Source organism: Methylobacterium sp. J-088 (genome assembly GCF_022829295.1).
In the GTDB taxonomy this organism is placed as follows: Bacteria; Pseudomonadota; Alphaproteobacteria; order Rhizobiales; family Beijerinckiaceae; genus Methylobacterium.
On sequence record NZ_JAKSYH010000083.1, the window covers coordinates 1 to 56,808 of the forward strand.

The window sequence follows — 56,808 nt, forward strand, 5'->3', positions numbered from 1 at the left end:
CCCCTTTGCCGAGGGCGGGGCAGACCGGACACCGAGACGCCACGACCCAGTCGCGCACCGTCTGGAGCCCGACCCCGCCGAGAGCGGCGGCGGCCGAGCGTGAGCCGCCCGCGTAGATCGCCGACACAGCCAGCAGGCGCCTAATTTGGGCGGGATCGCGCGCGCAATTGGCCACGGCGCGCAGGCCCTCCGCGTCGAAGTCCGATCGCAGTGGCACCGGTGCAGCCATGCCATCCTCCTCGGGCTCCAAACACGAAGACAGAATCACCCTTCAGCCGCCAAGGCTACCCCGTGAGTCCCGCTCAACGAGAGCTGGTCTGATCCCGAAGGTCGTCCCCTGGTGACCGGATCGACGGATCATCCGGGCTACGTGTCAGCCCGACGTGCTATCGCTCCCGGCCGATACCGTGCGCAGGCTGAACGCCTCGCATCGCGCCTTCAAACGCGACCGACCTGCGCCATCGTCCGCACGACTTGAATGCTGCGATGCCGCGTCTCGGCGTCCTCAATCGCGAGATAGGCCCGCATCAGACTGAACACCGCGGCGGCCTCTTCTCCGCGGCCTTCTGGTACGCCACGGATCAGGTGGGGATCGTAGAACTCGGTGATCGGCACATCGAGTAGCTCGGCTATTTGGGCGAGCAGGCCTGCTCGCGATGTCACGGCTCGCTGATGGGCGTCATTAATCATCGCGCGCTCACGATCACACTAGCTACGGTGATCGCGAGCGTAACTTACAACCTAGAGCGGCACAATCTCACTCAAGGGTTGTTTTATGCTGTTCAACCAATGGTGCGCGACGGCAACATCGGCGGAGCACGATCCCCTTCACCTGACGGTATGTGTGAGGTTCAGGGATCGCCAGCGGTACTCGCGGGGGGCAGACCGAAGCGATCCTTGAACCTGCGGCTGTCGCCATAACCCGTGTGTACCTACGCTGGCTGCGTCCACGGCAGGATAGCAGGCGTACTACGACTGGGCCTTGGGCCGGCGCTTACGGTCTCCAGTTCCGCCGCGCTGCGCCGACCCTCACGAGACCGCCCGGCCAAGGCGTCACGGGCGAGCCCGGCGAACTGGACCGGATGCGCCTGTCGTCAAGTGCTTACCCGCCGCTGGCCGTGTGGTGTCGCCAACACCTCGGGCACGTCTGCGAGAAGGATGAGCGCTGTGGCAGCTGCACAGGGTGGTGTCGCCGCGTCGGCCTGAGATCAGCCCTCGGCTCTAACGCGACTTCGCCGGCGAGGCTGCCCCGAGACCGAGGGGTATCAGGCCCCGGCGCTGCTCTTCCGGCGCGCGGCCGAAGCCGATCGCCGAGGGTATAGTGGCGCGGGGGTGTTGACGGATCCTGTACGTGAGCCCGAACCGCTGTGGTTCTTCTGTAAAGCGGCCTTTCGTCAGCCCGACGACAACTTCGGCTCAAAGTATAGCCGGACCTTGGCCCATCGTCCCGAGACAGATGTTCTGCTTCCAGCCCACGGGTGGCGGTGGACATCTAGGAGGGTCAACTTTGACGCTCACATCCATCGGCTCAAGGCGCGATACCGAAGTGAACAAAGAAACCGTCAAGGTCTTGGGATCCCACACTGGTGCTGAACATGCTCGGCAAAGCGTCCCGCCCCATGAACGCTGCAGCGGGCGTTAGAGCTGCAAAGCCAGCGACTAGTGCTCTGACGCATTCACTTCGTTCATGCGAGTGAGCACTAGTTCTCTGGGTTTGCATCAATTTTTCTGGACTCGGCTGACGCCTCCGTCTGGATCGATGCACTGGAGCCAAGGCGAGAAGGGCTTGAAGGTTGCGCATGATTGGACTGGTTTGTGTGTGACCCGATCGTGACAGCCGACCCTAAACGCCCGCACCAAACCAATCTCGAAAATTTGAAGGTTCTTCCTGAAAAGACCGATGTTCTCTGCCTATTATTGTCAAAAACGATTACAACCGAGAGGTGTAGAAATATTATTAACCGCTATAGGCGATAGAACGCTTTCAGCATCATACAATTAGCCACCGGCGGTTACATCACACGTTAGGCCGCGGACTGAGCGAGACGCGCCCTGGCACGAATGCCCACCCTCCGGCTTGGTGCAGCTCACAGCGGGAACTCATGACTTTCCACGTCGGCGCCCGCATACAGCTCATCACGCTGACTGCTCTGGCAGGCATGGCGGTACCGATCGGGCTGGCGGGATGGGATATGTGTCAAACAGTCACGGAGGCGCGTGAGTTGAAGACGCGCGATCTCGTCGAGACCGCACAAGGGGTTCTTGCCTACTTCGAGGGCGAGGAGCGCGCCGGCCGGATGAGCCGCGATGCCGCTCAGCAAGCGGCCGTAGGGGCGGTTCGGGGTCTACATTACGCGGGCAGCGAGTACTTCTGGATCCAGGACATGCATCCGCGCATGGTGCTGCATCCCAAAGCCGACTTGATTGGCAAGGAAATCAGCGGGATCGTCGATCCGACTGGCAAGCACCTTTTCGTGGATATGGTCGAGCGGGTAAAGCAGTCGGGCGCGGGCTTCGTCCCATACCTGTGGCCGAAGCCCGGCCTGGATCAGCCGGTGGCAAAGATCTCTTACGTAAAAGGCTTCGCGCCTTGGGGATGGATCATCGGATCAGGCATCTATGCGGATGACACGGCAGCGCAGATGCGTCCGACACTGATGCGTCTGCTTGGCGGCGCGGCCATCGTTGCGATGATCATCGGTCTTCTGGCTACCCTCATAGGGCGTAGCGTGGCGCGACCGGTGCGGGCCATGACGGCGTTCATGACGGGTCTCGCTGCGGGGGACTTGACCCAAGAGGTACCAGGCGCGCAGCGCCGTGACGAGATCGGTGCGATGGCGTCGTCCGTACAGGTGTTCAAGGACGGCCTGATCCGCATGAAGGCTTTGGAGGCGGAGACCGCGCAGACGCGCTTGGCCGCCGAGGAGCAGCGCAAGGCCGGCATGCGCCAGATGGCCGACGGCTTCGAGTCCGCGGTCGGCGGCATCATCGGCATGGTGTCGTCTTCCGCTACCGAGCTGCAGATTACCGCCCAGGCGATGACTGCCACAGCTACCGAGACAGCCACCCAGTCTACCACGGTTGCGGCGGCCGCCGAGGAAGCCGCTTCCAACGTCAACACGGTTGCGGCGGCCGCCGAGGAGCTTGGCTCGTCCGTTCAGGAGATTGGACGCCAAGTCGCAGGCTCGGCCGAACTGGCGCAGCGGGCCGTGCACGAAGCCGATCAGACCGTCGCCATGGTGCAAGAATTGAACGTTGCCGTATCCCGGATCGGTGACGTGGTCTCACTGATCTCTGGCATCGCCGGCCAGACCAACCTGCTAGCGCTGAATGCCACCATAGAGGCAGCGCGCGCGGGTGCGGCGGGCAAAGGCTTTGCGGTGGTAGCCTCCGAGGTGAAGGCGCTGGCCGAGCAGACCGCCAAGGCGACGAGCGAAATCTCCGGACAGATCGCGCAAATCCAGGCCTCGACCGGCCATGCCGTGAAGTCGATCGCCGGCATCACCGGACGGATCCGCGAGATCGATGAGGTCGCCACCTCAATCGCGGCTGCGGTCGAGGAGCAGGGGGCTGCTACCCAGGAGATCGTCCGCAACGTGACGCAGGCGGCGATAGGCACGCGTGAGGTTACGAGCAACATCTCGGGTGTTGCGGGTGCGGCTGAAGGGACGGGCGCGGCGGCGAGCCAGATGCTGGGAGCTGCCTCGGAGCTGTCGCGCCAGTCCGAGCACCTCGCAGCCGAGGTCGGAGGCTTCCTCGCCACCGTGCGCGCGGCATGAGGCGAACCTGTGGATGATCGGAGAACGAGGTACCACTTCACAGACCCATTCACGTTGAATGCCGTACTCTCGTTTCAATATATAAGGTATTCCTGAAGCTTCATTGTCATAAATTAACCAGCTGAGTTCAAACCGTATGCCTCGGAGTTTTGGCATGCAGTCTGTCTATACGTGCCTCACGCAGGCGCACGATCACCAGCTGATCGTGCTGGCCGCAGGGATCTGCATCGTCGGCGTTTACGGCTCGTTCTCGGTCGCGACACACGCAGCGCGCTCCGAAGGCCGGTCCGCCACGCTCTGGGCTGGCGCTAGCATCGTCGCTTCAGGCTGCACCGCCTGGGCCACCCACATGATCGGGCTCCTGGCATTTCGTCCTGGCATGCCCGCCGGGTTCGACCCCTATCTCACCGCCCTATCGCTCCTGACCGCCATCGCCGGCATTGGGGTCAGCGTCAGCCTCGCGATCGGTCAGCGCAGGCGGACCCAGCGCTTCCTCATAGGTCTCCTTCTCGGCGGTAGCATCGGCGCGTTGCACTACCTCGGCGAGGCTTCGTATGTCGTCGCCGGTGCCGTCACGTGGGATCCGCTCCTCCTGGCCGTGTCCATACCGACCAGCCTGCTCATGTTCGGCATGGCCATGGTCGTGACCGGGGAGCGCCGCCGCGATCTTCGACGCACCGGGGCACCCCTGTTGGTCGCGGCAATCGGTGTCCTGCACTTCGGTGGCATGACGGCGATGACGCTGACCTTTGATCCCGCTATTTTGCTCCCTTCCCAGGCCGTTCCGCCCGATGTGATCGCGCCGATCGTAGCAGGCGTGTCCCTCGGCCTTCTGATCCTGGCGGTGGTCGGGCTGCGTCTGACCCTGAACGCTCGCGCCCAGGCGCGGCGGGATCAGGAGCGCCTCCGCGAACTTGCCAACCTCGCCGTCGAGGGGCTCGCGGTCTGCGACGGCGAGATGATCAAGATCGGCAACCGGAGCCTGGAGCGGCTCGTGGGGGTCGGCGCGGGCGCGCTCAGCGGCCGTCGTCTGTCGGATCTCCTGCCCGGCCTCGTCGTCTCGACGCTGCCCGAGCGCGAGGAACGGGAGGCGGACCTCATCGGCGCCGACGGGCAGCGGGTATCGGTGCGTGTCCTGCGCAACGAGGTCCCCCTCGGTAGCGGCCGTCAGACCGTACTGGCCGTCCGCGACCAGCGCGAGCGCTTGCAGACCGAGTCTCAGATGCGCACGCTCGCCTACTCGGACGGGCTGACCGGCCTGCCCAACCGCGCCCGCTTCCACGATCTGCTGACGCGCCATGCCGCCTCTTACGGGGTGGACGACCGCACCTTCGCGATCCTCGTCCTCGACCTCGACCGGTTCAAGCTGGTGAACGACACCCTCGGGCACGGACTGGGTGACACGTTGCTGTGCAAGGTTGCCCAGCGCCTCATCAAGGCTCTGGGAGAGCGCGACATGGTCGCCCGCCTCGGCGGCGACGAATTCGCGATCCTGCAGGTCGATCCCGTGGGGCCAGAGGCGGTGGAGGCGCTCGCCGCCCGCATCGTCGAGCTGATCGGCCGGCCGTTCCTGATCGACGGGCAGCTTGTCAATATCGGCGCCTCTGTCGGGGCCGCTCTCGCGCCGGCGGACGGCACCGAGACCAGCGCGCTGCTGCGCAACGCCGACCTCGCGCTCTACAAGGCCAAGGCCGATGGCAAAGGCACGTTCCGCCGGTTCGAGCCCGTGCTCGACGCACGCGTCCAAGCCCGGCGCGGCCTGGAGGTGGATCTGCGCCGGGCGATCGCGGTCCAGGAATTCGAGCTGCATTACCAGCCCCTCGTCGATGCGCGTACCGGCCGGATCACCGCCGCGGAGGCGCTGGTGCGCTGGCGCCATCCCGAGCGTGGCCTGGTCTCGCCCGCCGACTTCATCCCGCTTGCCGAGGAGACGGGCCTGATCGGGCCGCTCGGCCAGTGGGTCCTGCGCACGGCCTGCCTCCAAGCGGCCCGCTGGCCGTCGCACATCCGGGTGGCGGTCAACCTCTCGCCCGTCCAGTTCCGCGACCTGAGCCTCGCCGAGACCGTGAAGGCGGCGCTCGCAGCTTCCGGGCTCGCCGCCGACCGGCTGGAGCTGGAGATCACCGAGGGCGTGCTGCTGGCCGACGAGGAGCGAACGATGGCCACCCTGACCCGGCTCCGGGCCGCCGGGGTCGGCATCTCGATGGACGATTTCGGGACCGGCTATTCCTCGCTCAGCTACCTGCGCCGCTTCCCCTTCAACAAGCTCAAGGTCGACCAGTCCTTCGTGCGCCAGCTTCCGGGCGATCCAGAGAGCGCCGCCATCGTCCGGGCGATCATCACCATGGGCACCTGCCTCGGCATGACGATCACGGTCGAGGGCGTAGAGACCGCGGAGCAGTTCGCTTTCACGGCCGCCTCGGGCTGTGATCAGGTGCAGGGCTACCATATCAGCCGGCCGCTGCCCGTGACGGAATTCCTGTCGTTCGTCGAAGCGCGAGAAGCCGCATGACCGAGCCGGACCACACCGACCTGTTCCGGCTCGTCTACCGAAGCCGCAGCGCCATTGGTGGCGATGCTGAAGAGGTTCATCGGCAGGTTGATAAGATACTCACCGTGTCTCGCAGCCGAAATGGGCAGGCCGGCGTTACGGGCGCTTTGATGTTCACGGGCCTGTTCTTCGTGCAGGCCCTAGAGGGTCCGGCCACTGCCGTGGAGGCGGCCTTCGACCGGATCTGTTGTGATCTGCGCCATACCGGCATCGAGGTCGTCGAGTGCGGCCCCGTCCTTGAGCCGGCCTTCGGTGAGTGGTCGATGAGCCACTTGGTGCCTACAGCGGATGCCGGGGCTCTGCTCAATCGCGTCGAGCACGACACTGAGTTGGCCGACGCCGCGGTAGCGGCGATGAAGCTCATGATCGCCCTGATCCGATTCGAACCACATGCCATCGGACCAACGCGGCAGCTCGTGGTTTAAATTCAATCGGATCCGTCGAATGTGCGTTCGGCAAACTTTCCGGCGTCAGACCGTCACCGCACACCTTGACTGCCGGGCCGTGCAAGGCCTCCCGTCAGCGCAGTTACATTGGGGGGCTCGATACAGCTGCCGGGCCAACAGACCGTGAGAGCCAGAGTTCCGCGCCGTCAGCTGCACGGGCGCGTCCTTGTGCCGGAATAGGCTGCGCACCAATCGGAAGGGCAGGCGCACCAGCTTTTAGACGGCGTGAGCGGTCATGACCGCGGGGAGGCAACAACCTCAAAGATAGTGTTGAGTATCGCAAGTACTTTCGGCGGCGTGTTCACAATGGGCCGCCACTGCCATTACCGTCAGGAGGTGCGGTGATTAGGGCGGCAGTGTCCTGGCCGTGGCCGGACCCGGACACGAAGTACCAGCCTGGACCCAATCTGTGTACACTCACAGCGGTTCGCGACATCAGGCTCGCAGATAATGCGGGGCGTTGCGTCGGCGGTTAGGGAGCCGACCGGGCGTCGGACGTCCATGCGAAGCCCCAGTCGCTCCAACCGGTCGAGGAGCCACCACTCGGCACCGACGGTCCGAACTGTTGCGACGGTGCGAGGCCGGCGAGTAGATCTAGTGCATCGATCCAGACGGAGGCGTCAGCCGAGTCTGGAAAATTGATGCAAAACCAAAGAACTAGTGCTCACTCGCATGAACGAAGTGAATGCGTCAGAGCACTATGTGCATGTCGTTTCTTCGTTAGGGCAGCTCGCACCCCGGTTCGGTCTAAGTATGCGGATCGAAATTGGCGCGGTCGGTCTGCCGTGGGGCGCCTTCTTCAGACCGGCACTCAAGGCTGCTTACGACCCGCACCAGCCGCTCCGACCATCGCCGTCGCCTCTCCAAAGCGGCCTTTCGTCAGGTACCTTGCATCTTCGGCTCGGGGTAAAGGGCTGTCGTTGACCGATCGCTCAGCAGTCGTCCCAGCAGCAATAGAACGAGACTTCCGGTGTGATGCGTTTCGCCCTCATGACCGCACTACGCGGCCGCTCGAAGGTCTTTCGATGCTGTCGCCTCGAGTGATCGCACACAGTTGCGACCGCCCGACTTGGCTGCATAGAGCGCGCGGTCTGCGCGTTCGATCGTGTGGTCGACGTCGCCATCACCGAACCCAGCCTCGGTCATGCCGATGCTGATCGTTGCTCTGAGGCACGGCCCCTCGGGCTCGAACACGGTGTTTGCTACCGTCTGTCGGATGCGGTCTGCAAAGACGGCCGCGCCTTTCAGATCAGTCTCGCGGAGCAGAACCACGAACTCCTCGCCACCGAAGCGCGCCACCTTGTCAGTGGTTCGGACTGCGTTGCTGATGATGCACCCAACCTGGCGGATCACCTCGTCACCTGCGGCATGGCCGTAAAGGTCGTTGACGCGTTTGAAGTGGTCGATATCAATCATCAGAATGCAGATCGAACGCCGGTAGCGCTTGAAGTAGCTCATCGCGTCGTTGGCCAAGGGCAGGAACGCGCGGCGGTTGAGCAGGCCTGTCAGCGCATCGGTGTCGGCCAGAACCTGCATCGCATGCAGATCGGCTCCGAGACGTCTGACCCGGTCCTCCGCGGCTTCAACCGCGTGCGAGGCCTCCGCCTCGACGAGGCGCGCATCCGCCTCAGCAGTGCCGACGCGTCGCAGAAGCGATCTGACCGAAACAGACAGGCGCAGGACTTCGGGAGAGCCGTGCACATGGCGCGTCATTCGCGCGTTCGGCTCGCGGCCGATGCGGTCGACCGCCGCTGTCAGCTGCGCCAAGGGCCGGGTCAGGCGTGCCGCGACCCACCAGATTGCGACGACGCCGAGTACAGCCGTCGCGAGCCCGAGCAGGAGGATCAGTCTGGTCAGACGATTTGCCCCCGCCAGTGCGGTGTCGATCGGCTGCAGCGCGACGACAATCCAACCCAGGCCCTGATACTCACCCCGTCCGCGCGTGGCTGCGGCAGCGGCGAGACGATCGCCCTCAGCGCGGTGAACGACGAAATGGCCGGATGTAAGCTCTGCAGCCGTGTACGGCGTGGCTCCGAGATCGGACCCGAGCAGGACCCGGCCAGCGCGATCGATAACGACGACATCCTCTTCCATCTCGGGCCTGCGAGACGACAGGACTTCGCGCCGGACGACGTCGGCCCAGCGCCAGCTGAGATGAGCCCCGAGAACACCGATGACCTGACCTGAAGTGTCGTCCACTGGAACGGCCACATCCACGAACCGGAACGGCGTTCCGTCGCTGTAGGGCGGGAGCTTGGACGCCAGCAATGCCGCCGCGTGCACGTCCTCGACCGCGGCCTGCCGAAGTCCGTTTATGAACCAGGGGCGCTGGCTGACGCTCGCTCCTTCGAGAACGCCCGCTGTGGCGGCACGGACCTGGCCGTCGTGATCGGCAAACCCGATCCAGGCGTAATCCGGCAGCGTCCTCTGCATCGTCTCAAGCACTCTGCGCAGGCCGCCGGTGTCCTCCATCCAGTGAGGTCGGAGTGGTTCGAGCGCTCCGACGTTGCGGATTTCCCGCAGGCGCTCGGCCATGTCCTGATCGAGCCGATCGGCCATCGACCGGGCGACCTGCAGGAGGGCGTTCTGCGCCATATCGGTGGCCTGCCCGCGCGCCAGCAGGGCTGATCCGATTGTGGTCACGCCGACGATCGCTAGACCGATGGCGCCTGCGAGCAGGCTGATCTGACGCCGCAATGAAACGCGGTCCGCAAGCCGCTTGAACATCTTGAACGATCCTCAATCGGGGCGGATTATGCGGATCAATCCGTGACAGCGAATGAAATTTATTCGTAAACAACTCGCTCCGACACGGTTTGGCGGCAGCCGCGCACCCACCCGTGTCGGATGAAGTTCGTGTCTCACGAAGACACACTTACAAGCAGATATTCCATGCCTTCGCGAAGGAACAGAAGCAGGCGCGGCGGCGACGTCTGCTTCAATGCATTGCCGTCCGGAAGCAGACAAACAAAAATCCACACATCTGAGACGTCCAGGCGGGCGTTTGGTGGCGGCAGATGCTGGCCGAAAGCCGCCGCTCCGCTTCGGGGGAAATCGAGCGGCCAAGCAGACAGCTCGTTACCGACCTCACTCTGGCGTGCAGCCTTGCGAGCGCGCCCCGAAAGCGAACCTTCGCTCGGGTCTTAATTCTCATTGGAAATTCACGTCAGCGAAACCGTCAAGCTGTTAGCTTGGTTCGATCAACGCCGATATGAGAAGCTCGATCTATGAAAAGGGGATGCCAGGGTTGCCAGGGTGGTGAGCCGCTGCCCTTTGAGTTCACAATGGCGTTCCATCCCATCCTCGACCTCCAACGACATGGCGTCTGGGGCTATGAGGCGTTAGTCAGGGGCGTCTCGGGTCAGGGCGCCGGCCAGATCCTCGCAATGGTCGATGAGGCAAACCGCTACAAGTTCGATCAGGCCTGTCGTGTGAAGGCGATTGAGCTAGCGAGCTCCTTGTTCGTCGAACCAGATACCCGTCTGTCCATCAACTTTATGCCCAACGCCGTCTATGAGCCATCCGCATGCATCCGGGCGACGCTGGAGGCGGCGCGTCGGGTCGGCTTCGCACATCAGCAGATCATGTTCGAGTTCACCGAGAACGAGCGCATGGCCGATGTCGCTCACGTCCAGCGCATCGTCACCGAATATCGCAAGCAGGGCTTTGCCACCGCCCTCGACGATTTCGGTGCAGGGTACGCCGGGCTCAACCTGCTCGCGAGCTTTCAGCCTGATTTCATAAAGCTCGACATGGAGATGATCCGCGGCATCGGAGCGTCGCACGCTCGCCAGACCATCGTCGTGGGTGTGGTTGCGATAGCACGTCAGCTCGGCATCGCGGTGATCGCCGAGGGCGTGGAGACAGAAAACGAGCTCGACACTCTGCGTGCGGCCGGCATTCACCTGTTCCAGGGCTACCTCTTTGCTAAACCTGCCGTGGCGAGCTTGCCGGCTACCTGGCTCCCACAGCGAGGCTCCACTGGGTTAAGAACGGAGACTGGTGTGGATGCTGGGCTTGGCATGAGCGCCGCCTGAGCATCCCCGGACCGACATGCGAGGCCTGCTGTGCTCACTTTCGAAGCCATCTCTCTCGACATGCTCCTCACCCTTGAGGCGGATCGGCTCGACGCCCTGCCGTTCGGGGTGGTCGGACTGTCATCGGCGGGCATCGTCGAGATTTACAACGCCACAGAGGCGCAGCTAGCGGGTCTCCAACGGGAGACCGTCCTCGGCACGCACTACTTCTCCGTGACCGCGCAGTGCATGAACAACTTCATGGTGGCGCAGCGCTTCGAGGACGAGGCGGAGATCGACGCGATCATCGACTATGTGCTCACCCTCCGCATGCGCCCCACGCCCGTGCGGTTGCGGCTGCTGAAGGCGCCGCAGACCGATCGCCGCTACATCCTCATCCAGCGCTGAGCGAGGCCGCCGTGACGACTGACCTCGAAGCTGAGAATGCGGCCCTGCTGCAGTTCCTCTACGCCTGCCCGGCTGGTCTCGTGGAGTTCTCGGCGGCTGGTGCCATTGGCATGGTCAACCCGGCCGCGATGGGCCTTCTCATGCCGATCGCGGGGCGTCCGTTCGTTATCAACCTGTTCGACGTCATGGACGGCTGCGCGCCGGAACTGCGCAACATGATCCACAACTTCGCTCCACCGCAGGGGACGGTCTGCGACGGCCATCGCATCGTGACCGGACGCGGGGAGCGGTCGACCATCCTGGCATGCACCATCGTGAAGCTCACCGAGGATCGCTACGTCGCGACCCTTTCCGATGTAACCGAGCAGGTCGCCCGCGAGCGGCGGTTGAAGCAAGCCGAGACATGGTTTGCCTCCCTGCTCGACGGCGTCGATGATGTCGCTGTGCTCTCGCTGGACGCGAATGGCTGCGTTGACGCGGTCACGCCCTCAGCGACGCGCCAGACCGGTTTCACGGAAGCCGAACTCCTCGGCAGACCCTTTGAATGGTTCGACCGCCCGGACCGCGCCACGGCGATGCCGCTGCCCGGTGAGGCGATCGCCGTGGCGCGACGGGACGGCTGGTACCTTCACGAGGGCTGGCACGCCCTGGCCGACGGTGGGCGCTACTGGTGCCAGCGGCTGGTTGCCGTGCGCGACGAGGCAGCGGGGGCTGCTGCGGGATATACCCTGGTTATACGAGCGGTGACCCGCCAAGGGCGTGACACGGCCGATTTGCGCAGGATGCTGACGCGCGACCATCTCACGGGTGCGAGCAACCGGGCCCACTTCTTCGAGACGGCGGAACGCCAACATGTACGGGCACTCCGGGATGCGGGATCGTTGGCTCTCGTGGTCCTCGATGTCGATCACTTCAAGCGCGTGAACGACGAGCACGGGCATGCGGCGGGTGACGTGGTGCTGCGCGAAGTCGCGCGCCGCTGCGAAGCGGAGTTGCGTCCTGAGGATATCTTCGCCCGTTTGGGGGGGGAGGAGTTCGTGGTGCTCCTGCCAAACACCTCGCTGTTGAAGGCCTCTGCCATCGCCGAATGCTTGCGCACCTCGCTCGCACGTGAGCCGATCGTCGCGGGCGGGATCGAGCTGCGCATCACCGCGAGCTTTGGCTGCTCTGCGTTGGATACGGATCCGGCCGCATCACTGGCTGGCCTGCTCGCGGCTGCGGACAACGCGCTGTACAATGCTAAGCGTTCGGGCCGTGACCGGGTTGAGCTATCCCACCCAGATCAGGCCGCGGCCTGAACGCTGGTCATCCCGTAATGCTTTCGCGAAGCGCCCTTGCTGCGGTCTTACAAAGTCTTCTCACCGCTGAGCTCCTTGACGCGCGTGGCCGCGGGAATCCTGCCGCGCGTCTACCGGCGCACCTGCCACCTGCATGGCCCGAGACCACGCCAATCAGCTCTGGAGCGGGAGAGGGGCTGGGCTGCGACTCGCTGGAGCGGTTGTGGTTGGCCTCTGCGGTCAACGAGATGTTCCACCTCCACGAGGCGGGCGGTGAGGATGGGCTGTTTGCGGACACCACGTTCGGCGCCTGGATCGAGCAGGTCGAGGCCGCCTGGCAGTCCGGTGTCGCTTCGGTCACCTTCACGAGCTCGGGGACGAGTGGGCGACCGAAGCGCTGCGCGCACTCGGCCGATGCTTTAAGCACGGAGATCGCGTTCCTAGCTGAGCTGTTCCGGAACAGGCGACGCGTCGTCTCCCTCGTGCCGCCTCACCACGCCTACGGCTTTCTGTTCGCCGGGCTCCTTCCCGATGCGCTCGGCGTCGACCATGTCGACGCGACGAAGCTCGGCCCTGCCGAGATTGCTCGCAGCCTCGCGCCGGGGGATCTCGTCGTCACGTTTCCCGACCGCTGGCGCTGGCTGGAGCGCTCCCTGCTCAACTGGCCGGAGGACGTCGCTGGCGTGGTCTCGACCGCCCCGTGTCCGCGAGACCTGATCGCCGCGCTCTTCGAACGCGGCCTGGCGGCGATGACGGAGGTGTACGGCTCGTCGGAGACGGCCGGCGTGGCTGTGCGCCGCTGGCCGGAGTTCTCGTATAGCCTCATGCCACACTGGCGTTTCGTCGAGCCGGTCAGCGAGGATGCACCAGAGATCGTCCATCGATCTGGGCGGCGTCTCTTGTTACCGGACCGCGTCCGGCCGCGAGGTGGGGGGCGGTTTGAGCTGGCGGGCCGCCTGGATGGTGCCGTACAAGTCGGCGGCGTCAACGTGTACCCTGATCGGGTCGCGGCGCGCCTCCGTGATCGGCCCGGCGTTAAGGACGCAGCGGTGCGTCTGATGCGCCCGGAGGAGGGCGTCCGTCTGAAAGCCTTTATCGTACCCGAGGTGGGAGCTGATCTGACCGCGTTGCAGATGGAACTCAATGCATGGATCGACAGCGTCTTGCCGACTGCGGAGCGACCGACGGCACTCACATTTGGAGATCGTTTTCCAAGGGGCACGATGGGCAAAAGCGCCGATTGGTAAAGAGCGCAGAGCGGTCATAACGGTAGGCTGACGTGAAAACCCGACTTCGGCCGGCATCAGGAATACGCTCGCAAACTCTGAGGTGTGCTGGGCGCCCCCATGTCTGTTTACAGCGGTCTGCCCAGCGTGCTTCCATGACCGCCGCAAGCGCAAACTGGCCGACCGGATCTGGCCGTAAGCGGTCTGTCCGCTTTCGGTTGCACGAGGTGCTGAAGCGGACATCGCAACGTTCTCGCTGCCGGCTGCCGACGGACACGTTTTCTGGACGTTTGAAAGTCCGACGCGGTTTCCCGGCGAAATTTGGCAGCCTTAGTGGCCGCAACGTGCAGGGCGAGTGTTTTTCGGGAAAACGATCGGTTTCCGGGATACAGGCAGTCCCAGAAGCGGAATGACCAAGTCGGGTGGCGAGCGGTCATTGGATGGCCGCCCGGAAGCTGGCCTTCGGCTTTGCGCCCATCCCGGTCATTTGTTACGCCCCGAAGACATTCCCGAAGCGGACATCGGGAAAACTGAATCTACAGGTCGGAGTTGGCAACGCCACGGGACCTTGGATGTCACAGCCCGAGATAGCTTCTTGTTCTCCGAAGGTGGCCCCTAACAAGCATCCAGAGGCGACCTGTGCTTCAGGGAGAGCAGAAGCAGTACGCCCTCGCTCGCGTTCTCAAGACTTTAATCGCGTGTTGCTGCTTGATGGCGCAGCGCCCCACACAGACGCCAGGAAGGTGGTGAAGGCTTCGAGGCTGGTGGATCGAGCCGGCTTCATCCAAGTGGCGTAGGTTGCAATGGTGCCAGGTACGTCGTTGAGGGAGCGGATCACGATCCCACGCCGCTGCACGTTGCGCACACAGCTCGCATAGGTGCTCACGCCGGCTCCCGCTGCCACGAGGCCGAAGATGCCCTCGCTCGACGAAGCCTCCTGGCTGACGGTCGGATGGAAGCCCCGGCGGTGACAGATCGCGAAGAAGGCCTCGCGGTAAGCGCTCCAGCTCCCGCCCGATCCCAGCACGAACGGCTCCCCGGCAAGATCCTTGAGCGTGAGACTGCGTGCATTCGAGAGAGGATGGGTGACCGGCAACAGGGCTACGTAGGAGTCGCGGTCGAACAGCAAGCTCTCGAAGTGCTCGTTCTCGACGACGCTCAGGGTAAAGCCGACGTCGATGCGATCGTTGAGCAAGGCTTCGCGCTGCAGTTGCGAGGGGACGTGCGATAGCTCCAGGCGGATCCCCGGCCGCACTTCGCTAAAGGCGCGGACCAGCTCCGGCAGGCGGCCGTTGATCGCGAAATCCATGTAGGCGACGCGCAGAACACCGGTCATGCCGGTCGCCGTGCGCTGCGCCAGCGTGACGGCCCGCTCCAGATGATCGAGGCCGATCCGGCACTCGGCGAGGAAGGCGCGACCGGCCTCCGTCACCTCGACCGTTCGGGTGGTGCGCCGGAACAGCTTCGCGCCGACCTCTGCCTCGAGTTCGGCGACGAGCCGGCTCAGGCCCGGCTGCGTCGTCGCGAGGCGCTGAGCCGCCCGGCCGAAGTGGAGCTCCTGGGCCAGGACAAGGCAACTCGTAATGTGTCGGGGACCAAATCGCATTTGATGCCAAAAATCGTATCAATCGAGGCAAATTCATCATTTCACACCCGGAGCCATCTGCAACATCCTTGTGTCGATCCCGCTGCGGCGGGCTGGAACGAACGATGCAAGGGACGGAGCAGATGGCCTTCAACACCGAACTCGATAGCGCCCTTGAGGCCGCATTCGCTGAGGCGCGCGCGCTGTACAAGGAGCGCGGGTTTCAGCGCCGTGTCGGGTTTGGCCGTCGCCCCGCCCTGATCAACGTCGATCTCGCCAATGCCTGGACGCGGCCGGGAAATCCCTTCACCTGCGAGAAGATCGACGACGAGATCATCCCCGGTGTCCAGGCGCTGCTGGCTGCCTGCCGCCGGAACAACCACCCGGTCGTGCACGTCACCACCTGCTATCAGGTCACCGATGTCGACAGTCCCAAGACCGACATGGGCCTGTGGCACCGTAAGATCCCGGTCGAGGTCGTCGACCAGAACAAGCCCGAGCTCTGGGCGATCGATAGCCGCATCGAGCCGGTGCCAGGTGAGCAGGTGCTGGTGAAGAAGCGCGCCAGCGCCTTCCACGGCACCTATCTCGCCGGCTTCCTGCGCGCGAACAACGTCGACACGATCCTGGTCACAGGGGTGACCGCCTCGGCCTGCGTGCGCACCACGCTCTGCGACGGTCTCGCAGAAGGCTTCCGTACCATCGCGGTGCGCGAGTGCATCGGCGACCGCGTGCCCGGCGCCGTCGCCTGGAACCTCTTCGATATCGACGCGAAGTTCGCCGACGTCGAGCCGCTGGAGCGCTGCGTCGCCTATCTCGACGAGGTGGGACTGCGCAACGCCGCCTGATCGCCGGACCGTCCGCGCGCGGCGGTCCGATCCTCCGCCCGCCGACCCTTCGCAGGAGTGTGAGCCGATGCGTGCTGTCCGATCCGACGAGACGTTCTCACCGACGCGCCGGCAGGCGCTCCTCGGCAGCGCGGCGGCAATCCTCACGGCAGGCGCGGTGCACGAGGCGCACGCGGCTGCCGGCACGGTCGTCGTCTCCAATTGGGGTGGCGACTGGAACCAGCGCACGGTGCGGTTCGTCGAGGCGCCCCTCGTGGAGACGCAAGGGCTCACGGTGGTCCGCGACCTCGGCATGGAGCCGGAGCGCAAGGCCAAGCTCCTGGCCGAGCGGCGGCTGCGCCGGGGCAGCATCGACGTGATCCATCTGAACGACTCGGATGGGTTCGAGATGATGAAGCAGGACGTGCTCGCCGATCTGGATCGAGCACGCATCCCGAACTACGGCGACGTGGTGCCGGCCCTGCGGAAGGACTACTTCGTTCCATGGCTCTACAGCGGCGTCGTGATCCTCTACAACAAGGACAAGATCAAGGATCCGCCAAAGTCCTACGAGGAACTCTGGGACAAGAAATGGGCTGGCCGGCTCGGGCTGACCAACCAGCTCTACTTCAACTACATGATGATGTCCGGGTTGATCCGGGGCGGCAACATGACGAGCGTCGAGGCCGGCCGCGACCGGCTCGTCGCGCTCAAGGAGATGGTCCAGCCCCGCCTGTACGCCGCCCACCAGCAACTCGGCGCCGCGCTGGCCACCGGCGAGGTCGACATCGCCCTCAACTACAAGGCCCGCGGCCTGCAATGGATCAGCGAGGGCTCGCCGTTGGCCATCCAGTACCCGAAGGAAGGCGCGATCGCGATCACATTCGGCGCCGGCCTGCCGAAGCGCGCGCCGAACACGGACGGAGCCTACGTCTACCTCAACGCGATGCTCGACCGGAAGGCGATGGCGGAACTCGCCGCGGCAAGCTTCTACGCGCCAGCCAACGGCGCGGCGGAGCTCAGCCCGGACCTGCGCGCCCGGATCGACTTCTCGCCCGAGGAACGCGAGCACCTCAACTTCCCGGACTATGCCTACGTCTCGAAGGACACCGCCGAGTGGCTCGAATGGTGGAACAAGACGATGGCGCGCTGAGCCGATGGCCACCCTCGTACGCTCGGAAGTCCTGGCGCCCGACATCGCGCCCCGGATCCGGCCGCGCGTTCCCGTGGGCATCGGCGGTGTCCTGCCGGGGGCACTGCTGGTCGTCGTGGCCCTCCTCGGGCCGCTCGCCCTGATGTGCCGCTACAGCTTCAACCGGTTCGTACCGGGTGAGCTGATGGTCGAGGGGCTCACCCTCGCCAACTACGCCAAGTTCCTGAACGACGCCTTCTACCGGGACGTCCTGCTGACGACCCTCTGGGTGGCGGCCCTCTCCACGCTGATCTGCCTCGTGCTCGGCTTCCCCGTCGCCTACGCCCTGGTGCGGCAGGTCGGGCCACGCTGGAAGTCGAAGGTCCTGATCCTTATCATCCTGCCGCTCCTCATGGGTAACGCGGTCCGTACCGCCGCCTGGATGGTCATCCTCGGCGACAAGGGCCTTCTCGCTGCCATCCTCGCCGCGGTGGGGCTCACACCACCCCGGCTGATGTACACCCCCACCGCCGTAGTAATCGGCCTCGTCTCTGTGACGCTGCCCTTCATGATCGTGACGCTGCAAAGCGTGATCGAGCGGATCGATCCGGTCCTGGAGGAAGCGGCCGAGAGTCTGGGCGCCGGGCACCTTACGATCCTGCGGCGGGTCGTGCTGCCGCTCGCGCTACCCGGGCTGCTCGCCGGCACGATGCTCTGCTTCATCCTGTCGATGAACGCCTATGCCACGCCCGTGCTGATCGGTGGCCCGCAGTTCCACATGATGGCGCCAGAGGTCTACCAGCAGGTGGCCAAGGCCATGAACTGGCCATTTGGCGCGGCTCTCGCCTTCGTGCTGATGACTGTGACCCTCGTGCTGACCACCACCGCCAACGTCCTCGTGCAGCGTCGCTACCGGCGCTGGTCGGAGTAGGGCCATGTCGCGCACTGGCATCCGCCGGACCTACGGCGCCATCTCGGGCGTGGTCCTCGCCTTCATCGTGCTGCCGCTGGTCGTCATCGTCTGGGTTTCGTTCTTCGCCAACCGTATCCTGGCCTTCCCGGCGAGCGGCTACACCCTCGACTGGTACGCCCGGGCCCTCGACACGGACGCCTTCCGCGAGGGCTTCGTCACCAGCGTAGAGACGGCGCTGTTCGCCATGGCGGCGAGCCTCGCCCTCGGCGTGCCGGCGAGCCTCGGTCTGGTGCGCGGCCGGTTTCCCGGACGCGATGCCGTCCAGGCCCTGCTGCTCGCGCCGATGGTGGTCCCTGGCATCGTCGGCGGAGCCGCCCTGTTCATCGCTTTTATCGAGGTCGAGGCACTCTTCGACATCCGAGTGGCTGGCACGATCGGCGGCCTGCTCGTCGCCCATACGCTGATCGCGCTGCCCTGGACCATCCGGCTCGTCAGCGCCTCGCTCGCCTCGGCCGACCGGGCGATCGAGGACGCAGCCGCGAGCCTTGGCGCCGGGCCGCTCACGGTGCTGCGGCGCGTGACCCTGCCGGCGATCCGGCCTGCCATTATCGCGGCGGGCCTGTTCTCCTTCGTGATCTCATTCATCGATCTGGAGAAGTCGATCTTTCTCGTCGGCCCAGGCCGGACGACCCTGCAGATCGCACTCGTCAACTATCTCGAATGGTACCTCGACGGGACGGTCGCGGCGGTCGCCGCTGTCCAGATCCTGATCGTCGGGACGGCGCTCCTCGTCAGCGACCGCTACGCCCGTCTCGCTCAAGCCTTCTGAGACTGCCTCCCGACAGCCCGGAGAACGGCCCATGTCGACGACTGTCGCCCTTCGCTCCCTGACCAAGCGCTACGGTGGCTTCACAGCCGTGGACGACATCACGCTCGATGTTCCCGAGGGGCAACTCGTTGCCCTGCTCGGCCCCTCGGGCTGCGGTAAGACCACGACGCTTCGGATGATCGGCGGGTTCGTCGAGACGGATGCCGGCAACATCCTGATTGGGGGCCTTGACGTGACCCGTCTGCCGCCGGCCAAGCGCAACATCGGGTTCGGCTTCCAGAGCTACGCCCTATTTCCGCACATGAGCGTCGCCCAGAACGTCGCCTTCGGCCTGGAGATGCGCCGCTTGCCCCGAGCCGAGATCGCGTCCCGCGTCACCCGGGCGCTCGACCGGGTGCGGCTGTCCGCGATGGCGGATCGGTTGCCCAAGCAGCTCTCCGGAGGTCAGCAACAGCGGGTCTCCCTCGCCCGCGCCCTGGTGATCGAGCCCTCCGTGCTGCTCCTCGACGAGCCGCTCTCGAATCTCGATGCGCAGCTGCGCGGGGAGATGAAGCTCGAGATCCGCCAGATCCAGAAGGCTATGGGCATCACCACGATCTTCGTCACGCATGATCAAGACGAGGCGCTCTCGATTGCCGACCGCATCGTCGTGATGCGCGCCGGGCGGATCGAGCAGGACGGCAACCCGGAGGCGGTGTTCGGCGCGCCGTGCTCGCGCTTCGTTGCAGAATTCATGGGTGTGACGAACCTCTTGCCGGGGACGGTCGAGGGACCGGGCACGTTCCGGCTCGCCGACGGCAACGCGATCCGCGTCCCCGGTGCGGTCGCCGGCCGCGAGCCGACGGTCCTCGCGATCCGTCCCGAGCGCCTCCGGATCACCTCCCCCGGCATGGACGCGGAGCCCGATACGCTGGATGCCGAGATCGAGGCGGCGACCTATCGCGGGCTCTCGGTCGAGTACCGGCTGCGGACCACGTCCGGCCTGTGCCTGACGGCCCGCCGGGCTACCCCTGCAACCGGTGGCCCCGCCATGCTCGAACCCGGCGCGCGCGTTTACGTCGCCGTTCCACCGGACGCCTGCCACTTCGTCCCTGCCGAACTCTGAGAGGACGCACCATGACCATCCGGCACGACGACCTGATCGTCATCGACGGGCTGATCGTCTCCGATTTCGGGCCCGAGGTCTTCGCGGACATGCGCCGCGGCGGCGTCACCGCGGCGAACTGCACCTGCTCCGTCTGGGAGGATTTCGCCACGACCATGCGGACGATGGCTCGGTGGCGTCGCTGGTTCCGCGAGCACGCCGATCTCATCGCGCCGGTCCAAGGCGTCGCCGACATTCACCGCGTAAAGGCGGAGTGCCGCACCGGCATCATCCACGGCTGGCAGAACACAAGCGCGATCGAGGACCGAATCGAGTATCTGGAGCTGTTCCACGCGCTCGGTCTGCGGATCGTCCAGCTGACCTACAACACCCAGAACCTCGTCGGCTCGGGCTGCTACGAGTCGCGCGATGGCGGGCTTTCCGATTTCGGCCGCGACGTGCTGGCCGAGATGGACCGGCTCGGCATCCTGTGCGACCTCTCGCATGTCGGCCCGAAGACCAGCGAGGACGCGATCCGCGCCTCGAAGCGGCGCGTTGCTTATACCCACTGCCTACCCGCCGCCCTGAAGGACCACCCGCGTAACAAGACGGACGCGCAGCTGCGCTTCATCGCCGAGCGCGGCGGCTTCGTCGGGGTGACGATGTTTCCGCCGTTCCTGGCCCGGGGGGCGACCTCCACGATCGAGGACTACCTCGACGCCATCGCGTACGTGATCGATCGGGTCGGTGAGGAGAACGCCGGCATCGGCACCGACTTCACGCAGGGCTACGGGCAGCCCTTCTTCGACTACATCACCCACGACAAGGGCGACGGACGCAAGCTCACGGATTTCGGTGAGGTGCGGAATCCCGAAGGCATCCGCACGATCGGCGACTTCCCGAACCTCACCGCCGCGATGGACCGGCGCGGCTGGCCGGCCTCGCGCATCGAGCGCGTGATGGGCGGCAACTGGCTCACCCTGCTCGGCGACGTCTGGGCCTGAGCGCCGCTCGGGCAATCAGAGAGGAAGTCCTATGTCTGCCAACACCTACGACGTCATCGTGCTCGGCGTCGGCGGCATGGGCTCGGCAGCCTGCTGCCACCTCGCCCGCCGCGGCGTGCGGGTGCTCGGGCTCGAGCGCTTCGACATCCCGCATGCCATGGGATCCTCGCACGGCTTCAACCGGATCATCCGCCTCGCGTACTTCGAGGACCCCTCCTACGTGCCGCTGCTCCGCCGGGCCTACGAGAACTGGCGGGACCTGGAGAGACGGTTCGGGGAACAGCTTCTCTTCATCACCGGCTCGATCGATGCGGGGCCCGAGGGCAGCACCATGGTCGAGGGTTCGCTCGCCGCCTGCCGGATGCATGACCTCCCGCACCGTCTGCTTGACGGCGCCGAATTGCGGCGCGTGGCACCCGGCTACAACCTGCCCGAGACGCATCGTGCCGTCCTTCAGCCGGACGGCGGCTTCGTCTCGGCCGAGCGCGCGATCGTTGCGCATGTGGCGATGGCGCAGGCGGGCGGCGCCGAGATCCGGGCGCGGGAGCCAGCGCTGAGCTGGGAGCCGACCGCCTCAGGCGTGCGCGTCAGGACCGAGCGCGGCACCTACGATGCGGGACGCCTCATCCTCTCGGCGGGCTCGTGGATGGGCGAGTTCGTGCCCCAGCTCAAAACCGTCGCCGTGCCCGAGCGGCAGGTGCTCGGCTGGTTCCAGCCGCGGGAGCCGGCGCTGTTCGCCCCGGAACGCTTTCCTGTGTTCAACATGGAGGTCGACGAGGGCAAGTTCTACGGCTTTCCGGTTTGGCATGTCCCGGGCTTCAAGATCGGTCGCTGGCACCATCTCGGTGAGACGGGCGGGGCCGATGCCTTGTCCCGGGAGTGCGGAGCCGAGGACGAGGCGGTGCTGCGCCCCTGCGTCAGCCGCTACTTCCCTCAAGCGAACGGCCCGACCATGGCGATGCGGGCCTGCTTCTTCACAAACACACCAGACGAGCACTTCGTCATCGACACGCTGCCGGACCTACCGCAGGTGGTTGTCGCCTCGCCCTGCTCAGGCCACGGTTACAAATTCTGCAGCGTCGTGGGTGAGGTTCTCGCCGATCTCGCCACAGGCAAGAGGCCAAGTTTTGACCTTAGACTTCATTCGCTTGACCGCTTTACGCCTCGTTTACATGCGAGCACTGAGCAAATATTTGTGTGACTGGATTTAAAACCCGTTCAGGGCCGAGTCTGTGCGTCTTACCGTGATAAGCCGCACGATGGTAGGTCGGCGCTCAAGGGGGCGTAACGTCTGTCCTCACAACGTGAGCGCCTATGAGCAGACTGGCGGCTTCCGACCAACCCCGGTCGCGTCAAGGGGAACTCGTGAAAGTCTGGTTTGGGTGGTTTGCTGACGGTCCGCTTCCACGGGGCCGAACTGCCGCAGCGGACGTTCACCCGACCGCCACCCAGAAGCGCTTCACTCACGGCTCAGGACGACGAACGGATGGCGGGCCGTCGAACCTCGAACTCACGCATACCCGGTCCCGAACCCTTAACCTCCAAGATCCCAGCTACTCCGAGAGCGAGGACGCGGGCGAACAGGAATTCAGCGCCGGTACCCTGCCCCGGCGGGTCGACCTCGGTGTTCAGATGGTGGAGGGCGCGGCCGATCAGCTTGACGACCAACTCCCAGTCCGGTGTTGCGTGCTTCGTCAAGACGGGGTCGAAGTGCTCCAGAGGAGCCGACACCAATTGGCCGTCGCGTACGACACGGAGCGGCGCATTCTCCAGCTGTAGCTGCGACCAAGCCGCCGAGGCCGCCTCGCTCTCCGCGGGTGTGACCGGACGGCGCTTCGCAAAGAGACCGGAGGCGACGATCTCTTCGGGCCGTAGCAGGCCAAGGGACCAGATCGGCGAGATGCCGCCGACCGTCGTGATGTCGAGCGCCGTCGCGTCGACGATGTCGAAGGGCTGGCCGGCCATGCGCGATGCGAATGCAAGGAAGCTCGCGTGCTCGGCGGCATCGGACAGACAGACCCAGAAGACCGGGTGAACGTCGGGGGCGGTTGCTTCTGTCCAAGGCGCCTCCGGTTCGCAGCAATCGGACGGGTCGTCGTCGCGCAGGTTCTCCCTAGCCCACCCCCGGCGCGCGTCCGGATCCGATGAATCGATCGGGCCGACGCTTAAGCAACTTGGGAGCGCGATGACGCGTGCTTTGCAGCCTCGCAACCGGAGGGCATCACGGATTGCCTCTGCCCGACTGACCCCCCACGCCACATGGACGGCTTCGGCGACAACGAACATTTGCGATCCTCCATCGCTGCACGGCAGTCGATGCAACGTATCGGGGCATCGTCCTCGCGCGACATGGCTACGATGTGAACTTCGAAGACCCTCGCGTAAGATTTTGTCACCGCGCTCTGGCTCTCGTCGCCCCGACGTCTGCCGCGGCAGTGGCCAGACGTCGGGGCGCCGTGGAGCACGTTGATGGCCGGCGTGATATCCAGGGGCGCTGACGGATTTTCGTTCGCTCTGATGTCGCGCTGAGGCAAGCGACTGACGCTCATCAGCCGGTGGGCCAGGGGTTGCTCGATGGCATCCTCTCACTCTTTTTCCAAATGCAGAACGTCAACAGATCCGATCCGCTTCAAAGCAAGACTTGATTGCCAGCCCGAGGCACAATTGCAGGATGGTCGACGAATGGCTTTTTACGGAAAAGTCGACAGCGTTGCGAGCGGCGGATATCGGCCGCAAGCGGCCGTAAATAGCAGTCGGCGAAAGGCCCACCCACACCGAAGCGCCACCGGCCGCTTCATTGGGCATGTTCTCATTGGACCGGTGAAATCAGCTAGGCTAACCGGATCTGCAACTGCTGGCTGGTAAGTGAAAACAGAGATGATCAAGCGCCACTGGAGTTTTACTCGCTTCTCGTTTTTAACAAACCCGAAATCGGCAGGTAGTTCCGAAAACAGTCATCCGCTTTCATTCCCGAGCGACCGATAATATGCCGTCAGTTCCCCGCGGGACCAACTCGGAGCATTATGACTAAAACGCCAATTAGTTAGCTATTTTTTAATGAAAATCGTTGTTATCATAACCGAAAAAGAAACAAGAATAGGCCAATTTAAATCGCAATATTCAATGCTGCAAATGAGAATTCGCAGTGTGAAAAATGTCGATTTGCAAGAGGAAGGGGGATACATGAATATGTTGTCATTTCAATTGAGCATCTCGAAAAAATTTATCACTGTAAATGATTTGCGAGATTACATAAATGCCAGAACCGATTTCCAAACAACCGACTTTCCGTAATCCGAAAAATTTTCTGCTACAAAATAAAACAAGCTTGGTGGTTTTTATTGCCTTCGCCTTGGCGGCAAGCAGTAATATTGGCGCAGCTATATTGCTTAAGGGGCGTTACGATGGAGAACTACGTGATGCCCACGCATATGTCCGCGTCATTGCCAGCCTTATTTCTATTCAAACAAGCCGAACGTTTCAAGGATTGGAGTTGGTCCATCACAATATTGATGACTATATTGAGAAGGCAGACGCGTTCAGTTCAAATAATATAAACAACATTGCTGCGACAAAAACCTTTATGAGCATCTCAGAATACTAGAGACAGTCGTCAGTCCACTTCAGGGTATAATGCTCGCAGATGAGGCTGGCGATATTGTTGCCATTTCAATGAGTCCAATCCCGCAATCGGGGCCGCGATATAACGTTAAAGATAGATTGTATTTTTCTGAGCTCGCAGATGGTTCAAAAACCAGTCCCTATATTGATCGGCCGCTTCAAAATCGATATGATGGGGCTTGGACCATCCCAGTCGCATATCGGCTTCAAGATACATCTGGGAAATTTATAGGTATTGCTAATTGTGCAATTCCGCTAGTCTATTTCGAGGATATATTTCGTGGTATCACGTCCTCCTCAGCCACGGTAGTTCGCCTATATCGTGCTGACGGAGCATTGCTCGCCTCCAGTTTTCCAGAGGAACCCAAGCAGGCTGATCATTCCTTCGATTCTTCTCCTTCGTTCGTTTATCCGGCCTACATTGGAGGGGCAGCCGGTCACCCGGAGCTTCACCAAAACAAAAAACAACATATCTTAGCTGTAAATGAAGTTCCTGGAGCTCCCCTTTCTGTACAAGTCAGTATATTAAAAGATTCCGTATTGGCTCTATGGTATAAAGAGCTTCCTATCGCCGTTATTTTATCGCTTGTTCTCGATGGTACTATCGCTTTAGCCGCTATCCTTGCGATGAGATATATTCGCAGCAGCACGCGGCACGCTTTGGATGAAAGAAACGCTGCTCGCCATGATGCGCTAACAAATTTGCCAAATCGAACCTTCTTTCAAGAAGAAATCGGCCGTTCGTTCCAGCAAGCCAAACAAACAGGTGCGCCGTTTGCGCTATTTCTAATTGATCTGGACTATTTCAAATTGATAAATGACACTTATGGTCATCGGGCTGGCGACCAATTGTTGCGCATAATTTCTGATCGTTTGTCTATAAATGCAAATCATAACGTATTTTTAGCCCGACTTGGAGGTGATGAGTTTGCTGTTATCCTAAGAGATGCGTGTGATTTGAACCAGGTCCAAGAATTCGGCCAATCTCTCATAAAAGAGTTACAGAAGCATTTTTATATAGGAGACATTCTTGTCGAGATCGGCGTAAGTATTGGAGTTGCGCTGGCACTCTGCGATGGTATGGATCCCGACACGCTTTTTGATCGAGCAGACCTAGCCCTTTACCAAGCAAAATCAGGCGGACGTGGTGTGTTATGCCGCTATAACGAGAAAATTCATGCGGCTGAGATTGAAAAAATTATGTTTATCGATGACTTGAGTCGTGCCGTGGCAACTCAAAAACTTGAAGTTTTTTTTCAGCCGATTGTCAATCTTAAAACACAAACGGTTGATGGCTTTGAGGCGTTGCTACGCTGGAATGATCCCGGACGTGGTGCGATATCGCCAGCACGCTTCATTCCCGTAGCAGAAGAGACCGGGCTGATCGGACCGTTGGGGGCTTGGGTGCTTCAAGAGGCGTGTCATCATGCGATCAACTGGCCGGCCGGGATTTATGTTGCGGTCAATCTTTCGCCGGTCCAGCTGCGCATCAGTGACGTGTACGCACAGGTACAAACGGCTCTTGCGAGTTCGATGCTTCCGGCGGGCCGGCTGGTGGTTGAAATAACCGAGACGGTTCAGCTTACGGCCGATGGTGCAGGCGGGATCCTGCGCCGGCTCAGAGATCTCGGTGTGGGCGTTTCGCTCGACGACTTCGGAACTGGCTACGCCTCCCTAAGCTATCTTCGAAGTTTCCCGTTTGACCGTATTAAGATTGATCAATCTTTCGTTCGAGAGATGGGCACCTCAAAAGAGTCTGCCGCTATCGTTACAACGATCGTGGAATTAGCATCCCGGTTAGGGTGCTTTGTCACGGGTGAAGGCATCGAGACTCTTCAGCAACTCGAAATTTTGCGGTCAATTGGATGCACTAAAGGTCAGGGATATTTGATCGGTCGCCCGATGCCGGCGAATAAAGTAGCTGAATACCTTGCATCATGGGTTTACCCCATTAGTACGACTGTAGAGTTGGATTGCGCGTAGCAAGCGACCTCAGAGGTGGTTCTATGTGATGCTTACACAGGGTTAGCCGGCCGGGAATCGGGCAAGCTCCCGAAGATCGATGCCGTCCTGTTAGCGGAGCATCACTTCGCCATCGTCCTGCTGTTCATCGACGGCCAGATGCCCGGTACGCGCAACGGCTTCGCAGTCGCTCGTTAGACCGCCCGCCGCTGGCCGCAAATCGCCATCTTAGTCGCATCTGGGCAGGTACAGCCGGGACCCAATGACAGGCGAGCGAAAGCACGCTTCATCGGCGAGCCGTTCACCGCGGGGATGGTGCAGGACCACCTGAAGGAGATGCTGCCGGAGGGACAAAAGCCCGAACTCCTGCGCGACTCGCGGGGAAGGTTTGAGGGCAGACATTTACTGAGCAGTCCTACCGTCCACACCGATTTGAAATCGCCGGAAGAGCGACGCATGTCTGCTTTCGAGGCACGCCCACGCGGCCACCATGCGTTTACCCGGGTGGTCCGTCGCGCTCGGATCGCGTCCCCTGAGCCGACCTCAAAGATATAGGCTCCTTCGGCAGTCTAGGACAAATGCTTCCTCATGGTGATGTGGTCGAAGCTACATCTTGCTGGCGACCAGCTTGCCACACTTCGACGATCCGGGAACTGTTGGCGATGTCCTGGGACGGATCTGCGGCTAGGATAACGAGGTCGGCACGGCGGCCAGCTTCCAGGCTGCCTCGATCAGCCAGATCGAGAAGTGCGGCGGCCCGCGACGTCGCTGTGATCAGGGCCTGCATGGGTGTGAAGCCCGCCTGCACCATCAGCGCCAACTCACGGTGTTCCGCCACGCCGGGGACACGTTCTGGCGCCGCGCCGCTGTCGGTGCCAAACCCGATCCGGACGCCAGCGTCGTCCAGGCGCTTCAGGTTGGCGAGGTTCACTGCTAGCGAGTCGCGGGCAGCTTGTGCTTTGGCGCTCGTACGCGTCTCGCTTTGCCAGGCGGGATCGTCGAACCGAGCCTTGAGTTCGGGCGCGAGCGCCGTCCGAACGAAGGGCGTCTGTGCCCAGCCCGGCGCGTCGGCGTAAGCGAAAGTCGCCTCATCCAGGGCGAGTGTCGCGATGTACCAAGTGTGGTGCGCCTTGAGCACCGCGATGAGATCTGCATCGACCGGCTTGTCGCGCACGCCGTGCGCCAGCACATCCACGCCGGCTTTGGTGACTGCACGCGCGTCCTCCAGGTCGTGTACGTGCGCCGCGACCCGCAAACCAAGCCGATGTGCCTCGTCGATCACGGCGGAGTAGACCGCTGGCTGCATCTTGGCCGGCACGGACCCACCGAAGTCATCGAGCCAGAGCTTCACCATGTCGGTGCCACGCGCCTTCATCGCGCGGACCGCCTCGCGGCCCTCCTCGGCGTTGGCCGGGCGAAGGAGCTGGTCCGCGCTCACGCGGATCATCGCCTGCGGTGGTCCTCCATCTGGTACGCCGATGCCCCGATCGACGCCGAACAGATCGGCACCGGGAATCCGTCCCGCGTGCGCCTCTGCGCGAATCTCAGGCATGATCGCGCCGTTGAGACCGAGCGCCATGACCGTGGTGACGCCCCGTGCCGTGTAGGCCTTGAGCTGGTCGAGAATGTTTTCGCGGGTGTAGTTTTGCGCGCCTACATCGACACCCTTCACGATGCCGACATGGGAGTGGTCGGAGATCAGCCCCGGCATGATCGTGTGGCCGTGCTGTTCCCGGATATCAGCATCGGGCGGCACCGTGATCGCGGTGCGTGGTCCCGCCGCCACGATGCGGTCGCCGTCGATGACCAGCACTGCGTCCTCGACAGGCTGGGCTGATCGACCGTCGATCAGCCGGACTCCCGTGAAGGCCATTGGTTTGGCGTCGGCACTGCCGACGCAAATTAGGCTCATGGCGGTCGCCACGGCCGGCAGCAGAGCGTCCGGTCGCATCACATGTTCCTCCCGATCCAGCGCAAGACATTGGCGGTCGCTATGTTTGGCGTGCGACCTTGGATCCTGCGTATGTTCCAAACGTCGATGTGAGGGCTTTCCGGCTCGGTTGTCGAGGTGTGCCGCCGAGCTCCAGCGGCGCTGGTCCACGGCGAACATCGTGGTGAGGGAGATCATGATGCGGCGGCGTGAACTGCTCCTGGGCATGGCGGGCCTCGCGTGGACCACACCCGCACGAGCTCGACAGCCTGACGCTGCTCTTCGCGTGACACTGGGGACCGCGACGCCGGGCGGTTCGTTCCCAGCCTTCGGCCGAGCGCTCATCGCAGCGGTTCACGAGGTCGACCCAGGGTTGGTGGTCGAGCCACAAATCACGAAGGGCTCGACGGAGAACCTGAAGCTGCTCAAATCGGCTCAGCTCGATCTCGCCCTCGTGCAGGGTGAGTACGCCTACGAGGCTTTATCCAACCAGAGTTCCGACGACGTTGGCTTGAAGGTCGTGGCACCCATCGACGCCTCGCCCGGCATGTTCGTGGTCCTAGCCTCAAGTCGAATTCAGAACGTGCAGGATCTGCGCGGCCGTGCCGTCGCGCTCGGCACACGCGGCTCGGGCTTCACGATCATGGGGCGGACCGTGCTGCAAGGCTCCGGCATCGATCCTGGCCACGACATCAGGCCGATCCTCCTCGATGATGCCGCCGACGGCGCGACACAGGTTCTCGACGGCCGAGCGGCCGCGTTGTGGGGTGCGAGCCTTGGCTGGCCAGGCTTCAAGACCCTCGCCGACGCACCCGGCGGCGCTCGTTTCTTCGGCCCAGCGCCCGAAGTGATCCCGAAAATCCTGGCTCTGCGCGCCTCGATGCGTCGCTTGACTGTCCCGGCCGGCTCCTTCCGCGGACAGGACGCGGCGATAGAGACCGTTGGGTCGTGGAGCTTCATCCTGGCGCGACCCGGCCTCGAGACCGGCAGTGTCACCCGGCTGGTGCGGGCGATCGACCGCGGCCAGAAGACTTTGGCTCGGCTCTATCCCCAGGGACGCGAGAGCGACCCGCGCAATCTGGTCTCGAACGTACCGAGCACATGGCTGCATCCGGCGACTGCAGCCTACCTCCGTGAGGTCGGGGCCGATCTGGATTGATCAGCGAGCTTCGGCGGCTTCCGGACTGCAGCGTTCCGAGCTAAACCGGTGTGGCCAAGCTCGGCGTTCGAACCGACTGGCCCGTGAGGAAGTCCGCGATGATCCGCTCCTTTTGCGTTGCTGTGGGCGCGCTCGCCCTCACGCTGTCGTCGGTCCGCGCTGACGAGGTCAAGCCGGGTGAAGCACCTCCTGTGTCAATGGCGACATCCTCGGTCCCCGCGACGCAGATTCCCGAGATCGCGTTCGACTCGATCCCGGACTTCCTGAAGCTGCCGCCGGACATCCATTTCGGTGAGGTGGCGGGCATTGCTCTGAACTCGAAGGGGCACATCTTCATCCTGTCGCGCGGGGCGACTCAGGGGCCGGCCTACGGCGCCGCTGCAGCCCAACTCTTGGAGTTCAACCCGGATGGCACGTTCATCCGGGAGATCGGCCACGGACTCTACGCGTGGTCCTACGCCCACGTCGTGCGCGTCGATCGCGAGGACAACATCTGGGTCATGGACAAGGGCTCGGATATGGTGGTGAAGTTCACCCCCGAGGGTCGCGTCGCCATGGTCTGGGGTCGCAAGATCGAGGCTGCCGACGATACTGCAGAACCTTGGAAGCACCCCATGCCGCCGTTGCCGCCCGTGCAGGGCCAATTCCGACAGGTCACCGACGTGGCATGGGACAAGGCCGGCAACGCCTACATCAGCGACGGCTATATCAATTCGCGCATTGCCAAGATCGACAAGGACGGCAACTGGGTCGATTCCTACGGCAGCTACGGCACCGAGCCGGGTCAGTTTCGCACCCTGCATTCCATCGCCTCGGACGCGAACGACAACATCTACATCGCCGATCGGGGCAACGCTCGTATCCAGGTCATGGACACCGGCGGACACATCCAGCGGATCATCAAGATCGACGTGCCGTTCGACTACGACAAGGCGCGCGCCATCATTCGCGGCAAACCGGCCAAGGACCGCTCCACGGTCGACCTGTTCACACCGGGCGCACCCTGGGCACTGTGCATCACGCCCGGACCGAAGCAGGTGCTCTTCGTCGCTGATGCCTTTCCGGGGCGGATCTACAAGCTGTCGCTCGATGGCAAGGTACTAGGTGTGCTCGGCGAGACGGGCAAGCAGCTCAAGCAGTTCGGCTGGATCCATGAAATCGCCTGCCCGTCCGAGCACGAGATCTACGTCGGCGAACTGCTGAACTGGCGCCCGCAGAAGCTGGTTCTACACCCCTGATGCGCGTATTCGGCGGCTCTTCAGCCGAAAAGCGGACACTGTCAAATCTACCTATTCAGTCGTTAGGTTCTATTTCACCGAGTGCCTGGAATTGAACCTATCCGGGGTGTGCTTCGGGTCGTGAAAGTGCGTTACAACGACGTCCGCTTTTGCGGTTCCATATCCAGACGCGGGCGGGCTGGAATCGGCCAGACTACGTCACGCCGGCTCGCCATAGCGTGCGGAACCGGACGTTCGGCTTCGCGCCCAACCCAGTCGGTTAGGCGTGACTGGCAGGATCCCGAAAGCGGACGAAACCTCGACGATGGCCTTGGTGCCGGATTGCACCGTCAGCGATACCGTCATGATCAACCCATCGTTGCATTTCCTGATGCCACGATCCTCAGAAACACAGGCATTGTGAGAAAGATGATTTGATGTTTATTTTTGATGATCATTCTTCGACATCAATATTATTTACGAACTGACTTTCGGCTTTAGCTATCGCCACGATCTGCGGCATGACGGGCGATGCATCGGACATTATGTACGCGGCCGAGTAGATCACGCGAGGCAGTGTCGGCAATCCGGGCAATGCGACCAAGCTACCATTTGATAGCTCGTCATGGATCAAATCTACGGGCATCGCACCGAAGCCCAAACCCTTCCTTACCAGGGAGGTCTGCACACTAACCGAGTTACACGTACGCACGCGTCTCGGCTGAACCCCCGCAGCAGCGAACCACCGCATCGCAAGATCATACCATTCCGCGCCTTTGGGCATCAGGATAATCGGCATCTCCCGGAGTATGTCCGGCGAACAGATACCGCATGGGAGGGCAAGATCCGGGCGTGCGATCCAGCGTAGGGATCGAGATCCGATCGTCTCCTGAGCTACGCCGTCGATGGTCGTTTTGCCTGGCAGAAAAACGACATCGAGTCTGCGGCGTTTGAGGCCCTCGACAAGGCCCGATGCCACCTCGACTTCGATCTCGACATCAAGATTCGGGAAGGTTGTCTCGATGCGCGTGAGGAGGCGGTCCAGCCACGTCAAGCCGATCAGTTCGGCGATTCCGATACGAACCCTGCCTCGGAACTCATCGACAGCCTGAACGGTAGCGCGCATCGCAGCGATCTCGCGCAGGACAAGTTCCGCTTTTGGAAGCAGAGCCTGCGCCGCGTTGGTCGGCGTCACAAGCCTTCCCGAGCGGCGAAACAGCTTTACGCCAAGGTCGCGCTCCAGCTCCTGAAGCCGGCGCGTGACAGCGGGTTGCGTCAGATGAAGGCGCTCCGCGGCAGCACTGAGACTGCCCAAGCGGACGGTCCAGAGAAACGTTTCGAGATTGGCGGACCGCATGCCGTCACGGCAATCAGATTCCATGCCATTTCCGCATGAATCGTGATGCCATGATTTCATTTGCTTTGTCGCAGTTGACCAGATGTAGATATGTCCGGCGCTTTGCAGCCTCGAGCTCGAACTGCGGCAATACTTCGGTAGAACCGCAGATTTAAATGGTAATCGTGCTGATCAATTTCTTGATTTATTGCGAGATCCAAGGATCAGGTAGACATGATCCACTTCGGTTGGTTCGTTGGGAAGGGCACTGCCGTCCACGGGTGGAAGCAGCCCTGGTCAAGTCTATGCGGCAGGGATTGGCTCGATCCGTCCCTGTACATCGACCTCGCGCGCGCCCTGGATCGGGCCTGCTTCGACTACATGATCATCGAGGACGGTTCCTTCGTGCCCGATGCCTTCCAGGGTTCGGCCGACTGGTATCTGCGCAACGCCGTGGCGGTGCCAAAAGCTGATCCGATGCCACTCGTGCCCCTGCTCGGGCAGGCGACGCGCGGCCTCGGCATCGTGGCCACGATGACGACCGCGTTCTACCCTCCCTATCTCGCTGCGCGGCTCGGCGCGACGCTCGACCACCTGACGGGTGGCCGCGTCGGCTTCAACCTCGTTACTGCGCACAACGACCGTTCGGCGCAGAACTTCGGTCTCGCACAGCACCATGAACACGACTTGCGCTATCGCATGGCCGACGAGTGGATCGAGGTAGTCGACCAGCTTTGGCGGTCCTGGTCGCCCGACGCGATCAAAGCCGACACAACAACCGGCGTGTTCACCGACCCGGGAGGGGTCACCCCAATCGACTTCGAGGGTGAGTACTTCAGGTGTCGCGGTCCGTTAAATATGCCGCCGGGACCGCAAGGGCGGCCGGTCATCTGCCAAGCGGGGGGGTCCGCGGCTGGAAAGGCGTTCGCCGCCCAGCGCGCCGACACAGTGATCGCCCGCGCCCGCGGATCAGAGGGTGCACGCGCCTACCGCGACGACGTCCATGCCACGATGCGCGCGGCCTCGCGTGATCCCGCTTCCTGCAAGATCTTGTTCTCGACGTCGATCGTCTTGGGGGAGACGCGGTCGGAAGCCGTGGACAGGAAGGAGCGCCTCGATGCGGCGACGCGGGAAAATCTCGACGCGCGCCTCGCCTACATGTCGTTCCTCAGCGGCATCGACTTCTCGAAGTTCGACCTCGACGCCCCCTTGCCGGAGGTGAAAACCAACGCTTCGCGCGCTCTGACGCAGAATCTCACAGCGGGGACCGGCAAGAAGACCCTGCGCGAGATGGCCACCGACACGAGCAGCGGTGGCATCGATTTCGTCGGCACCCCCGACGACGTTGCCGCCGAGATGGATGAGGTGATCCAGCATGTGGGCGGCGACGGTTTCCTGATCACGGAGGCGCTGACCCGGCGGAGCATCGCGGAGATCGCCGATGGGCTTGCGCCCGCCCTCCGGCGTCGTGGCCTGCTGAGATCTGGATACGAGCACGCGCTGTTCCGGGACAACCTGCTGGCGTTCTGACGACCTTTGCATTTCCAGCGGCCCGCATCCTGCACCGCCACCCGCGACCCAAGGGAAATCCGACGATGCATGCTCTCCTCTCCCTCCGGGCCTCGTCGCTCGTCGGCATCGCCGTGGCGGCGCTTTGGGGTGCTCCGACGTTAGCCTGTGACAGGGCAGCCTTAACCGCCAAGTATCCCGCACTGGTGGGCCGCACCGTTCGCCTCGCGCAGGACGGCGAGAGCCCGCCCTACACCTTCCGGGATGCAGGCAACTTCGAGACGATGCGCGGTCTCGACAACGATCTCGCCGTGGCCACGTTCAAATGCCTCGGGATGAAGACCGAGACGAAGATCGGCAAGTGGTCCGGCCTTCTGCCCGCGGTTATCGCGGGTCAAGCGGACGTCATGTGGAACAACCTGTATTACACACCCATACGAGCGCAGCAGGTTGACTTCGTCACATACGTCTTCGCTTCGACCGGCGCCCTTGTAAAGGCGGGCAACCCGAAGAAAATCACCGCGCTCACCGACACCTGCGGCATCAAGGGCGTTGCCGGCCTCGGCACCGTCGAAGAGGTGCTCCTACACAAGACGAGCGACACGTGCGTGGCCGCAGGTAAACCAGCCTTGGAGATCGCGACCTACCCCGACAAGCCCAGCGGCATGAGGCTCGTCCAAGCCGGCCGAGCCGACCTCATGCTCACCGACGGAGGCTTTGCCGGCAATGTCGCGAAGACGAATGGCGCCGAGTTCGCCCAGGCTTTCCTGATCAAGACAAACTACAAGGTCGGCCCGGGGATTACGCGTACCTTCGCCGGGCTTCAGCCCGCCATCGCCGATGCCCTCCAGCAGATTCAGGCCGACGGAACCATGAAAGAGCTGATGGTCAAGTACGGCGTTGACCCCTCGCTCATGCTCCCCGTCGAGGGGTTCACTCAGTAGCGCAATTTCATTTCGCGATAGTTCGAGATCGACGTGCTCGAGTTTTTGTTCCTACCGTTCCTCTGGCAGGGGGCGCTGATCGCGGTCGAGATCGCCACCTTCGCAATGGTGTTGGGTCTGATCCTCGGCCTCGGCCTGGCGTTGCTGCGGCTGACCGGTAACAAGTTCTTGAGCGGCGTGGCGTGGTTCTACGTCTGGTTCGTGCGCGGCACGCCGCTGCTCCTGCAACTCGTCTTCATCTTCGACGCCCTGCCCGCCGTCGGCATTACCCTCGACAACTTCACCACCGCCGTCGTCGGATTCGCCTTGAACGAGGCTGCGTTCAGCGCGGAGATCATCCGGGGCGGCATTCTGGCGGTGGGGCGCAATCAGACAATCGCCGCGGCATCGCTTGGGATGGGGCCGGTCCTCACACTGCGCCGCATCGTCCTGCCGCAGGCCATGCGGGCGATCCTGCCCGGCCTCGGCAATCAAGCGATCAGCATGATCAAGGGTACGTCTATCGCGTCCGTGATCTTCGTGAACGAGCTGACCTTTCGATCGGAGCAAATCGTCGGTCAGAACTTTCGGTTCTTCGCCGTGTTCGCAGCGACCGGCTTAATCTACCTCTTTATGACCAGCGTCATCGCGTTGGGCCAAGCCGCGTTGGAGCGTCGTTTCGACCATCTGCGCGAGCGGCCGGTGGCGGAGCCCTCGCTCTCCGCTGCGAGCGAGCGTGCGCCGCTACCAGATCTCGTCGCAGAGATCACCGGATGGGACGCGCAGGCGGCGGGTGCCGAGCCATTCGTCGCCGGTCACAACGTCCAGAAAAGCTACGGGAAGCGGGAGGTCCTGAGAGGGATCGACCTCGATGTTCGGCGCGGCGAGGTCGTCGTCCTGATGGGCCCGAGCGGTTCCGGGAAAAGTACGTTCCTGCGTCTCGTCAACCATCTCGAACCCGTCGATTGGGGTGAGATCCGCGTCGGCGGCCGGTATGTTGGCTATGAACGAGGGGCCGGCGGCCTACGCCCGGCGCGCAACCTCGCAAAAGCTCGGGCCGACGCTCGGATCGGGATGGTCTTCCAGCACTTCGACCTATTCAATCATCTCACGGCCCTCGAGAACGTGGTCGAGGCGCCGATTCGCGTCTACGGCGAGGATGCTACGCGCGCCCGGGCTCGTGGCCTGCATCTCCTCCAGAGCGTCGGGCTCGGCGAGCACGCGGGTCATCTTCCCCACCGGATGTCGGGTGGCCAGCAGCAGCGAGTCGCGATCGCGCGGGCCCTGGCGATCGCCCCACGACTGATGCTCTTCGACGAGCCGACCTCCGCGCTGGACCCCGAGCGCGTCGGCGAGGTGCTGGCGGTCATTCGCAGCCTAGCGGCGTCGGGGATGACTATGCTGATCGTGACGCATGAGGTGCGTTTCGCGCGTGAGGTAGCCGACCGCGTGGTGTTCATGGACGAGGGTGTCATCGTCGAGCAGGGGTTTCCGGCCGAGGTTCTTGAGCAGCCCAAGCACGAGCGTACGCGTCGCTTCCTTCGCATGGTCGACGCAAAGCAGTCTCACGTAGCGCCTGAGGAGATATCCCATGCTCATCGCTGAGATGAACTGGTCCCAGGTCGAGGACCGCCTTCGCATCGACGACCGCTGCATCTTACCTCTCGGCTCGACCGAGCAGCACGCACAGCTGAGCCTCGCGACGGACAGCCTTCTGAGCGAACGTATCGCCGCCGAGGCCGCTGCACCTCTCGGCGTGCCGGTCTTTCCGGTCCTAAGCTACGGAGTCACACCGCATTTCATCGACTTCCCCGGTACTGTTTCGCTTCGTCTGACAACCTACCTCGCCATCCTCGCGGACGTGCTTGACAGCCTAAAACGGACAGGCTTCCGACGGATCCTTCTGTGCAATGCTCACGGCGGAAACATACCGGCCGCGACCGGCGCGATCGAGTGGGTCGCTCAGAACCCAGAATGCCGCGTCCGCTTCCACAATTGGTGGATCGCGCCGCAGACGCTGGCGGCATTGCACAAGCTTGAACCGGTTGCGACGCACGCTTCCTGGTCGGAGAATTTCCCGTGGACTCGCCTGCCCAACATCAGGGGACCCGAGAAGCCGAAACAACCGATCGACGTAGATCGAATGCGCCGATCGAGTCCGGCCGGTTCGCGGGCGCTCCTCGGCGACGGGAGCTTCGGCGGATCATATCAGCGGGATGATGCGGAGATGGACGCGGTCTGGGCGGTCGCCGTCGCGGAAACACGGGCCCTCCTCGAGGAAGATTGGGATTGATCGAACCTGGGCAGATCCCGCGTCCACCCCGAGGCTTTATTGCCAAAGTTCAGAGATGATTACCGAAGATTACAAAGCCTACTTTCGCCATCTGGCATCGGGCGTCTGCATTGTGACCTTTTCGGTTGAAACAGGGGTGCACGGATTCACGGCGACGTCGGTCACGTCGGTCTGTGCGGCACCGCCCACCGTGCTTTTTTGTGTTCGCCAGCAGAACGATAGCTTTCAATATGCAAGGGTTGGCAGTCCGGTCGGCATCTCTATCCTGAGTAAAAATCAGATCCATCTGTCAGAGCGATTTGCCAGGAAGATAGGGGCGGAAGGCTATGAAGATGTTGAGACAATTAGCATGCCCCGTGGGGTGCCGACGCTGAAAGGTGCAATCGCACGAATGGAAGGAGTGATCATCGACGTCATACCCGTTAGCGATCACGCAATCGTTCTGGTCGAGTTCGAGGCAGCCCATATCACCTCTGGCGATATGCCGGTCCTGTACTATGACCGCGGATATCATCATCCAGTACGCATATGATTGTCTACGACGATACGGCGTTGTGATTTCTCGTACCCTGCCGCTATTCGATTCCACCGGGGAGCCCTTCATGCATTTATACGCCGGTGCGCGACTCGCCCTGATGTGTTGACCAGCACCCTGGAGCGGCTGCGCGAGGCTTCGGTCGTTGCAGGATTGACGTCGTTCGGTGATGCGCCGAGGTTCCCACTTGGTCGACCTTGCGATCCTACGATTGCAAGGCCGGGGCGCCGCCGGCATCTGGACTCCGACTGACCGAAATGCGGCGGGGTCGACTACCGCACACCCTACGGCACATGAACGCGTACCGGGTGCCGAAGCATCCGGCGACAGTCACCCGGCCATATGCTTTGGAAACCAGTTCCGGTGAAAGCCTGGCGGGATCCGGTGCCCGAGGTGGACCGTGGCGACGGGCGCCGCCTCGAACGCGCGCGCGTCAAGGATGATGAAATCAGTCGTGTCGCTCGCCGAGTCGACGACGAACCCAACGAGCCAGCCCTCGTCTTCGCCGGCCTCCGGCCTGGCCGGCACGAAGACGAACTCTCCCGGGATACTGTCAGGGCCGAACTCGTGCACACGCCGCTCCCCCGTTGCCAGGTCATGCTTGTAGATCTGCGTCGCGTCCACGAGCTGCGTGTTGCCGTCGGCGGGGACGGAGCCCGTGTAAACGTACCGGTGGGGTTGTCCGAAGCGACGCTCGTCGATCCGGGGGAACTCCTGCGCCGCGGGATCGATCACCCGACGGTCGACCTGCCCCGTCGCCGGGTCGGCGGTCCAGCGTTCCAGCCAACCCGGTGCGTCGAGGCCGCCGCCGGCCGAGGCGAACACCCGCTCGTAGACGACGACGTCGAGAACCACGCGCCCGTCAACGTCGTCGTAGGCGTTGGCGACGTGGAAGGCGAAGCACGGCTCGACCGCGCACCACACGATGTCGGCGGCCGTACCATGCCGCGGGAGCAGGCCGACGCGGGCGCCATGGCCTGGGTTCCAGCGGAACGGGAAGCGGTGTCCTGCCAGCACCGCCCGCATCGAGAAGGTGACGGGCAGGTCCAGCTCGACGACGAAGCGCGTCGTGATCGCGCAATCGTGGATGCAGGGGCCGTGCTCGACCGGGATCGACACGTCTCGCACGACGCGACCGGCGGGCGAGATGACGACGTGGCGCACGCTGTCCCAGATGCGGCCGTCATAGGCGATGGCATGTGTCTCACCGGTCGCCGGGTCGCGATGCGGGTGTCCGCTGAAGGAGCCGGCGAGGGTGCCGTCGAAAGGATCGTAGCGCTGCGTTTCCAAGTCCTCGGACAACAAGACGGGAAAGCTGCCGGCCTCGACCACGGCGAAGGCGCGGTCACCGATCTCGACGACGTTGGTGTTGACGGTGTCGTCGCCGCGGCGCGGCCCCGGGGCAGCGGGCCGGCCGAGCGCTGCGGACGCCGCACGCGAGCCGATCCAGCGGTTGCGGTACCACAAGGCCTTTCCGTCCTCGATGCAGAGACCGTGCACCATGCCGTCGCCCAGGAACCAGTCGTGGCCGCGCGTCGTCGGGCCGGCGGGGTTGGCGCCCATCTTGAGGTAGCGGCCGTTGAGCCCCGCCGGGATCGTCCCGCTCACGCACAGATTCCGCAGGGTCAGCTCCTCGCGCATCGGCGTGTGGACGCCGATTACGAAGGGGTGCTGCGTCCACGGAAGGCGCAGCCGATTGCAGGCCGCCACCAGCGCGACAAGGCCCTCGGCGGTGGCACGCAGGCTGGACTCTATCAAGTTCGGCATCTGGCGCTGGCTCGGGGCGATCGGAGGGAGAGCGAAGGCCCTCGCGATGGAGGCCTGCCCCTTTTCCGGGCATGAATGTCAACTCTGTTCGTTTGAGACGACTGGGCGATCTTGCCGATGATGTATCCAACTACGTACCGCTGTGCGACGGAAGTGGATCGCTACGTCGACGGCTCGGTCAGCCAAGCGCCCGGACGCCTCCAGCCGCCGGATAAATGGCCGCTTGCGGATTTGCCATCGGAGAGCTTCTTCGGCGTGATTGGGTCGGTAGGAGGCCGTCCGCTTTTCCAGCCGACCACCTCCGAAGCGGACCAGCCGCTTTCGGCCAGTTCCAGTCCCGCACGCTGGCACCCTGAACGTTTGGGTTGGGTGGAGAGCTGCCGGTCCGCTTCGGGGCGCTAGCTTGGGGAACCGGATGTTCGAGGCAGGCTCTATTGGATTTGCGTGTCTCGGTGATCACTAATCGACAACGGCGCATCGTTGATGTCGTCCATCACGAGCTGGTTCAGCGCACAGATGAACGAAGACAGCCGGTAGCCGTCGTGGCGTGAGAGAGCATTGTCGAAAGCCCGGACATTCCAGAACGGGTCGTTGGGGCGGGTGATCGGCGCAATGCCGGTCAACTGAAGGCCGTGCAGGAAGCGAGCGGCCGGGCCGTTCTCGCCGGATCCGCCAGGCGCGAGCGCGGCGCTGTCCCAAAAGTTGCCGCGCCGGTCGGCGCGCGCCATCCGGGCTCGCGTCAGCCAGCGGTCGGAGCGTGGGCAGTCGAGAGCGGCATCGGCGAGGGTGGCATAGGGGTGGTGTCGCTCAAGGCCCGGATCATCGAGCCCAAGCAGTTCGTGGGTCGTGCCGAAGGGCGCAGCCGAAGGCTGGGCATCCGCGAGCACGCCGGCCGCCGGCCGCGGCGGGTCGAGATTGCCGATGGTGTGCGAATCCTCTCGGGCGGTGTTCTGGAACGGGAAGGTTGCAGCAAGGAGCGACAGGGTGCGCAGCGGCAGCGTCAGCAATCCGGCTCCGAGGTCGATGGGCGCCGGGGGGGTGCAGCTCTCACCACGGGGCTGGCGGCCCTCGAACCGCGCCGCCACACGGTCGAGAAAGCCCGCGGCCGGGCGGAAATCGAACTTGAAGGTCGGGAACAGGTCGTGGGTCGCCCGATCGTAGTCGACGCCCGCATCGAACATGCTGTCCGTCGCCGAGAGCCGGCTCCGGATCTTGCGGCGGGCGGCCGCGAAGGCGTCATCGACATCGAGACCGATCCACGCGCAGTCCCCAGGCCGCAGGCCACCGGCCGGGAAGGCCAGAGTCGCCGTCACCGACATCAGGACCGGCCGCTGGTTGGGCGGGAAGTAGCCGTCGCCGCGCTCAACCTCTGAAGCCGGCGTGTGCGCATCGGCATGGTCGGCCAGCTGCAACCAGACCTCGCGCTGGATTGCAGTCCACTTGCTCGCTTCGGAGGCGGGATTGATCAGGACCACGAGATTGCCCAGGACCGGCGGTAGGGTTTCTCCAAACCGATGGCGGTGCACCGCCTTGACCATGTCGTCCTTGAGCCCGCTCGCAAGCATGTTGCCGCCGAGGCTGTGCCCGGCGACGATCAGCTTGTTGTGCGCGCCCGGCGCGCCGAGCGTGGTCTCGAGTGTGCGAAGGGCTGAGATCGCCGCCGGCGCGATGGCTTCGCTCACCGGCTTTCGATCGAACAAGGTGGCGCCGGCCGACAGGTTGCCGAAGAAGCCGCCGATCGCGTCGCCGAACCAGAGCTGCAGACCGCGCTCGTCGACACGCGCCCCACGCCAGCCGATATAGATCGCCGTGACGTCCATATCGCAGACACTCGGGTCGCTCGGGCAGCGCTGCGCAAGGAAACGGGCCGCGTGGGCCGCGTAGAGGCGCAGATCCGCCACGTTGCCGTCGCCGATCCGCGCGTCGTGCCGCCAGCCGTGGACGAAGGCGATCACGTAGTGCGACCCGGTCGAAAGATGCTGCTTCAGGGCATCGAGCTGGGTAATGACGGGCTTGACCATCGTGGCCGGCAGGCCCTTGGCCCGCATCTCGGTGTCCATGGCGTGGCGGAGCATCGCGCTGTCGATGGCCGTGTCGTTCGCCCCTTCGCGGGAAACCAACGCGTAAGGTTCGCCATCCTCCTGGAACTCGATGAAACCGAGGTGGTAGGCGAGGTCCCGTCCGCCGGCCTCGCGGGACGGGACGATGTGGCGCTGCAGAGTGCAACGCAGCCGTGTCGTCCAACGCGCATCCGTCGCGATCGCCCTGTCTTCGTCGTTGCTGGCATCGACCCAGCCGTCGCCGTCGGACGGCATCGCCGCCCGCAGGGTCTCACGGCCGGTATCGGCCAGGACCGTCCAGCCCTTCGCGAGCCCGTCACGGCATTCGGCGAGGCTCGGGTCGAGGTTGCGATAGGCGTGCGCCTTGTCTGTCGCGAGCACGACGTAGTTCAGGAATAGGATACCGAAGGCCGCGAGGACGAGCGCGCCAGCGATCCGGGCCGTGGTACGCAACGCGTACAGCACCCCACGAACGAGCCCGAAGGCCGTTCGATATACGGCGCGCCGCCGCTCGCCCTGCGCCGTCGCCCGTTCGACACTCATTGCGCCCGCATCCTGATCGGTCGCACCAAGGGTTGCCGCATTAGCCGGAGGGCATGCAGCGTCATCGCGATTCCTCTCCGTCCTACCGCATTGCCGCCCTTCGTTCGCCGTGGGCTCTCCGTTACGGGGCGGGTGATGACGATCCCGTCCCGGTAACGGCTTGGCCCGGGCCTGCGAAATCCCATCGATCGAACCGGAAGGAATCCATCATGATGCGCGCAATTCTGCCGGCTGTCGCTCTCCTCGCCGGCACGGGGGTGGCTACAGCCTCCCTGTCGAGTCTTGTCGGCGCCTGGGGGCATGATTTTGTCGTCACACCGTTCGAGCCGATGCAGCTCATGGTTGCGATGGCGACCGACAAGATCACTGGCAAGCAGTTTAACGTCATCAAGATGCCAGACGGTCACGTGATGGCGGTGGTGCCCTTCGACCAGATGGCGAAGATGCCAGAGATCGACCGCAAAAGCCTGATGCCGATCAAGGGGGGAGGCTGATCGATCGAACACTTGTTGAATGTCTGGTCAGAGGCATCCAGCGGGATAGCCAGTGCGATTGAATTCGGTTGTTTCTTACCGTTCAGCCAGTACCGCACGAACGGCCACTTCCCTTACCTCCTCCCGGAAGCAAGGCAGCCCGATTTAGGCCAATTCTGCCATCCGCAGAAATAAGCGCTTACGGCCGCTTTCTGGCAGCCACAAAATCGGCTCATGCGGCTGGGTTGGGTCGTCAGCGGAACGTCCGCAAATGCTCGCCCTCATCTCAGTCCATCGGTTCGGGTGTCTCCTCGCCTTGTCGGCAGGGGCCGGCAAGGAGACAGGCGATAGGGCATTCCGCACACGATCCCGCCACCAAAGGACGGCCGGCCTGGAACGCCGGCCGCAAGCTCGGCGCCAAGCGCGCCCTCAAACCTCAGCAGGTCTGGGCCATCCGGTTCTGGCTCGACCGTGAACGGCGCACGCGCGACCGGGCGATGTTCGACCTCGCCATCGACAGCAAGCTGCGCGGCTGCGACATCGTCAAACTCAAGATTGGCGACCTCGTCAGCGGTGGTCGCGTCCGTAGTCGCGCCATCGTCATCCAGCGTAAGACCGGTCGACCAGTGCAGTTCGAGTTGCTCGAACCCGCCCGTACCAGCATCCTCTCCTGGCTAGAGGCCAGGGGTGGATCGCTCGACGACCATGTCTTCCCGAGCCGGCTCGACGGCGTCACGCACATCAGCACCAGACAGTATGCACGCTTGGTCGATGAGTGGGTCACGGGCATCGGGCTGCGCAGCGAGGACTACGGAACCCATTCCCTGCGTCGCACCAAGGCGTCGTTGATCTACAAGCGGACTGGCAAACTACGTGCCGTCCAGATCCTGCTCGGCCATACCAAGATCGAGAGCACGGTCAGGTATCTCGGTGTCGACGTTGAGGATGCTCTGACCCTAGCGGAAGGCACTGAGATTTGAGCACTGGCCCCCTCGGCTCCCGGGTCGAGGGGCTTTCAAACCGGCCCGGCTGCAAAGCGCCCAATGCGGTCATCAAGCTGACTGTAACAACGCCTCGTAAGCGGACGCTTCAGAAACGTACATCGTCAATCCTTAACGTCATGGATTTTTGGCATCGCCAAATCAGTTATGGCGCGGCACGGCTGGCTGTGCAGCGGCGCCAGTCGCCCCACCGCGTGAGGTCGACCGCCCCGGCGACGGCCGCCGCCTCTTTCAGGAAGCCTTTCGGCGCAGTCCCGTCGGCGAGTCGCAGATTGCCAATCGCAAGCGGTTCTGGAATGGCGGCCACGAAGGCCCAGAATGCAGCCGGCGCTGGGGCCCAGACCACCCTCTCGATCGCGCCCCGTCGTCACCGGCCATCCGGAGCAGTCCGGGACGATGCGTCGGGCCTCGCGGCAGGGCGTAGAGGAGGTCTTCTGGTTGAGTCTGCAGGGATCGTCGGGGGCCCGCAGCGTCTCCTCCACGGGCGTTAGCGCGTCGAAGCCGTGCATGAAGTAGACGTCGATATGGTCTGTGCCGAGCCGCTTCAGGCTGGCCTCGCAGGCGCGGATCAGGTGATAACGCGAGGACCCGACCTTGTTCAGCTCGTCGTTGAAGCGGAACGTCGCTTTGGTCGAGATCAGCGCCCGCTGGCGCTTCCCCTTGAGGGCCTGACCCAGGATCTCCTCCGAAGCGCCCGCTGAACAGATGTCGGCCGTGTCAAAGAAGCTGACGCCGGAATCGAGGCACAGATCGACCATGCGGGTCGCCTCGGATACGTCCGTTTGCCCCCAGCGCTGGAAGAACTCGTTCGTCCCCCCGAACGTACCGGTGCCGAAGCTTAGCACCGGCACGGTGAGGCCGGAGCGTCCGAACTGCCTGTAGTCCATGAGATCCTCTGTACGATCGCGCAACGCGCGGTGCGCCCGACCGTCTAACACGCGCACCCAGGTCCGCTTTCCCCGCGACGGGAGATGGGCCCGGTGGTCAAGCCGCGCTCGCCTCGGCTGCGGTCAGAAAAGCCCGCACGGTGTCGCGGAGAAAGGCGGCGTCGGCCGGGTTGGTCGACGGGTTGCCGGCGCGGTGACCCCAGAGGCTCGGGATCGGCCGCAGGACGGCACCGCGCAGGTGCGGCAGCTCGGCGGCGTTGTCGGCGACGCGGAAGTAGAGATCCGTCTCGCCCGGCATCAGCAGCAGCCGGGCCGTGATCGCGTTGAGCGCCCGGGTGAGATCGCCGCCGTAGCGCGGATCGCGGCTGATATCGCCCGCCTCCCAGGTGCAGAGCTGCGCGTAGAGATCGGCCGCGGGGCGGCGGGCGAAACGCTCCTCCCAGTCGGTTCGCAGGAAAGTGTCGAGGTCCGGGGCGCCGAGCGCGGTGCGGTGGAGATCCGCCCGGTAGAAGTCCTGGCTGAGCGCCCAGCCCGCATAGATGCGCCCGAAGGCCCGGAGGGCGGCGGCCGGCTCGGCCGAGAAGCGGCCCCCGCCGCAATGCTCCGGCGCCGCCTCCAGCACCGCCATGAGACCTTTCAGGAACACGCGGTTGTGGGTGGCGGTGCGGGCGCTGCCGCAGTTGATCACCGCGCGTTCCACGTGATCGGGGAACAGGGCTGCCCAGTGATAGGCCTGCTGCGCGCCCATGGACCAGCCATAGACGGCGTGCAGGTGCGCGATCCCCCACACCTCGGCGAGCAGACGGCGCTGCGCGTGGACGTTGTCCCAGGCGGTGACGAGGGCGGGCCAATCCGGCGTGTTCGACGGGCTCGACGACAGCCCGTTGCCGAACATGTCGGGGATGACGATGAACCAGCGGCCGGGATCCAGCACCCCGTCGGGGCCGATCAGCCATTCGAGGTCCGGATGCTGGGCCCCGTAGCTCGTCGGGTAGAGCACGACATTGTCGCGCCTGGGCGACAGGGTGCCGTGCGTCTTCCAGCGCAGCTGCGCGCCGGGCAGCACCGCCCCCGATTGAAGCGTCAAGTCGCCGAGTGCGAAGGTTCGGGTGGCCGTCGCCCAGCCGCTCACGGACGCAGCGTCCGCACGAAGCCGACATGCCAGCGGGCGTAGCCCCGCTGCAGCACGCCAAGCCGCGCGCGCAGCGCGGTATGGGCGTCCGGAAGGCGGTGGAACGGGATCGACGGGTAGAGGTGGTGCTCGGTGTGGAAGGGCATGTTCCACATGAGGAGCCGCGTAAGGCCGTTGGTTAAGGTCGTGCGCGTGTTGGTCAGGCCGTTGCCGTCCATCGTACAGAGCGTGTGCTCGGTGAGGAGGTAGAGCCGAAGGAACGGCTGCCCGAGGAGCTGCGGCCCGATCCAGAAGATCAGGGGCGCCCACCAGCCGACCAGAACCACGGCGAGGGCTGCCCCGGCGAGCAGGAACGCACACATCGACCGGATCGAGCGGATGATGCGGAGCGCGGCGCGATCGGTGACGAACGGGTAGGCAGATAGATCGCCGCGCAGGCCGGCCGAGGCCACCTGCAGGCGGGTTCGCCAGTAGGGCAGCGCCAGCACGCGCCAGACATAGGCGTCCAGGGTGGAGGGCGGCATCAGCGCGAGTTCCGGATCCCGCTCGGGATCCTGGGTGTGGCGATGGTGCGCGAGATGGAAGGCCGTATAGAAGTGCCAGTTCAGCAGCGACGGACAGGCCACCAGCCAGCCGACGACCGCATTGGCCCTACGCGAGCGGAAAGCGGTCAGGTGGACGGTCTCGTGGATGGGCGCGAACAGGGCCGATTGCGCGATGCCCAGCAACAGCATGGCGGGCAGCAGCGTCCAAGACCCCGATTGCCAGACCAGCCAGCCGGCCCCGGCCAGCATCAGGAGATGCGCGCCGAGGCGGATGGCGCCGCGCCGATCCGAGCGCAGCGACAGCACCTTCACCTCGGTACCTGTGAGAAACCGTCCACTTGCGGAGGCCATTCGTTTCCCTGGACTGTTTGAGCGCCTCGGAGACGCATGGGCTTTGCAGCATCCATGCCGGTACCTAAGCGCATGCCCCAGGCGCGCGATCGGCTTGGTATCCCGCTTGCCTCCGGGGGTGGGCGAAGGGTGAATATGCATGAGACGATTCTGGTTTTCCGGCCTGCTCGCGGCCGCGGCGCTGCTTGCGCCGATCTCCGGCCGCGCGGAAACGACGGTGAAGGCGGTTCTGGAGGCCGAGATCGTCACCCTCGACCCCTACTTCACCACGGCCTATATCACGCGGACCTTCGGCTACATGGTCTACGACACCCTGTTCGCGCCGGACGCGACGGGCGTGTTCCGGCCGCAGATGGTCGACACGTGGTCGGTGTCGGATGACCGTCTGACTTGGCGCTTCACCCTGCGCGACGGGTTGCGCTTCCACGACGGCGCGCTGGTCCGGGCCGCCGACTGCGTCGCCTCGCTGCGGCGCTGGGCGGCCCGCAGCGCGCTGGGCGGCCGGCTCATGGACGTGACCGCCGGCCTCGAGGCCGTGGACGACCGGACTGTCGTGCTGACGCTGCGGGAGCCCTACGGTCTCGTCCTCGACACGCTCGGCACGACGTCGAGCCCCGCGCCCTTCATCATGCCGGCGCGGCTCGCCGCGACGCCCCCCACGACGCAGCTCTCTGAGGTCGTGGGATCCGGTCCGTTCGTGTACGACCGCGCCGCCCACATCCCCGGCGACCACATGCTGCTGCGCCGGAACCCCGATTATCGGCCGCGTCCCGAGCCGACCGACTTCCTGGCCGGCGGCAAGGTCGTGAAGGTCGACGCCCTCGACATCCGCGTCATCCCCGACGGGGCGACGGCGACGGGCGCCCTCGGCGCTGGCGAGATCGACTACATGCAATACGCGCCCTTCGATCTGGTCGGTCAGATCGAGGCCAACAAAAACCTGGCGGTGATGAACTTCACCGGCCCGCACAGATTCACGGGTCACTATCGCATCAACACGGCGTCCAAGCCCTTCGACGACCCGGCGATCCGGCGCGTCCTGTTGCGGCTCGTCGATCAGCGCGAGGTTCTGGACGGGTTCGGCCTCGATCCGCGCTTCTCGCAGACCTGCGACGCCTTCTTCATCTGCGGCTCGCCCTACGAGACCCATGTGGCGACGGCACTCCTGCACGACCCCTCGGTGGCGGCGGCCCGGGCTGCCCTGAAGGCGACCGCCTACAAGGGCGAGCCGGTGATCGTGATGGTGGCCAACGATCTCGAGGCGGCGCGCGTGTCCTCGACCATCCTGGCCGACCGGCTGAAGCAGGCCGGCTTCACTGTGGATCTGCAGGTTATGGATTGGGCAGCCCTGCTCGCCCGGCGCACCAAGAAGGTCGGCTGGAGCGTTTTCGGCATCCATGCACTCGGGCTCGATCTCAGCTCGCCGCTGACGAACTCCGCGATCAACTTCAACTGCAAGGACGCGGCGAGTTCCGGGTTCATGTGCGACCCGCGCATGGTCGCCCTGTTCGACCGCTTCGCCCGCGAGCCCGATCTGGACACGCGGCGCGCCATCGCGGGCGAGATCCAGGCGATCATTTACGGCGAGGGGCTGGTCGTGCCCTTCGGCCAGTTCGCGCAGCCCGCCGCCTACCGGACCTCACTCACCGGTCTGATCCCCTCCGCCATCCCGCTCTTCTGGAACGTCGCGAAGCCATGAGCCCAGCCCCGTACGATGTCATCGTGGTCGGTGCCGGCTCCGCCGGAGCGGCTTTGGCGGCCCGCCTCTCGGAGGATCCGCGCCGCCGGGTGCTCCTGCTGGAAGCCGGACGCGCGTGGCGCTCCGCCGATGCGCCGCCGGCGCTGCGCTCGGCGAACATTATCCCGTTCATGTATGACCCGGCCCATCAGGCGGACTGGCAGTGGCCGGGACTGATGAGCCGGCGGACCCGTGCGCAGGAGCCCCGCTTCTACTGGCGCGGTCGCGCGCTCGGCGGCAGTTCGACGGTCAACGCACAGATCGCGATCCGGGGCGTGCCCGCGGCCTTCGACGCGTGGGCGGAGCAGGGCTGCACCGGCTGGTCGGCCGGGGATGTGCTGCCCCTCTTCGACTGGATCGAGGACGATGACGACTTCGGCACCGCAGACGGCGCCCGGCGCGGCGGTCCGCTCCCGGTCTACCGCGCGAAGCCGGAGGCCTGGGGCGCGGTCGATCTGGGGCTTCGCGCCGCTGCCCTGGCGGCCGGCCATCCCTGGAAGGCGGACCTCAACGCGCCGTCCGGCGAGGGGGTCTCGTGCAACCCGATCAACAGCCGCGGCGGTCACCGTGTCACCACCAATGACGGCTATCTGGAACCGGCGCGCGACCGGCCGAATCTGGAGATCCGCTGCGAGGCCCTGGTCGACCGCGTCCTGTTCGAGGGACGACGGGCGGTCGGCCTGCGCGTGCGCTTCGGTACGGAGCCCTGGACCGAGATCCAGGGCCGCGAGATCGTTCTGTGCGCCGGCGCCGTCCACTCCCCGGCCATCCTGATGCGTTCCGGGATCGGACCGGCCGAGCCGCTCCGCGCCCTCGGTATCCCCGTCCGACAGGCGCACGACGCGGTCGGCCGCAACTTCATGGACCACCCGATCCTACGGGCGACCATCGATCTGAAGCCGGAACACCGGGCCCTCGGTCCGGATGCGCGCCACACCAATTGCTGCGTCACCTATTCGAGCGGCCTCGCGGGCGGCGGGGAGCGCGACATGATCTTCGTCGCCTACAACCACCGGACGCTGACCGGGCCGGCACCGACGCCGCAGGGCGCGATCGGCGTCGGCCTCTACGACGTGTTCTCGCGCGGGACGCTGCACCTCACCGCGGCCGATCCGGAAGCCAACCCGGTCATCGACGAGAACATGCTTGATGACCCGCGCGATCGCCTGCGGATGCGCGACGCGGTGCGCCGCCTCGCGGGCCTGTCGGAGAACCCGGCCCTGGCCGGTCTCGCGACGGCGATCCGGTTCGGCGAAAGCCCACTCTCGATCGGCGACGCCGCACACCTCCCGGACGACGAACTCGATGCCCTCATGCTCGTTGAGGCCGGGGACATCCAGCACGCGGCCGGCACATGCCGCATGACCGGCTGGCAGGACGCATCCGGTGTCGTCGATCCCAATCTCAAGGTCCGAGGACTCGACGGGCTGCGGGTTTGCGACGCCTCGATCATGCCGAGCGATTGCCGGGCCAACCTGCACTTCACCTGCGTGATGATCGGCGAGAACCTTGCGCGGCGGATGCGCGAGGAGAGGACTTGACCGTCGTGGAGGCGTGGCGATGGCGTTTCCCCGGTTCCTAGTGCATCGATCCAGACGGAGGCGTCAGCCGAGTCTGGAAAAATTGATGCAAAACCAAAGAACTAGTGCTCACTCGCATGAACGAAGTGAATGCGTCGGAGCACTAGGCATGCGCCTTTCTCGCATTCCGATGCGTGCCACCTGATCGTCGTGGGGCTGTCGTGATGGCGCTGTGCCGGCCTGCCACTGATCCGTCGAGCTGGCCATCATAACGCCCGTATCGGGTGAAGTCGGCGCGATGATGCGCCCAATCTTTCAGCGCAAGCGACTGTTGCGTGAAATAATACCCTCACTCTTGCGGCGTAATGGATCCATCTACGTCGCATCTGTATGGCACGCGTGTTGCGAAAGGGCTGGACGCTTCAGGAGTCTTCTGGCTTGTCTCGCACGTCCGACGTGACCAATCTTTCCCGCCGCACGGTTCTGGCGCTTCCCCTCGGCCTCGCGGCCGCCGCGAGCGGCGCGCAGGCCGCCGAGCCGAAGCGCGGTGGCACGATGGTCATGATCGTCCATCCCGAGCCCTCGACCCTGGCCCATTACGCGGTGTCGGCGGGCAACATCCCGCCGATCGCCACGCAGGTCTACGAAGGGTTGTGCACCTACGACTGGGACCAGAACCCACAGCCGAACCTCGCGAAGTCGTGGGAGGTCACGCCCGACGGCAAGACCATCACATTCAAGCTCCAGGATGGCGTGACCTTCCACAACGGCAAGGCGTTCACCAGTGCCGACGTGCAGTATTCCCTCATGGAGATTTTGAAGAAGTACAATCCGATCGCGCCGGTCATGCTTGCGGAGCTGGTGGCCGTCGATACGCCGGACCCGATGACCGCAATCCTGCGGCTCGCCAATCCGGCGCCCTACCTCATGAAGGCGCTCTCCGGGCGCGACCTGCCGATCCTGTGCCGCTCGGTCTTCGAGGGCACGGACGTCCTGCAGAATCCCAGCGCCAACAAGCCGATCGGGACCGGCCCGTTCAAGTTCGCGAGCTGGGAGCGCGGTCAGTTCGTCCGCCTCGATCGCAACGAGACGTACTGGAAGCCCGGCTTGCCGTATCTCAACCGGATCGTCGCCCGTTTCATCCCGGACGCCGCCACCCGCTCGGCCGCCATGGAGGCGGGGGAAGCGCATTTCGCCGGGTACAGCGCGGTGAACTACGCCGACCTCGCGCGCATGAAGACCAACCCGATCCTCGATCTGACGACCAAGGGCTACGAGATGACGCCGGCCCAGAGCGTCCTGGAGCTGAATGGCCGTCACCCGCATCTCCAGAAGAAGGAAGTGCGCCAGGCAATCGCCTACGCCATCGACCGCAAGGTCATCCTCAAGGACGTGATGTTCGGCTACGGCCTGCCCGCCACCGGCCCGCTCAGCCGCAAGTTCAAGACCGCCGGCCTCTACACCGACGACGTGCGCCACTACGACGTGCCGGACCGGCTGGACATCGCCAACAAGCTGCTCGACGAGGCCGGCGCCCCGCGCGGCGCGGACGGGACCCGCTTCGCCCTGCATCTGGAGGTCAATTCCTTCGGTGAGCAGTGGCTGCGGCAAGCCGAGTACCTGAAGCAGGCGCTCGCCATCGTGGGCATCGCCGTGACGCTGCGCTCGGAGGACACCGCGACCTGGCTGCGGCGCGTCTACACCAACTACGATTACGACCTGAACGAGCCGTTCCTCAGCCAAGGCGTCGACCCGGTCTACGGGCTGAACAAGCAGTTCCTCACCAGCCAGATCCGCAAGGGCGTGACCTTCGTCAACGACACTTTCTATTCGAATCCCGACGTCGACCGCATGCTCGGCGAGGGCGCGCGCGAGCCGGACGCGGAGAAGCGCGCCGCGCTCTACAAGACGGTCCAGCAGGTGCTGGCGGAGGACAGCCCGATGATCTGGCTCATCGACGTGCAGTACGTCAGCGTCTTCAACCGACGCCTCAAGGACCACACGACCGGCCCGCTCGGAACCCAGCAAGCCTTCGAACGGGCCTGGATGGACAAGTAGTCCCGTGCGGCTCGCGCGGTTCCTCGGTTACCGGCTGCTGCTGGCGATCCCGGTGGTGCTCAGCATCGTCGTGCTCAACTTCTTCCTGATCCACCTCGCCCCCGGCGACGCGGCCTCCGTGCTGGCGGGCGAGAGCGGCGCGGCGAGCCCCGAATACATGGAGCAGCTGCGCCACAAGTTCGGCCTCGACCAGCCGCTGGCCACGCAGTTCGGCGTCTACCTGCTGAACATGCTCCACCTCGATCTCGGCTACTCGTTCCGCAACGACAGCCCGGTCGGGAGCCTGATCGTCGACCGGCTCTGGCCGACCGGGCTGCTGATGCTGACCGCCTTCGCGGCCGCGTTGCTGATCGGCACGCTCCTCGGCCTCGTGGCGGCGACCGGGCGCAATTCATGGCGTGACGCGGTCATCTCCCTGGTCAGCCTCGTGGCCTACGCGACTCCGGGCTTCTGGCTCGGGCTGATGATGATCGTCGTCTTCGCGATCCGCCTCGGCTGGCTGCCCACCAGCGGCTACGATACGGTCGGCGCCGACAACGAGGGCTGGGACGCGGTCTGGGATGTCGGTCGCCACCTCGTCATGCCGGCCGTCGCGCTCGCGCTGTTCTACCTCGCGGTTTACGCGCGGGTGATGCGCGCCTCCGTGCTGGAGCAGGTCGGCATGGACTACGTCACCACCGCCCGCGCCAAGGGCCAGACCGAGGCGCGAGTGATGGCTGGGCACGTCCTGCGCAACGCGCTGCTGCCGGTGGTCACCATGGCGGGCGTTCAGGCCGGCAACCTGATCGGTGGCTCCATCGTGGTCGAGACGGTCTTCGGCTGGCCCGGGGTCGGCACGCTGGCCTTCAACGCGCTTCAGTCGCGCGACCTCAACCTGCTCCTCGGCATCTTCTTCGTCTCGGCCTGCCTCGTCGTCGTGATCAACCTCGCGGTCGACCTCGTCTATGTCTGCCTCGATCCGCGGTTGGAGCTCTAGCGATGCGCACGGGCTTGGCGCGGTTCGCGCGCAACCGCCTCGCGCTCGCGGGCGCGGCGGTGCTCCTCGGGCTGATCGTCCTCGTGGCGCTCACGCCGCTCCTCTATCCGGGCGATCCGTTCCGGCTCGTGGGCCCCGCCCTCCAGCCGCCGGGTGGCCCGTTTCTGCTCGGCACCGACACGCTGGGCCGGGACGTCGCCGCCGAGATCGCGTACGGCGCCCGCACCTCCCTGATCATCGGCCTCAGCGCCACCGGTGCGGCGATCCTGCTCGGGACCCTGATCGGCGGGCTGGCCGGCTACTACCGGGGCGGCGTCGAGGTCGCGCTGATGCGGCTCACGGAGTTCTTCCAGACGATCCCCGCCTTCGTGCTGGCGATCCTGATCGTGGCGATCCTGTCGCCGTCGCTCTTCAGCGAGGTTGTGGCCATCGTGGCCGTCTCCTGGCCGGGCATCGCCCGCCTCGTCCGGGGTGAGTTCGTGGCGCTCGGCGGCCGCGAGTTCGTGCTGGCCTGCGACGGCCTGGGGGCGGGCGATGCCCGCATCGTCTTCCGCCACATGCTGCCGAACTGCACCGCGGCGATCATCGCGGTCGGCACCCTCTTGATCGGCACCGCGGTCCTGATCGAGGCGGGGCTCGCCTTCCTGGGCCTCGGCGATCCCAACGTCATGAGCTGGGGCCTGATCATCAGTTCGGGCCGCGCGGTCCTCCGGTCGGCGTGGTGGATCTGCACGTTCCCCGGGATGGCCATCCTGCTGACCGTCCTCGCCATCAACCTCGTCGGGGACGGCCTGAACGAGGTCCTGAACCCGAGGCTCCGTGAGCGATGAGCGACGCCGTCCTCGAGATCGAGAAGCTGACGATCACGCTGCCGCCCGGCGCGGACCGGCCGAATGCCGTCTCCGACCTCGACCTCGTCCTGCGGCCCGGCGCGGTCACCTGCCTGATCGGCGAGAGCGGATCGGGCAAGTCGATGGTGGCGCGCGCGATCCTCGGGTTGCTCCCGGGGCCGCGCGTGCGCGTGTCGGGCGGGCGCATCCTATTCGAGGGCGCGGATCTCGCCGCGATCCCACCGCGTCAGATGCGGCGCGTCCGGGGCGCGCGCATCGCGATGATCTTCCAAGAGCCCATGACGGCTCTGAACCCGCTCCACACGATCGGACGGCAGATCGACGAGGTCCTGCGGATCCACACGACGCTCGGGCGCGCAGACCGCCGGACGCGCATCCTCGCGCTCCTCGAGAGCGTCCACCTCCCGGACCCGGCGCAGCTCCTGCGCTCCTACCCGCACCAGCTTTCGGGCGGTCAGCGCCAGCGGGCGATGATCGCCATGGCGCTGGCGCTGAATCCGCGGCTGCTCATTGCCGACGAACCGACCACGGCGCTCGACGTCACCACGCAAGCGCAGATTCTCCATCTGATCCGCGAGCTGCAGCGCGAGCACGGGACGAGCGTCCTGTTCATCACGCACGATTTCGGCGTCGTGGCCGACATCGCCGACACGGTGGCGGTCTTGCAGAAGGGCGTCCTGATCGAGCAGGGACTCGCGGCCTCTGTCCTTGGGGCGCCGAAGCATCCCTACACGCGCGCCCTTATCGCCGCCGTGCCGAAGCTCGTGGCGCCGCCGCGGCGCGCCGCCAGCACCGCCTCCCTGGTGGTGGAGGCTAAGCGGCTCGAGAAGACCTACGGCGCCCGCGGCCTGTTCGCCGGTCGTGTCACCCGGGCCCTCGACGGCGTGGACGTCCTGCTCCGGCGGGGCGAGACCCTGGGTCTCGTCGGCGAGAGCGGATCGGGCAAGAGCACGCTCGCGCGGGCGATCACCCGGCTGATGCCCATCGATGGCGGCGAGATCATCCTCGCCGGGCACAGCGTCGCCGATCTGAGCCGCCGCCAGATGCGTCCGCATCGCCGGCGCGTGCAGATGGTGTTCCAGGACCCCTACGGATCCCTCGATCCGCGCCAGCGCGTGGTCGACATCGTCGCCGAGGGGCCGATCATCCACGGCACCGAACCCAGGATCGCGCGTGTCCAGGCGTGCGAGATGCTGGCGCTGGTCGGCCTCGACCCCGCGGCGGCGCAGCGCTTCCCGCACGAATTCAGCGGCGGCCAGCGCCAGCGGATCGGCATCGCCCGGGCGCTCGCCATGAAGCCCGAGATCCTGGTGGCCGACGAGCCGGTCTCGGCATTGGACGTCTCGGTCCAGGCGCAGGTCCTGGCGCTGCTCGCCGACATCAAGGCGCGGCTGCACCTCAGCATGCTGTTCGTGACCCACGATCTGCGGGTCGCGCTGCAGGTCTGCGACCGGATCGCGGTGATGCGGGCTGGTCAGGTGGTCGAGGTCGCGCCGACGTCCGAGATCTTCTACGCGCCGAAGCACCCCTACACGAAGGCGCTGTTCGCCGCCGTGCCTGGCGCACAATGGCAGGAACCGATCCCCGCATGACAGCCGAGCAGCCCCTCTCGACGGACCCGTTCCTACCTGGACCACGCGTCCGCGTCGCCGGATCCGCGACGGGGCCGCTCGCCGGCCTCGCCTTCACCGTCAAGGATCTGATCGACGTCGCGGACACCCCCACGGGGGGCGGCAACCCGGACTGGCCGCGCGTCTACCCGACGCCGACCCGCCATGCCGGCGTGGTGCAGACGCTGCTCGATGCAGGCGCCTCGGTCGTCGGCAAGACGGTCACCGACGAGGTCTCGCTGGGGATCCTCGGCGAGAACGCCCACGACGGCACGCCGCTCAATCCCGCGATGCCGGACCGGGTGCCCGGCGGCTCGTCAAGCGGCTCGGCCTCCGCGGTGGCCGCGGGCGCCTGCGACTTCGCGCTGGGCACGGATACCGGCGGCTCCGTGCGCGTGCCGGCGAGCTTTTGCGGCCTCTACGGCATCCGGCCGACGCACGGCCGCATCGACTTTTCCGGGATCTGCGTCCAGGCGCCGAGTTCGGATACCTGTGGCTGGTTTGCCCGGGACGCGGTGACCTTCGCGCGGGTCGGCGCGATGCTGTTCGGCCAAGCGCTGCCGGACCGTCTGCCGCGGACGTTGCTCGTGGCCGCCGACGCGCTCGGCTTCGCCGATGCCGCGGTTCAGGAGGCGCTAGCCCCGCAGATCGACCGCTTGGCCGCCCTGATCGGCAACCGGCGCGACGTGACCCTGGCGCCGCAGGGCTTGTCCGTGTGGCAGCGGGCGCAGCGCGTCCTGCAGAGCAGCGAGGCGTGGCAGACCTTCGAGCCCTGGCTCGATGCCTGCAATCCACGCATGGCCTTCTCGGTCGCCCGCTCGCTGATCCAAGGCTCGATGATGACCGATGCCGAGCGCAGCGCCGCGAGCCTGATGCGGATCGAGGCAAGGGCCCGCCTCGCGCGGCTCCTGGCCCCCGGCACGATCCTGTGCCTCCCGACGACGCCGTTCCCGGCACCCCTGCGCGGGCTGCCGCTCGGCGCGCTGCATCCGCTGCGCGAGCGCATCGCCTGCCTCACGAGCCACGGCGGGCTCACCGGCGTCCCGCAGGTCAATCTGCCGGGCGCCCACGTCGATGGCGCGCCGGTCGGCTTGTCGATCATCGGTGCGCGCGGGACCGACCTCGATCTGATCCGCCTAGCGGTCGCTCTGGAGGGTTGAATGGACGTGACGGTGAACCGCCCGGAGATCGTGGCCGAGATCGCGGCTCTGTTCGAGCGCTACGAGCAGGCGCTCGTCGAGAAGGATGTCGCCGTCCTCGACGCGACCTTCTGGGACAGTCCGCACACGATCCGCTACGCGCTGACCGAGAACTGCTACGGATTCGCCGAGATCCACGCCGCCCGCGTGGCGGCTGATCCGCCACTGGGCGGTACCAAGGAGGCACGGATCCGGCTGGAGATCCTGACGCTGGGGAGCGACTTCGCCACCGTCAATTTCGAGTTCAAGCCGCGTGGTAAGACCGGCATCGGGCGTCAGAGCCAGACCTGGATGCGCTTGCCCGGTCTCGGATGGAAGGTGGTGTCCGCCCACGTGTCCATTCTGCCGATCGGGTCGTGACGCATCATCGCCAGGCGCGGAGGACTGGACACATCTAGGAGCCCGTCCGAGTAACGAGTTTACGCGGTGGGATGAGGGTGGAAGTGTGGGCAGACGTGGGCGTCGGCTTTGGGCTCAGTGACTGGCCTTGGCCAGCTTGAGGAGGTTGTGGGCGGTGCAGATCATCGCCCATTCG

Annotated in this window: 44 protein-coding genes and 2 pseudogenes; 33 read left to right on the forward strand and 13 right to left on the reverse strand. The window is 64.7% G+C overall.

The features are described 5' to 3' along the window. A pseudogene (locus MKK63_RS09570) lies at positions 1-268 on the reverse strand (hypothetical protein); the annotation flags it as partial. Between the two features lie 170 nt (positions 269-438). Continuing rightward, positions 439-663 (reverse strand): hypothetical protein, encoded by a 225-nt coding sequence (locus MKK63_RS09575; protein WP_244001021.1) that lies wholly within the window; start codon positions 661-663, stop codon positions 439-441. Positions 664-2,102: 1,439 nt separating this feature from the next. Here MKK63_RS09575 and MKK63_RS09580 point away from each other — a divergent pair. The 3 genes from MKK63_RS09580 to MKK63_RS09590 all read left to right on the forward strand — a co-directional run bounded on the left by MKK63_RS09580 (position 2,103) and on the right by MKK63_RS09590 (position 6,755). Further along, complete coding sequence (locus MKK63_RS09580; RefSeq protein WP_244001023.1) at positions 2,103-3,779, forward strand: methyl-accepting chemotaxis protein; 1,677 nt, start codon at positions 2,103-2,105, stop codon at positions 3,777-3,779. A gap of 154 nt (positions 3,780-3,933) precedes the next feature. Continuing rightward, positions 3,934-6,291 carry an EAL domain-containing protein gene (locus tag MKK63_RS09585; RefSeq protein ID WP_244001025.1) on the forward strand — a complete coding sequence of 786 codons (2,358 nt, stop codon included), beginning with the start codon at positions 3,934-3,936 and terminating at the stop codon, positions 6,289-6,291. Beyond that, on the forward strand, positions 6,288-6,755 hold the full coding sequence (locus MKK63_RS09590) for a BLUF domain-containing protein (protein WP_244001028.1): 468 nt from the start codon (positions 6,288-6,290) through the stop codon (positions 6,753-6,755). Before MKK63_RS09585 ends, MKK63_RS09590 begins: the two co-directional genes overlap by 4 nt. 1,020 nt (positions 6,756-7,775) lie before the next feature. Here MKK63_RS09590 and MKK63_RS09595 read toward each other — a convergent pair. Then, positions 7,776-9,503 (reverse strand): sensor domain-containing diguanylate cyclase, encoded by a 1,728-nt coding sequence (locus MKK63_RS09595; protein ID WP_244001030.1) that lies wholly within the window; start codon positions 9,501-9,503, stop codon positions 7,776-7,778. 500 nt (positions 9,504-10,003) lie between these two features. Here MKK63_RS09595 and MKK63_RS09600 point away from each other — a divergent pair, with 500 nt between their 5' ends. The 4 genes from MKK63_RS09600 (at position 10,004) to MKK63_RS09615 (ending at position 13,724) form a co-directional block, all read left to right on the forward strand. Further along, entirely contained in the window at positions 10,004-10,813 is an 810-nt protein-coding gene (locus MKK63_RS09600) for an EAL domain-containing protein (protein WP_244001032.1), read from the forward strand. A gap of 30 nt (positions 10,814-10,843) precedes the next feature. Beyond that, on the forward strand, positions 10,844-11,200 hold the full coding sequence (locus MKK63_RS09605; RefSeq protein WP_244001034.1) for a hypothetical protein: 357 nt from the start codon (positions 10,844-10,846) through the stop codon (positions 11,198-11,200). 11 nt (positions 11,201-11,211) lie between these two features. Next, positions 11,212-12,498, forward strand: coding sequence for a sensor domain-containing diguanylate cyclase (locus MKK63_RS09610; RefSeq protein ID WP_244001036.1), 1,287 nt, complete (start codon positions 11,212-11,214; stop codon positions 12,496-12,498). Positions 12,499-12,704: 206 nt separating this feature from the next. After that, on the forward strand, positions 12,705-13,724 hold the full coding sequence (locus MKK63_RS09615; protein WP_244001038.1) for an AMP-binding protein: 1,020 nt from the start codon (positions 12,705-12,707) through the stop codon (positions 13,722-13,724). Positions 13,725-14,385: 661 nt separating this feature from the next. On the opposite strand, the gene MKK63_RS09620 is transcribed toward MKK63_RS09615, so the two are convergent. Next, on the reverse strand, positions 14,386-15,309 hold the full coding sequence (locus MKK63_RS09620) for a LysR family transcriptional regulator (protein ID WP_244001039.1): 924 nt from the start codon (positions 15,307-15,309) through the stop codon (positions 14,386-14,388). A gap of 104 nt (positions 15,310-15,413) precedes the next feature. Between MKK63_RS09620 and MKK63_RS09625 the strand changes: the two genes are divergently transcribed. The 7 genes from MKK63_RS09625 to solA all read left to right on the forward strand — a co-directional run bounded on the left by MKK63_RS09625 (position 15,414) and on the right by solA (position 22,278). After that, complete coding sequence (locus MKK63_RS09625) at positions 15,414-16,136, forward strand: isochorismatase family protein (protein ID WP_244001042.1); 723 nt, start codon at positions 15,414-15,416, stop codon at positions 16,134-16,136. Positions 16,137-16,203: 67 nt separating this feature from the next. Further along, entirely contained in the window at positions 16,204-17,268 is a 1,065-nt protein-coding gene (locus MKK63_RS09630) for a PotD/PotF family extracellular solute-binding protein (RefSeq protein ID WP_244001044.1), read from the forward strand. Between the two features lie 4 nt (positions 17,269-17,272). Next, positions 17,273-18,178: an ABC transporter permease gene (locus tag MKK63_RS09635; RefSeq protein WP_244001046.1), complete on the forward strand. Its 906-nt coding sequence runs from the start codon at positions 17,273-17,275 to the stop codon at positions 18,176-18,178. 4 nt (positions 18,179-18,182) lie between these two features. After that, positions 18,183-18,989, forward strand: coding sequence for an ABC transporter permease (locus tag MKK63_RS09640; RefSeq protein WP_244001048.1), 807 nt, complete (start codon positions 18,183-18,185; stop codon positions 18,987-18,989). A gap of 31 nt (positions 18,990-19,020) precedes the next feature. Continuing rightward, positions 19,021-20,094: an ABC transporter ATP-binding protein gene (locus tag MKK63_RS09645; protein WP_244001050.1), complete on the forward strand. Its 1,074-nt coding sequence runs from the start codon at positions 19,021-19,023 to the stop codon at positions 20,092-20,094. Between the two features lie 11 nt (positions 20,095-20,105). Beyond that, positions 20,106-21,077 (forward strand): dipeptidase, encoded by a 972-nt coding sequence (locus tag MKK63_RS09650; RefSeq protein ID WP_244001052.1) that lies wholly within the window; start codon positions 20,106-20,108, stop codon positions 21,075-21,077. Between the two features lie 31 nt (positions 21,078-21,108). Next, a complete protein-coding gene (gene solA / locus MKK63_RS09655) occupies positions 21,109-22,278 on the forward strand; it encodes an N-methyl-L-tryptophan oxidase (RefSeq protein WP_244001054.1) in 1,170 nt (389 codons plus the stop codon). Positions 22,279-22,547: 269 nt separating this feature from the next. Here the strand turns inward: solA and MKK63_RS09660 are convergent, their stop codons facing one another. Then, complete coding sequence (locus tag MKK63_RS09660; RefSeq protein WP_244001056.1) at positions 22,548-23,363, reverse strand: DUF3658 domain-containing protein; 816 nt, start codon at positions 23,361-23,363, stop codon at positions 22,548-22,550. A 970-nt stretch (positions 23,364-24,333) separates the two neighbouring features. Between MKK63_RS09660 and MKK63_RS09665 the strand changes: the two genes are divergently transcribed. Continuing rightward, positions 24,334-24,681, forward strand: coding sequence for a hypothetical protein (locus MKK63_RS09665; RefSeq protein WP_244001058.1), 348 nt, complete (start codon positions 24,334-24,336; stop codon positions 24,679-24,681). Positions 24,682-24,710: 29 nt separating this feature from the next. Then, positions 24,711-26,681: an EAL domain-containing protein gene (locus MKK63_RS09670; RefSeq protein WP_244001060.1), complete on the forward strand. Its 1,971-nt coding sequence runs from the start codon at positions 24,711-24,713 to the stop codon at positions 26,679-26,681. Positions 26,682-27,246: 565 nt separating this feature from the next. Here the strand turns inward: MKK63_RS09670 and MKK63_RS09675 are convergent. Beyond that, on the reverse strand, positions 27,247-28,818 hold the full coding sequence (locus MKK63_RS09675; RefSeq protein WP_244001063.1) for an amidohydrolase family protein: 1,572 nt from the start codon (positions 28,816-28,818) through the stop codon (positions 27,247-27,249). Between MKK63_RS09675 and MKK63_RS09680 the strand changes: the two genes are divergently transcribed. Together MKK63_RS09680 and MKK63_RS09685 are read left to right on the forward strand one after the other, a co-directional pair. Then, complete coding sequence (locus MKK63_RS09680; protein ID WP_244001102.1) at positions 28,817-29,749, forward strand: TAXI family TRAP transporter solute-binding subunit; 933 nt, start codon at positions 28,817-28,819, stop codon at positions 29,747-29,749. The two genes, MKK63_RS09675 and MKK63_RS09680, sit on opposite strands and share 2 nt — an antisense overlap. Before the next feature lie 98 nt (positions 29,750-29,847). Beyond that, positions 29,848-30,987, forward strand: coding sequence for a peptidyl-alpha-hydroxyglycine alpha-amidating lyase family protein (locus MKK63_RS09685; protein ID WP_244001065.1), 1,140 nt, complete (start codon positions 29,848-29,850; stop codon positions 30,985-30,987). A 433-nt stretch (positions 30,988-31,420) separates the two neighbouring features. Here MKK63_RS09685 and MKK63_RS09690 read toward each other — a convergent pair whose 3' ends face one another. Next, a complete protein-coding gene (locus MKK63_RS09690; RefSeq protein ID WP_244001067.1) occupies positions 31,421-32,347 on the reverse strand; it encodes a LysR family transcriptional regulator in 927 nt (308 codons plus the stop codon). Between the two features lie 189 nt (positions 32,348-32,536). On the opposite strand from MKK63_RS09690, the gene MKK63_RS09695 reads away from it, so the two are divergent. The 5 genes from MKK63_RS09695 (at position 32,537) to MKK63_RS09720 (ending at position 37,559) form a co-directional block, all read left to right on the forward strand. Further along, on the forward strand, positions 32,537-33,832 hold the full coding sequence (locus tag MKK63_RS09695) for an NtaA/DmoA family FMN-dependent monooxygenase (protein ID WP_244001069.1): 1,296 nt from the start codon (positions 32,537-32,539) through the stop codon (positions 33,830-33,832). Positions 33,833-33,897: 65 nt separating this feature from the next. Beyond that, positions 33,898-34,755: an ABC transporter substrate-binding protein gene (locus MKK63_RS09700; RefSeq protein ID WP_244001072.1), complete on the forward strand. Its 858-nt coding sequence runs from the start codon at positions 33,898-33,900 to the stop codon at positions 34,753-34,755. A 33-nt stretch (positions 34,756-34,788) separates the two neighbouring features. Continuing rightward, complete coding sequence (locus tag MKK63_RS31675) at positions 34,789-36,339, forward strand: amino acid ABC transporter permease/ATP-binding protein (RefSeq protein ID WP_313901762.1); 1,551 nt, start codon at positions 34,789-34,791, stop codon at positions 36,337-36,339. Further along, on the forward strand, positions 36,326-37,027 hold the full coding sequence (locus MKK63_RS09715) for a creatininase family protein (RefSeq protein WP_244001074.1): 702 nt from the start codon (positions 36,326-36,328) through the stop codon (positions 37,025-37,027). Before MKK63_RS31675 ends, MKK63_RS09715 begins: the two co-directional genes overlap by 14 nt. Before the next feature lie 55 nt (positions 37,028-37,082). Then, positions 37,083-37,559, forward strand: a complete 477-nt coding sequence (locus MKK63_RS09720; protein WP_244001076.1) for a flavin reductase family protein — start codon at positions 37,083-37,085, stop codon at positions 37,557-37,559. Positions 37,560-37,892: 333 nt separating this feature from the next. Here the strand turns inward: MKK63_RS09720 and MKK63_RS09725 are convergent, their stop codons facing one another. Continuing rightward, complete coding sequence (locus MKK63_RS09725; RefSeq protein ID WP_244001078.1) at positions 37,893-39,329, reverse strand: carotenoid oxygenase family protein; 1,437 nt, start codon at positions 39,327-39,329, stop codon at positions 37,893-37,895. Positions 39,330-39,760: 431 nt separating this feature from the next. Continuing rightward, on the reverse strand, positions 39,761-41,932 hold the full coding sequence (locus MKK63_RS09730) for a hypothetical protein (RefSeq protein ID WP_244001080.1): 2,172 nt from the start codon (positions 41,930-41,932) through the stop codon (positions 39,761-39,763). Positions 41,933-42,141: 209 nt separating this feature from the next. Here MKK63_RS09730 and MKK63_RS09735 point away from each other — a divergent pair, with 209 nt between their 5' ends. After that, complete coding sequence (locus MKK63_RS09735; protein WP_043346816.1) at positions 42,142-42,426, forward strand: hypothetical protein; 285 nt, start codon at positions 42,142-42,144, stop codon at positions 42,424-42,426. 326 nt (positions 42,427-42,752) lie between these two features. Then, positions 42,753-43,385, forward strand: coding sequence for a tyrosine-type recombinase/integrase (locus tag MKK63_RS09740; RefSeq protein ID WP_244001105.1), 633 nt, complete (start codon positions 42,753-42,755; stop codon positions 43,383-43,385). 166 nt (positions 43,386-43,551) lie between these two features. Here MKK63_RS09740 and MKK63_RS32195 read toward each other — a convergent pair whose 3' ends face one another. The 4 genes and pseudogenes from MKK63_RS32195 to MKK63_RS09755 form a co-directional block, all read right to left on the reverse strand. Next, entirely contained in the window at positions 43,552-43,752 is a 201-nt protein-coding gene (locus tag MKK63_RS32195; protein WP_409564498.1) for a hypothetical protein, read from the reverse strand. A 97-nt stretch (positions 43,753-43,849) separates the two neighbouring features. After that, a pseudogene (locus MKK63_RS09745) lies at positions 43,850-44,293 on the reverse strand (aldo/keto reductase); the annotation flags it as partial. A gap of 97 nt (positions 44,294-44,390) precedes the next feature. Further along, a complete protein-coding gene (locus MKK63_RS09750) occupies positions 44,391-45,425 on the reverse strand; it encodes an alpha/beta fold hydrolase (protein ID WP_244001083.1) in 1,035 nt (344 codons plus the stop codon). After that, the gene (locus tag MKK63_RS09755) at positions 45,422-46,321 is read right to left on the reverse strand and encodes a fatty acid desaturase (protein ID WP_244001085.1); all 900 of its coding nucleotides are present in this window, start codon (positions 46,319-46,321) and stop codon (positions 45,422-45,424) included. The genes MKK63_RS09750 and MKK63_RS09755 overlap by 4 nt, the downstream gene beginning before the upstream one ends. A gap of 139 nt (positions 46,322-46,460) precedes the next feature. On the opposite strand from MKK63_RS09755, the gene MKK63_RS09760 reads away from it, so the two are divergent. From MKK63_RS09760 to hpxZ, 8 genes are all read left to right on the forward strand, one after another. Continuing rightward, entirely contained in the window at positions 46,461-48,020 is a 1,560-nt protein-coding gene (locus tag MKK63_RS09760) for an ABC transporter substrate-binding protein (RefSeq protein ID WP_244001087.1), read from the forward strand. Next, positions 48,017-49,600 (forward strand): GMC family oxidoreductase, encoded by a 1,584-nt coding sequence (locus MKK63_RS09765; RefSeq protein WP_244001089.1) that lies wholly within the window; start codon positions 48,017-48,019, stop codon positions 49,598-49,600. The genes MKK63_RS09760 and MKK63_RS09765 overlap by 4 nt, the downstream gene beginning before the upstream one ends. A gap of 417 nt (positions 49,601-50,017) precedes the next feature. Beyond that, the gene (locus tag MKK63_RS09770; RefSeq protein WP_244001091.1) at positions 50,018-51,637 is read left to right on the forward strand and encodes an ABC transporter substrate-binding protein; all 1,620 of its coding nucleotides are present in this window, start codon (positions 50,018-50,020) and stop codon (positions 51,635-51,637) included. 4 nt (positions 51,638-51,641) lie between these two features. After that, a complete protein-coding gene (locus tag MKK63_RS09775; RefSeq protein ID WP_244001093.1) occupies positions 51,642-52,613 on the forward strand; it encodes an ABC transporter permease in 972 nt (323 codons plus the stop codon). Between the two features lie 2 nt (positions 52,614-52,615). Next, complete coding sequence (locus tag MKK63_RS09780) at positions 52,616-53,443, forward strand: ABC transporter permease (RefSeq protein ID WP_244001095.1); 828 nt, start codon at positions 52,616-52,618, stop codon at positions 53,441-53,443. After that, on the forward strand, positions 53,440-55,056 hold the full coding sequence (locus MKK63_RS09785) for an ABC transporter ATP-binding protein (RefSeq protein ID WP_244001096.1): 1,617 nt from the start codon (positions 53,440-53,442) through the stop codon (positions 55,054-55,056). The genes MKK63_RS09780 and MKK63_RS09785 overlap by 4 nt, the downstream gene beginning before the upstream one ends. Next, positions 55,053-56,234: an amidase gene (locus MKK63_RS09790; protein WP_244001098.1), complete on the forward strand. Its 1,182-nt coding sequence runs from the start codon at positions 55,053-55,055 to the stop codon at positions 56,232-56,234. Before MKK63_RS09785 ends, MKK63_RS09790 begins: the two co-directional genes overlap by 4 nt. Next, the gene (hpxZ, locus tag MKK63_RS09795) at positions 56,235-56,633 is read left to right on the forward strand and encodes an oxalurate catabolism protein HpxZ (RefSeq protein ID WP_244001100.1); all 399 of its coding nucleotides are present in this window, start codon (positions 56,235-56,237) and stop codon (positions 56,631-56,633) included. The last annotated feature ends 175 nt before the right edge of the window (positions 56,634-56,808 follow it).

What these genes read in the sequence shown, in the direction of transcription:
- MKK63_RS09580 (WP_244001023.1), top strand. Translation starts at nt 2,103, where the DNA reads ATGACTTTCCACGTCGGCGCCCGCATACAGCTCATCACGCTGACTGCT.
- MKK63_RS09585 (WP_244001025.1), top strand. Translation starts at nt 3,934, where the DNA reads ATGCAGTCTGTCTATACGTGCCTCACGCAGGCGCACGATCACCAGCTG.
- MKK63_RS09590 (WP_244001028.1), top strand. Translation starts at nt 6,288, where the DNA reads ATGACCGAGCCGGACCACACCGACCTGTTCCGGCTCGTCTACCGAAGC.
- MKK63_RS09595 (WP_244001030.1), bottom strand. Translation starts at nt 9,503, where the DNA reads ATGTTCAAGCGGCTTGCGGACCGCGTTTCATTGCGGCGTCAGATCAGC.
- MKK63_RS09600 (WP_244001032.1), top strand. Translation starts at nt 10,004, where the DNA reads ATGAAAAGGGGATGCCAGGGTTGCCAGGGTGGTGAGCCGCTGCCCTTT.
- MKK63_RS09620 (WP_244001039.1), bottom strand. Translation starts at nt 15,309, where the DNA reads ATGCGATTTGGTCCCCGACACATTACGAGTTGCCTTGTCCTGGCCCAG.
- MKK63_RS09625 (WP_244001042.1), top strand. Translation starts at nt 15,414, where the DNA reads ATGCAAGGGACGGAGCAGATGGCCTTCAACACCGAACTCGATAGCGCC.
- MKK63_RS09630 (WP_244001044.1), top strand. Translation starts at nt 16,204, where the DNA reads ATGCGTGCTGTCCGATCCGACGAGACGTTCTCACCGACGCGCCGGCAG.
- MKK63_RS09635 (WP_244001046.1), top strand. Translation starts at nt 17,273, where the DNA reads ATGGCCACCCTCGTACGCTCGGAAGTCCTGGCGCCCGACATCGCGCCC.
- MKK63_RS09640 (WP_244001048.1), top strand. Translation starts at nt 18,183, where the DNA reads ATGTCGCGCACTGGCATCCGCCGGACCTACGGCGCCATCTCGGGCGTG.
- MKK63_RS09645 (WP_244001050.1), top strand. Translation starts at nt 19,021, where the DNA reads ATGTCGACGACTGTCGCCCTTCGCTCCCTGACCAAGCGCTACGGTGGC.
- MKK63_RS09650 (WP_244001052.1), top strand. Translation starts at nt 20,106, where the DNA reads ATGACCATCCGGCACGACGACCTGATCGTCATCGACGGGCTGATCGTC.
- solA (WP_244001054.1), top strand. Translation starts at nt 21,109, where the DNA reads ATGTCTGCCAACACCTACGACGTCATCGTGCTCGGCGTCGGCGGCATG.
- MKK63_RS09660 (WP_244001056.1), bottom strand. Translation starts at nt 23,363, where the DNA reads ATGTTCGTTGTCGCCGAAGCCGTCCATGTGGCGTGGGGGGTCAGTCGG.
- MKK63_RS09665 (WP_244001058.1), top strand. Translation starts at nt 24,334, where the DNA reads ATGCCAGAACCGATTTCCAAACAACCGACTTTCCGTAATCCGAAAAAT.
- MKK63_RS09670 (WP_244001060.1), top strand. Translation starts at nt 24,711, where the DNA reads ATGCTCGCAGATGAGGCTGGCGATATTGTTGCCATTTCAATGAGTCCA.
- MKK63_RS09680 (WP_244001102.1), top strand. Translation starts at nt 28,817, where the DNA reads ATGGCGGGCCTCGCGTGGACCACACCCGCACGAGCTCGACAGCCTGAC.
- MKK63_RS09675 (WP_244001063.1), bottom strand. Translation starts at nt 28,818, where the DNA reads ATGCCCAGGAGCAGTTCACGCCGCCGCATCATGATCTCCCTCACCACG.
- MKK63_RS09685 (WP_244001065.1), top strand. Translation starts at nt 29,848, where the DNA reads ATGATCCGCTCCTTTTGCGTTGCTGTGGGCGCGCTCGCCCTCACGCTG.
- MKK63_RS09690 (WP_244001067.1), bottom strand. Translation starts at nt 32,347, where the DNA reads ATGGAATCTGATTGCCGTGACGGCATGCGGTCCGCCAATCTCGAAACG.
- MKK63_RS09695 (WP_244001069.1), top strand. Translation starts at nt 32,537, where the DNA reads ATGATCCACTTCGGTTGGTTCGTTGGGAAGGGCACTGCCGTCCACGGG.
- MKK63_RS09700 (WP_244001072.1), top strand. Translation starts at nt 33,898, where the DNA reads ATGCATGCTCTCCTCTCCCTCCGGGCCTCGTCGCTCGTCGGCATCGCC.
- MKK63_RS09715 (WP_244001074.1), top strand. Translation starts at nt 36,326, where the DNA reads ATGCTCATCGCTGAGATGAACTGGTCCCAGGTCGAGGACCGCCTTCGC.
- MKK63_RS09720 (WP_244001076.1), top strand. Translation starts at nt 37,083, where the DNA reads ATGATTACCGAAGATTACAAAGCCTACTTTCGCCATCTGGCATCGGGC.
- MKK63_RS09725 (WP_244001078.1), bottom strand. Translation starts at nt 39,329, where the DNA reads ATGCCGAACTTGATAGAGTCCAGCCTGCGTGCCACCGCCGAGGGCCTT.
- MKK63_RS09730 (WP_244001080.1), bottom strand. Translation starts at nt 41,932, where the DNA reads ATGAGTGTCGAACGGGCGACGGCGCAGGGCGAGCGGCGGCGCGCCGTA.
- MKK63_RS09735 (WP_043346816.1), top strand. Translation starts at nt 42,142, where the DNA reads ATGATGCGCGCAATTCTGCCGGCTGTCGCTCTCCTCGCCGGCACGGGG.
- MKK63_RS09755 (WP_244001085.1), bottom strand. Translation starts at nt 46,321, where the DNA reads ATGGCCTCCGCAAGTGGACGGTTTCTCACAGGTACCGAGGTGAAGGTG.
- MKK63_RS09760 (WP_244001087.1), top strand. Translation starts at nt 46,461, where the DNA reads ATGAGACGATTCTGGTTTTCCGGCCTGCTCGCGGCCGCGGCGCTGCTT.
- MKK63_RS09765 (WP_244001089.1), top strand. Translation starts at nt 48,017, where the DNA reads ATGAGCCCAGCCCCGTACGATGTCATCGTGGTCGGTGCCGGCTCCGCC.
- MKK63_RS09780 (WP_244001095.1), top strand. Translation starts at nt 52,616, where the DNA reads ATGCGCACGGGCTTGGCGCGGTTCGCGCGCAACCGCCTCGCGCTCGCG.
- MKK63_RS09785 (WP_244001096.1), top strand. Translation starts at nt 53,440, where the DNA reads ATGAGCGACGCCGTCCTCGAGATCGAGAAGCTGACGATCACGCTGCCG.
- MKK63_RS09790 (WP_244001098.1), top strand. Translation starts at nt 55,053, where the DNA reads ATGACAGCCGAGCAGCCCCTCTCGACGGACCCGTTCCTACCTGGACCA.
- hpxZ (WP_244001100.1), top strand. Translation starts at nt 56,235, where the DNA reads ATGGACGTGACGGTGAACCGCCCGGAGATCGTGGCCGAGATCGCGGCT.